General features: G+C 65.8%; 53 protein-coding genes, 1 tRNA gene and 1 pseudogene (1 of these 55 running past the window's edge). 32 read left to right on the top strand and 23 right to left on the bottom strand.

From position 1 onward, the window contains the following. From G9465_RS12940 to G9465_RS12920, 5 genes and pseudogenes are all read right to left on the bottom strand, one after another. On the bottom strand, nt 1-1,013 hold the 5' portion of the coding sequence (locus tag G9465_RS12940) for a PQQ-binding-like beta-propeller repeat protein (protein ID WP_166970628.1). Its footprint begins 253 nt before the window's first position; only the first 1,013 of its 1,266 coding nucleotides appear in the window; its start codon is at nt 1,011-1,013; its stop codon lies off the left edge, out of view. 86 nt (nt 1,014-1,099) lie between these two features. Further along, nucleotides 1,100-3,133, bottom strand: a complete 2,034-nt coding sequence (locus G9465_RS12935; RefSeq protein ID WP_166970626.1) for a SpoVR family protein — start codon at nt 3,131-3,133, stop codon at nt 1,100-1,102. Then, nucleotides 3,130-4,445 (bottom strand): annotated as a pseudogene (locus G9465_RS12930) (YeaH/YhbH family protein). The gene G9465_RS12935 and the pseudogene G9465_RS12930 overlap by 4 nt, the downstream one beginning before the upstream one ends. After that, entirely contained in the window at nt 4,436-6,718 is a 2,283-nt protein-coding gene (locus tag G9465_RS12925; RefSeq protein WP_166970624.1) for a PrkA family serine protein kinase, read from the bottom strand. The pseudogene G9465_RS12930 and the gene G9465_RS12925 overlap by 10 nt, the downstream one beginning before the upstream one ends. Then, the gene (locus G9465_RS12920; RefSeq protein WP_166970622.1) at nt 6,719-8,791 is read right to left on the bottom strand and encodes a PrkA family serine protein kinase; all 2,073 of its coding nucleotides are present in this window, start codon (nt 8,789-8,791) and stop codon (nt 6,719-6,721) included. It abuts the gene before it with no gap. Between the two features lie 452 nt (nt 8,792-9,243). Here G9465_RS12920 and G9465_RS12915 point away from each other — a divergent pair, with 452 nt between their 5' ends. From G9465_RS12915 to G9465_RS12905, 3 genes are read left to right on the top strand one after another with little or no spacing between them, the layout of a single operon-like run. After that, nucleotides 9,244-9,621 carry a DUF5820 family protein gene (locus G9465_RS12915; RefSeq protein ID WP_166970620.1) on the top strand — a complete coding sequence of 126 codons (378 nt, stop codon included), beginning with the start codon at nt 9,244-9,246 and terminating at the stop codon, nt 9,619-9,621. Nucleotides 9,622-9,653: 32 nt separating this feature from the next. Beyond that, nucleotides 9,654-10,106 carry a UPF0179 family protein gene (locus G9465_RS12910; protein WP_166970618.1) on the top strand — a complete coding sequence of 151 codons (453 nt, stop codon included), beginning with the start codon at nt 9,654-9,656 and terminating at the stop codon, nt 10,104-10,106. After that, complete coding sequence (locus tag G9465_RS12905) at nt 10,103-10,732, top strand: cupin domain-containing protein (RefSeq protein ID WP_166970615.1); 630 nt, start codon at nt 10,103-10,105, stop codon at nt 10,730-10,732. The genes G9465_RS12910 and G9465_RS12905 overlap by 4 nt, the downstream gene beginning before the upstream one ends. An 11-nt stretch (nt 10,733-10,743) precedes the next feature. Here the strand turns inward: G9465_RS12905 and G9465_RS12900 are convergent, their stop codons facing one another. From G9465_RS12900 to G9465_RS12890, 3 genes are read right to left on the bottom strand one after another with little or no spacing between them, the layout of a single operon-like run. After that, a complete protein-coding gene (locus tag G9465_RS12900; RefSeq protein ID WP_166970613.1) occupies nt 10,744-11,532 on the bottom strand; it encodes a succinylglutamate desuccinylase/aspartoacylase family protein in 789 nt (262 codons plus the stop codon). Nucleotides 11,533-11,592: 60 nt separating this feature from the next. Further along, entirely contained in the window at nt 11,593-12,072 is a 480-nt protein-coding gene (locus G9465_RS12895; protein ID WP_166970611.1) for a DUF309 domain-containing protein, read from the bottom strand. A 40-nt stretch (nt 12,073-12,112) separates the two neighbouring features. Continuing rightward, nucleotides 12,113-12,328 (bottom strand): hypothetical protein, encoded by a 216-nt coding sequence (locus G9465_RS12890; RefSeq protein ID WP_166970609.1) that lies wholly within the window; start codon nt 12,326-12,328, stop codon nt 12,113-12,115. Nucleotides 12,329-12,431: 103 nt separating this feature from the next. On the opposite strand from G9465_RS12890, the gene G9465_RS12885 reads away from it, so the two are divergent. The 4 genes from G9465_RS12885 (at nt 12,432) to G9465_RS12870 (ending at nt 15,139) form a co-directional block, all read left to right on the top strand. Further along, a tRNA-Leu gene (locus tag G9465_RS12885) sits at nt 12,432-12,515 on the top strand. Nucleotides 12,516-12,811: 296 nt separating this feature from the next. Next, entirely contained in the window at nt 12,812-13,009 is a 198-nt protein-coding gene (locus G9465_RS12880) for a hypothetical protein (RefSeq protein WP_166970607.1), read from the top strand. A gap of 56 nt (nt 13,010-13,065) precedes the next feature. Then, complete coding sequence (locus G9465_RS12875; protein ID WP_166970605.1) at nt 13,066-13,902, top strand: inositol monophosphatase; 837 nt, start codon at nt 13,066-13,068, stop codon at nt 13,900-13,902. Nucleotides 13,903-13,990: 88 nt separating this feature from the next. Then, nucleotides 13,991-15,139: a DUF63 family protein gene (locus G9465_RS12870; protein WP_166970603.1), complete on the top strand. Its 1,149-nt coding sequence runs from the start codon at nt 13,991-13,993 to the stop codon at nt 15,137-15,139. A 1-nt stretch (nt 15,140) separates the two neighbouring features. Here the strand turns inward: G9465_RS12870 and G9465_RS12865 are convergent, their stop codons facing one another. The 4 genes from G9465_RS12865 to G9465_RS12850 form a co-directional block, all read right to left on the bottom strand. Continuing rightward, entirely contained in the window at nt 15,141-15,293 is a 153-nt protein-coding gene (locus G9465_RS12865; protein ID WP_166970601.1) for a hypothetical protein, read from the bottom strand. An 81-nt stretch (nt 15,294-15,374) separates the two neighbouring features. After that, nucleotides 15,375-17,084, bottom strand: coding sequence for a YcaO-like family protein (locus tag G9465_RS12860; RefSeq protein ID WP_166970599.1), 1,710 nt, complete (start codon nt 17,082-17,084; stop codon nt 15,375-15,377). A gap of 31 nt (nt 17,085-17,115) precedes the next feature. Continuing rightward, nucleotides 17,116-17,934, bottom strand: a complete 819-nt coding sequence (gene tbsP / locus G9465_RS12855) for a transcriptional regulator TbsP (RefSeq protein ID WP_166970597.1) — start codon at nt 17,932-17,934, stop codon at nt 17,116-17,118. A 210-nt stretch (nt 17,935-18,144) separates the two neighbouring features. Beyond that, complete coding sequence (locus tag G9465_RS12850) at nt 18,145-20,217, bottom strand: hypothetical protein (protein WP_166970595.1); 2,073 nt, start codon at nt 20,215-20,217, stop codon at nt 18,145-18,147. Between the two features lie 176 nt (nt 20,218-20,393). Between G9465_RS12850 and glyA the strand changes: the two genes are divergently transcribed. Beyond that, nucleotides 20,394-21,641, top strand: a complete 1,248-nt coding sequence (glyA, locus tag G9465_RS12845) for a serine hydroxymethyltransferase (RefSeq protein WP_166970593.1) — start codon at nt 20,394-20,396, stop codon at nt 21,639-21,641. A gap of 75 nt (nt 21,642-21,716) precedes the next feature. Here the strand turns inward: glyA and G9465_RS12840 are convergent, their stop codons facing one another. Further along, nucleotides 21,717-22,406, bottom strand: coding sequence for a helix-turn-helix domain-containing protein (locus G9465_RS12840; RefSeq protein ID WP_166970591.1), 690 nt, complete (start codon nt 22,404-22,406; stop codon nt 21,717-21,719). An 81-nt stretch (nt 22,407-22,487) separates the two neighbouring features. Here G9465_RS12840 and G9465_RS12835 point away from each other — a divergent pair, with 81 nt between their 5' ends. From G9465_RS12835 to G9465_RS12820, 4 genes are all read left to right on the top strand, one after another. Further along, complete coding sequence (locus G9465_RS12835) at nt 22,488-23,123, top strand: isoprenylcysteine carboxylmethyltransferase family protein (RefSeq protein WP_166970589.1); 636 nt, start codon at nt 22,488-22,490, stop codon at nt 23,121-23,123. A 44-nt stretch (nt 23,124-23,167) separates the two neighbouring features. Then, complete coding sequence (locus G9465_RS12830; protein WP_166970587.1) at nt 23,168-23,761, top strand: hypothetical protein; 594 nt, start codon at nt 23,168-23,170, stop codon at nt 23,759-23,761. 70 nt (nt 23,762-23,831) lie between these two features. Continuing rightward, entirely contained in the window at nt 23,832-24,725 is an 894-nt protein-coding gene (locus G9465_RS12825; RefSeq protein ID WP_166970585.1) for a bifunctional methylenetetrahydrofolate dehydrogenase/methenyltetrahydrofolate cyclohydrolase, read from the top strand. Beyond that, nucleotides 24,726-25,208, top strand: coding sequence for an NUDIX hydrolase (locus G9465_RS12820; protein WP_166970583.1), 483 nt, complete (start codon nt 24,726-24,728; stop codon nt 25,206-25,208). A 15-nt stretch (nt 25,209-25,223) separates the two neighbouring features. On the opposite strand, the gene G9465_RS12815 is transcribed toward G9465_RS12820, so the two are convergent. Beyond that, nucleotides 25,224-25,946, bottom strand: coding sequence for a TFIIB-type zinc ribbon-containing protein (locus G9465_RS12815; RefSeq protein ID WP_166970581.1), 723 nt, complete (start codon nt 25,944-25,946; stop codon nt 25,224-25,226). A 59-nt stretch (nt 25,947-26,005) separates the two neighbouring features. Here G9465_RS12815 and G9465_RS12810 point away from each other — a divergent pair, with 59 nt between their 5' ends. After that, nucleotides 26,006-26,152, top strand: a complete 147-nt coding sequence (locus G9465_RS12810) for a hypothetical protein (protein WP_166970579.1) — start codon at nt 26,006-26,008, stop codon at nt 26,150-26,152. 222 nt (nt 26,153-26,374) lie between these two features. Here G9465_RS12810 and G9465_RS12805 read toward each other — a convergent pair whose 3' ends face one another. Further along, nucleotides 26,375-26,662, bottom strand: coding sequence for an amphi-Trp domain-containing protein (locus G9465_RS12805; RefSeq protein ID WP_166970577.1), 288 nt, complete (start codon nt 26,660-26,662; stop codon nt 26,375-26,377). 210 nt (nt 26,663-26,872) lie between these two features. Here G9465_RS12805 and G9465_RS12800 point away from each other — a divergent pair, with 210 nt between their 5' ends. Continuing rightward, nucleotides 26,873-27,148, top strand: a complete 276-nt coding sequence (locus tag G9465_RS12800; protein WP_166970575.1) for a PadR family transcriptional regulator — start codon at nt 26,873-26,875, stop codon at nt 27,146-27,148. A gap of 7 nt (nt 27,149-27,155) precedes the next feature. Here G9465_RS12800 and G9465_RS12795 read toward each other — a convergent pair whose 3' ends face one another. Continuing rightward, nucleotides 27,156-28,427 carry an AI-2E family transporter gene (locus G9465_RS12795; RefSeq protein ID WP_166970573.1) on the bottom strand — a complete coding sequence of 424 codons (1,272 nt, stop codon included), beginning with the start codon at nt 28,425-28,427 and terminating at the stop codon, nt 27,156-27,158. A gap of 82 nt (nt 28,428-28,509) precedes the next feature. Between G9465_RS12795 and G9465_RS12790 the strand changes: the two genes are divergently transcribed. Next, nucleotides 28,510-29,778 carry an MgtC/SapB family protein gene (locus G9465_RS12790; RefSeq protein ID WP_166970571.1) on the top strand — a complete coding sequence of 423 codons (1,269 nt, stop codon included), beginning with the start codon at nt 28,510-28,512 and terminating at the stop codon, nt 29,776-29,778. 5 nt (nt 29,779-29,783) lie between these two features. On the opposite strand, the gene G9465_RS12785 is transcribed toward G9465_RS12790, so the two are convergent. Beyond that, entirely contained in the window at nt 29,784-30,113 is a 330-nt protein-coding gene (locus tag G9465_RS12785; protein WP_166970569.1) for a hypothetical protein, read from the bottom strand. A gap of 162 nt (nt 30,114-30,275) precedes the next feature. Between G9465_RS12785 and G9465_RS12780 the strand changes: the two genes are divergently transcribed. After that, nucleotides 30,276-32,186 (top strand): sensor histidine kinase, encoded by a 1,911-nt coding sequence (locus G9465_RS12780; RefSeq protein WP_166970567.1) that lies wholly within the window; start codon nt 30,276-30,278, stop codon nt 32,184-32,186. Between the two features lie 45 nt (nt 32,187-32,231). Next, nucleotides 32,232-33,209, top strand: a complete 978-nt coding sequence (locus tag G9465_RS12775; RefSeq protein WP_166970565.1) for an A/G-specific adenine glycosylase — start codon at nt 32,232-32,234, stop codon at nt 33,207-33,209. Between the two features lie 16 nt (nt 33,210-33,225). On the opposite strand, the gene G9465_RS12770 is transcribed toward G9465_RS12775, so the two are convergent. After that, nucleotides 33,226-34,434: an ABC transporter substrate-binding protein gene (locus G9465_RS12770; RefSeq protein ID WP_166970563.1), complete on the bottom strand. Its 1,209-nt coding sequence runs from the start codon at nt 34,432-34,434 to the stop codon at nt 33,226-33,228. A 180-nt stretch (nt 34,435-34,614) separates the two neighbouring features. Here G9465_RS12770 and G9465_RS12765 point away from each other — a divergent pair, with 180 nt between their 5' ends. The 6 genes from G9465_RS12765 (at nt 34,615) to G9465_RS12740 (ending at nt 41,592) form a co-directional block, all read left to right on the top strand. Further along, complete coding sequence (locus G9465_RS12765; protein ID WP_227015550.1) at nt 34,615-36,366, top strand: alkaline phosphatase D family protein; 1,752 nt, start codon at nt 34,615-34,617, stop codon at nt 36,364-36,366. A gap of 45 nt (nt 36,367-36,411) precedes the next feature. Further along, the gene (locus G9465_RS12760; protein ID WP_166970561.1) at nt 36,412-36,990 is read left to right on the top strand and encodes an NADPH-dependent FMN reductase; all 579 of its coding nucleotides are present in this window, start codon (nt 36,412-36,414) and stop codon (nt 36,988-36,990) included. A gap of 862 nt (nt 36,991-37,852) precedes the next feature. Beyond that, nucleotides 37,853-38,485, top strand: a complete 633-nt coding sequence (locus tag G9465_RS12755) for a YIP1 family protein (protein ID WP_166970559.1) — start codon at nt 37,853-37,855, stop codon at nt 38,483-38,485. Between the two features lie 24 nt (nt 38,486-38,509). After that, nucleotides 38,510-38,773, top strand: coding sequence for a hypothetical protein (locus tag G9465_RS12750; protein WP_166970557.1), 264 nt, complete (start codon nt 38,510-38,512; stop codon nt 38,771-38,773). A gap of 65 nt (nt 38,774-38,838) precedes the next feature. Next, nucleotides 38,839-41,064, top strand: a complete 2,226-nt coding sequence (locus tag G9465_RS12745; protein WP_166970555.1) for a DHH family phosphoesterase — start codon at nt 38,839-38,841, stop codon at nt 41,062-41,064. A 39-nt stretch (nt 41,065-41,103) separates the two neighbouring features. Next, a complete protein-coding gene (locus G9465_RS12740) occupies nt 41,104-41,592 on the top strand; it encodes a cupin domain-containing protein (RefSeq protein ID WP_166970553.1) in 489 nt (162 codons plus the stop codon). Here G9465_RS12740 and G9465_RS12735 read toward each other — a convergent pair. Further along, nucleotides 41,577-41,714 carry a hypothetical protein gene (locus tag G9465_RS12735; protein ID WP_166970551.1) on the bottom strand — a complete coding sequence of 46 codons (138 nt, stop codon included), beginning with the start codon at nt 41,712-41,714 and terminating at the stop codon, nt 41,577-41,579. The genes G9465_RS12740 and G9465_RS12735 overlap by 16 nt on opposite strands. A 110-nt stretch (nt 41,715-41,824) precedes the next feature. Here G9465_RS12735 and G9465_RS12730 point away from each other — a divergent pair, with 110 nt between their 5' ends. Together G9465_RS12730 and G9465_RS12725 are read left to right on the top strand one after the other, a co-directional pair. Continuing rightward, entirely contained in the window at nt 41,825-43,483 is a 1,659-nt protein-coding gene (locus tag G9465_RS12730; protein WP_166970549.1) for a tRNA uridine(34) 5-carboxymethylaminomethyl modification radical SAM/GNAT enzyme Elp3, read from the top strand. 358 nt (nt 43,484-43,841) lie between these two features. Continuing rightward, complete coding sequence (locus tag G9465_RS12725; protein WP_166970547.1) at nt 43,842-44,303, top strand: SRPBCC family protein; 462 nt, start codon at nt 43,842-43,844, stop codon at nt 44,301-44,303. A 1-nt stretch (nt 44,304) separates the two neighbouring features. Here G9465_RS12725 and G9465_RS12720 read toward each other — a convergent pair whose 3' ends face one another. Continuing rightward, nucleotides 44,305-45,147, bottom strand: a complete 843-nt coding sequence (locus G9465_RS12720) for a hypothetical protein (protein ID WP_166970545.1) — start codon at nt 45,145-45,147, stop codon at nt 44,305-44,307. 202 nt (nt 45,148-45,349) lie between these two features. On the opposite strand from G9465_RS12720, the gene G9465_RS12715 reads away from it, so the two are divergent. Together G9465_RS12715 and G9465_RS12710 are read left to right on the top strand one after the other, a co-directional pair. Further along, nucleotides 45,350-46,060 (top strand): MBL fold metallo-hydrolase, encoded by a 711-nt coding sequence (locus tag G9465_RS12715; RefSeq protein WP_166970543.1) that lies wholly within the window; start codon nt 45,350-45,352, stop codon nt 46,058-46,060. Between the two features lie 68 nt (nt 46,061-46,128). After that, nucleotides 46,129-47,166: an NAD(P)/FAD-dependent oxidoreductase gene (locus G9465_RS12710; protein WP_166970541.1), complete on the top strand. Its 1,038-nt coding sequence runs from the start codon at nt 46,129-46,131 to the stop codon at nt 47,164-47,166. A 15-nt stretch (nt 47,167-47,181) separates the two neighbouring features. On the opposite strand, the gene G9465_RS12705 is transcribed toward G9465_RS12710, so the two are convergent. Next, complete coding sequence (locus tag G9465_RS12705; protein WP_166970539.1) at nt 47,182-48,213, bottom strand: hypothetical protein; 1,032 nt, start codon at nt 48,211-48,213, stop codon at nt 47,182-47,184. Between the two features lie 127 nt (nt 48,214-48,340). On the opposite strand from G9465_RS12705, the gene rqcH reads away from it, so the two are divergent. Then, a complete protein-coding gene (rqcH, locus tag G9465_RS12700) occupies nt 48,341-50,245 on the top strand; it encodes a ribosome rescue protein RqcH (protein WP_394353969.1) in 1,905 nt (634 codons plus the stop codon). A gap of 6 nt (nt 50,246-50,251) precedes the next feature. Here the strand turns inward: rqcH and G9465_RS26395 are convergent, their stop codons facing one another. Next, entirely contained in the window at nt 50,252-50,398 is a 147-nt protein-coding gene (locus G9465_RS26395; RefSeq protein WP_394353968.1) for a hypothetical protein, read from the bottom strand. A gap of 232 nt (nt 50,399-50,630) precedes the next feature. Here G9465_RS26395 and G9465_RS12695 point away from each other — a divergent pair, with 232 nt between their 5' ends. From G9465_RS12695 to G9465_RS12680, 4 genes are all read left to right on the top strand, one after another. Next, nucleotides 50,631-51,332, top strand: coding sequence for a DUF4013 domain-containing protein (locus tag G9465_RS12695; RefSeq protein WP_166970537.1), 702 nt, complete (start codon nt 50,631-50,633; stop codon nt 51,330-51,332). 219 nt (nt 51,333-51,551) lie between these two features. Further along, nucleotides 51,552-52,274 (top strand): DUF4013 domain-containing protein, encoded by a 723-nt coding sequence (locus G9465_RS12690; RefSeq protein ID WP_166970534.1) that lies wholly within the window; start codon nt 51,552-51,554, stop codon nt 52,272-52,274. Nucleotides 52,275-52,313: 39 nt separating this feature from the next. Further along, the gene (locus G9465_RS12685; RefSeq protein ID WP_166970532.1) at nt 52,314-53,381 is read left to right on the top strand and encodes an mRNA surveillance protein pelota; all 1,068 of its coding nucleotides are present in this window, start codon (nt 52,314-52,316) and stop codon (nt 53,379-53,381) included. 122 nt (nt 53,382-53,503) lie between these two features. Beyond that, complete coding sequence (locus tag G9465_RS12680; protein ID WP_166970530.1) at nt 53,504-54,661, top strand: ATP-binding protein; 1,158 nt, start codon at nt 53,504-53,506, stop codon at nt 54,659-54,661. Between the two features lies 1 nt (nt 54,662). Here G9465_RS12680 and G9465_RS12675 read toward each other — a convergent pair whose 3' ends face one another. After that, nucleotides 54,663-55,421, bottom strand: a complete 759-nt coding sequence (locus G9465_RS12675; protein WP_166970528.1) for an MBL fold metallo-hydrolase — start codon at nt 55,419-55,421, stop codon at nt 54,663-54,665. Nucleotides 55,422-55,551 lie beyond the last annotated feature (130 nt).

Here is a 55,551-nt window from a genome sequence, read left to right as displayed (position 1 = left end):
GAGAGGGAGACGGCCGCCGCCTCGTTCCCGACGACGTAGAGCGTGCCGTCCGCCACCGGCGCGTCGTAGACGGTCGCGCTCACGTCGACGCGCCACTCGACCTCGCCGGTCGCCGGGTCGAGACTCGCGACGGAGTCGCCGCCGACGAGCAACTGGTCGCCCACGGCCTGTGTCGTGTAGGCGTTCCACTCGTCGAAGGTCCACGCCTGCTCGCCCGTCGCGGCGTCGATACCGTGGACCGTCGGTTCGCGCGGGTCCGCGGCGCTTACGAGGGCGACGGTGTCGCCCACCACGGAGAGCGTCCGGTACTGATATTCCGGGACGGAGTACGCCCACGCCCGAGTCCCGTCGGTGCCGAACACGTCGAGGACGCCGTAGGCCGGGACGTACACTCGCTCGTCGGTGACGAGGCCGCCGCTCGGGTCGCCGATTTCGACAGCCCACTTTCGGGAGCCATCGGACAAGCCGAGGGCGTACAGCGTCTCGCCCGAGGACTGGACGTGGTCGTCGGTGGTCGCCACGTACGCGGTGTCGTCTGTGACGGCGAGGACGTCGAGCCACCAGTCGGTCGGCGAGAAGTCCCATCGTTTCTTTCCTGTCCCGGCGTCGACGGCGTGGAGCCGCTGTGCCGAGTTGAGGCCGTCGCCACCCGCGACGGCCAGCACCGTTCCGCCGCCGACCGCCGAGTCCTGAACCTCCCGTCCGGCGTCGTAGGTCCACTGTCGGTGCCCGTCCGAGGGGGACAGCGCGGAAAGCGTCCCGGCGTCGGTCCCGACGTACAGGCTGTCGCCGGTCGGCGTCGGTGGGTTCACCACCGTGCCGGGGAGCGACCGGGTCCACGCGACGTGGTCGGCGTCCGCGTACGCCTCTGCCCCGTCGGTTGACGCCCCCGAGTCGTCGGTGGCGTTCGGCGACCCGGTTCCGTCACCCTCCGGATTTCGGTCGCCGTCGGTCAGGCATCCGGCTACGCCGGTGGCCGCCGTGAGTGCGAGAAACGCGCGTCGAGAGGGCATATACCTCGACCCTGCCGAGACGGGCACATATCTTCTGGACGGTTCGACGGCGGTTTGAGCGACCGGTGAGAGCGGGCAAAGAGCGCTCAGGCAAGCCACTCGTCGGGCTTGGTGTTGTAGTCGATGTCCGTCGCCGCGAGGTGTTCGACGTCGCTCCACGGGACGTCCTCGATGGTGACTTCGTCGCCGTCGTAGCGTAGTCGCTTGCCGACCTCCTCCGGTTCGGGTTCGCGGTCACGGCGCTTCGCGACCTCGATGTCGTGGTCGTCGAACTCCTTGGTGATGGTCAGCAGGTTCACCGGCCGCCCCCAGAGTTCGAAGACGCGCTTTAGGACCGCCGTCGCTTGACTCCGGTCGAGCATCACGCCGTTGTACTGGTGGGTCAAGAGCAGTTCGTTGCGGTTCTGGTAGTTGCCGTCCTCGACGACGACGGTTGGTTTGCCGAAGTTCGTGAAGTTCAGCATCAATTTCTTTTTGACGTCGGCGTGGTCCGTCGAGGTGACCCGGTAGTCGCCGGAGGCGTGGGTGTACTCGTAGGTGAAGTAGTCGTTGTCGTCGACGAACTCCTGCGTGAGGAACTCGTCTAAGAACGTCACGTCGTTGTGGCTCTCGCGAATCTCGCGCATCCGCTCCCAGCCGCGGGTGTACTCGACGTCGGCCAGCGCTTCCTCGATGCTGTCGTACCGGGCGTCGTCGAACATGTATCGGGAGACGCGCTCCAGTTCCTCCTGTCCGACCCGCGAGACGAACCCGCGATACTGGGGCTTTACCAGCGAGTAGTGCCGCTGGGCCAGCCCCTCGTAGGTCAGGGCCTTCCACGGATAACGTTCGACGTCGAACTCTCCGTCGCGGGCCGCTTCGAGGCCCTCGGCGTCCACGCGCGGGTCCTCGGGGTCGAGTTCGTCGAGGTGGCCGGCCACGTCGCGGAGCCACGCGGGCGGTTCGAGGTGCTCTTGCACCTCTGTGAAGTCCACGACATCGCCGAACGTCCGCCACGTGACGCCGTCGACGCGGAGCAACCGCTCGACGACTTCCCGACGGTTCTCGGTGTTCTCGACGTACTCCCATATCTCCATGCCGAGTTTGTACGGGTTCAGCCCCGGCGAGCCAAGCACCTGTGCCATGTGGTCGGCGTAGAGGACGAACTCGTCGTCGCCGGCGAAGCGCTCGCCGGTCATCATCAGCGACTCCCAGTAGGCGGCCCAGCCCTCGTTCATGACCTTCGTCATCTTCTGGGGGGCGAAGTAGTACGCCTCGCGGCGGAGCATCTCCAGTACGTCTTTCTGCCAGTCGGCCATCTCGACGGCCTTCTCGGCGTCCTCGTCGTAGGCCATGCCGTGTTTTCGGAGGAAGCCGAGGACGTCTTTCTCCGGTTGGGCCGGGAACGAGACGCCCTCTCCCTCCTCGACCTGTGCGTCTAGCCACTCGTCGTCGAACACCTGTCGCTTGACCTCATCGGAGAGGTCCAGTTCGTCCAGTTGCTCGGTCACGTCGACGCCTTCGATGTCCTCGAAGTGCTCCTCGGCCGTCTCGACGGGGCTGTACGGTTGGTGCTGGTCGATGTTGTCCTCGAGACAGAGGACGTGGTCGATGAACCGTTCGACGGCGCCGCGCTCTATCTCGGGGTCCTGCATGTACTCCCGGATGGCGTCGGCGTGGCGAGCGAGCATCCCGGCGGCGTCGGGGCCTCTGTCGCGTCCCTCCTCGCTCGCCGACCGGGGCGCGCCGTCGCTGAACATCTTGAACCACTTGTTGTTCGCGAAGAAATCGGCGTGGGCCTCGACGTGCGTGATGACCGCCTTCTGGTCGGCCAGCGTGTTCGACTCCTGTAAGAAGGCGTGTGACGGGTCGTCGTTGTTGACGATTTCGAAGGCCTTCCCGCCGAGGAACTGGCCCTGCTTCTGCTGGCGGTCGTACTGCATCCCCCAGCGCCAGTGCGGGTACCGCTGCTGGAACCCGCCGTAGGCGATGAGTTCGTTCATCTCGTCGTAGTCGACGACCCAGTAGTTCACCGGGTACGGTGTGAGGCCCAGCCGACGAGCGAGTTTGCCCGCCTCCTGAACCGGTTCTTCGAGGTCGTCGGCGATGCGTTGTTTGGCGAATCTGTCGTCGGTACTCATCCGTTGTCCTCCGTACTCAGTATCTCGTAGATGGCCTCGACCACGTCCCCCGGCGAGGAGACGTAGGCGACGGCGACGTTGTCGCTGTCGCGGAACGTCCGTTCGACTTCCTCGGCGTGGGTGGCGTTGATCGCGTTCCCGCTCGGTTGGGTCTCCACGTAGGCGTGGAGGTTCGCGGGAATCTGCTCCATCAGCGGGATGACCTTCTCCTCGGTGTCGTTCGAGGAGTTCTCGCTGTCGCCCGCCGCGAACACGTAGCGGTTCCACTCGCTCCACGGGTACTCCTCTTCGAGTCGCTGTGCGGCGAGTTCGTACGCACTGGAGATGCGCGTCCCGCCGCCCGAGCGGATGCCGAAGAACTCCTCGCGTTCGACCTCCCACGCGTCGGCGTCGTGGGCGATGTAGACGAACTCGGCGTTGTCGTACTTCCCTTGGAGGTACCAGTCCAGCGGCGTGAACGTCCGCTCGACGAGTTCGCGCTTCTTCTGGCGCATCGACCCGGAGACGTCGCGGATGTTGACCACGACGACGTTCTTCTCGCGCTCCTCGACGATTTCGGGGTAGCGGTAGCGCTCGTCCTCCCGGCGGAACGGAATCTCGTCGACGCCCTCGCGTCGGATGCGCGTGGGGGCGTCCTCTTCCTCGACGTTGGCCTCCATCTCCTCGATGGTGTCCCACGCCCCCGTTCGCTCGACGGGACGTCCTCGTAGGCGTCCTCTATCCACGCCTTCGAGACGGGGATGTTCTTTCCGCGGGCCCACTCGAACACCGTCGCCGGCCCCCAGCCGTCGACTTTCAGCGCCTCGCGGACGTAGTCCTCGTCGAAGTCCATCGCGAGCTTTCGCTTCAGCCCCTTCTTGAACAGGCGCTCGAAGTCCAGCGTCGAGGAGGGGCCGGTTCGTGTGATGTCGGTGAAGTCGCCTTCCTTCTCCTCGATGACCTTCTTGCCCTTCGGTTCGAGGTCCAGTCCGAGTTGCTCGTCGAGTTCCTTCGCGAACTCCTCGGGGTCCATCTCGTAGTACTCGTGTTCGCCGCCCTCCTCGCCGGGTTCGCCGTCCTCGTCGCCGTCGTCGCCCGGCTGGGGCTGTGGCTGGCCGACCGGGTCGCCCGGTTCGGCGCCGTCACCCTGCCCGACGCCGCCCTTGTCGCGCTGGTCGTAGGCGAACTCCGGGAGGTCGACTATCTTGATGGGGATGCGCACTTCGTCGCCGCGGGACTGCCCCAAATCGCCGTACTGGATGAACTCGGCGAGGTCCTGCCGGCGGTCCTCTCCCACCTCACGGTACCGTTCGAGGTCGTCTTTCAGTCCCATCGGTAACTCACCTGATTCATGACGTGCCGGCTGGTCAGTTCGGCGGCGGCCTCGCTGTAGCCGTGCATATCGACCATGTTCTCGATAGTCATCTCCTTGAGTCGGGCCGTCTCGGTCCCCGACGGTGGCTCGTCCCACTGCCGCGGGTCGAAGTCCTCGTAGGTCCGCTTGACGTCGTCCCAGTCGTGGCTCCCGAGAACGGTCTTGATGACCGGAATCTCCTTCGGCGAGACGTCGCCGACGCGGAACTCCTCGTCCCGGCGTTGCCACGCGTGGCGGTTCAGCGCCGTGATTATCTTGTCCGTCCGGAACGCCTCGACGGCCTCGTCCGGGTCGTTGTCGTCGTAGTTCTCCTCGTCGAACCGACCGAGGTGCTCTATCTCGAACACCTTCATCTTCAGCGGGTCCGGGTCGACGTACTCGCCGCGTTCGTTCTCTATCTGGTCGTCGGAGGCCCACGCGTAGACGTGTTCGATGTACTCCTCGACGGTGGCCTCGTCGACGCGCTTGTCCCGCATCATCGCGTCTAACACGTCTCGCTCCTGTTCGCCGAAGACGTGGTTCTTGACGGGGACGACGCGCTCCTCGTACTCGGTGGCTTCCGCCGCCGAGAACACTGGGGCGTCGCCCATCCCTTCGGCCACCGCGTTCAGCACGTCTCGGGGCATGATGACGTGTTCGACGGGCAGGTCCGGGTGGTGGCGGTCCTGGGTCTCGTGGAGGAGGTCCGCGACCACGTCACGGACGTAGGTCACGGGGATGCCGTGGTCCCCGTCGTGGTCCGTCGTCTCCAGGTCGTAGTCGTCGATGTCGATTCGCTCGTCGCCCTCCATCAGGTAGCCCCGGTCGAACAGGAGCGCTTTGTCGACGAGGTCCAGTCCGTTCGGGACGTTCGAGGCGTCGAGTCGCGAGGCGACGGCGTACAGCGCGGCGGCCTCGATGGTGTGTGGCGCAAGTTCCTTGTCCGTCGCCGACGCCACGTCGTCACGGACCGAGACGGTCACTGGCTCCTGAATCCACGTCTCCAGTTCCTCCCACGAATCGGGGTCCCAGACAGTCGTCTCGTTGGTCAGTTCCCGCCGGAGCAGTTGGGCCTCCAGCGAGAGGTTCGTCAGGTACGTGAACTCGTGTTTGTCCAGCCGACGTTTCAGCGCCTTCAGCGGGTCCTGTCCCTCTCGGTCGGCGTGCTGGTTCAACTGTGCCTCCAAATCGGGGTTCGAGATGATGACCAGTTGCGTATCGACGTCCATCCCGATGCCCTTGTCCAGTTTGACGCGACTCTCGTCGGGGACGTTCAGCAGTTTCTGGAGCAGGTCGGCGTGCTGTGCGGCGTCTTCGACCACCGTCAGCAGGCCGTTGCCCTGCGAGAGGACGCCGTCGTAGGAGAACGCCTGCGGGTTCTTCCGACCCCGCGAATCTAGTTCGCGGAGCATCCCGTGCATCCACGACCCGACCAGTCGCTCCTTGGGCGTCCCCTCGTCCTCGGAGTGGAGGACGCCGATGCCGTGGCCCACGTCGACGACGAAGTTTTTCACCCGCAAGTGCGAGGGATCCGTGACCGCCGAGAACAGGTCCTCGGTGCCCTGCCGTCGGTACTGCTCTTCGAGGTAGTCGTAGGCCTCTCTGGAGAACGGGTCCAGTTCGCCGTCGACGTGAATATCGATGTGATCGTCCAGTCGCTCGTTGATTTCGGCCAGCAGGTCGGTGCGGACGTCCGGCGGGAACACCGTCAGCGGGTGTACCTGCACCGGACTCTCGTACCAGTCGTCCTCGTCTTCGACCGGTGCGTCGCCGTAGGTCAGGGCGCTGTCGCTCCCGCCCGCGCCGGCGACGTTCCACTCGACGGTGTATCGCCGGCCTTCGGGCGTCTTCGAGTACTCCCGAAGGCCGTTGATCAGACACCGCTTCAGTTCGGACTTCCCGGTCGCCGTGGGGCCTTCCAGCCACACTATCTTCTCGTCTTTCCCGCGCCCCGCGGCGATAGAGCGCAGGTCGTCGACGAAGGCGTTCAGCACCTCCGTATTTCCGAGGATGGCGTGTTCCCCGTCGTTGTACGGGTCGTCGAAAAAGCGGTAGCGCTCTTTCTCCTCGCCTTCCTCGATGACGGTGCGCGTGCCCGCCGCCTCGATGGCTGCGAGCATGTACTTCGAGGCGTGTGCGGCTATTTCGGGCGTCTCGAGGACGGTGTCGACGTACTCGGCGAGGCTCATCGGCGCCTCGTAGGTGGCGTCCAGCGAGTCGTCCGCCCGGCCGATGTACTCCTCGCCGCTCATCTAGTCCTCCATCTCGCTTTTAGCGACCTCCGCGCCGGCGAACTCGAGCACTTCACGGGCACCTTCTTCGGAGTAGTCCTGCTCGATCAGGGCGTCTATCCACTGATTGCGTTCGTCGTCGTCCATCTCGCCGGAGGACACCAGCGCCGAGAAGTTGATGTTGTGTTTCTTGTCTTCCCAGAGTTTGCGCTCTAAGGCGCGGCGCAGGCGGTCGTTGTCCTGCGGGTTGAACGTATCGCCCTCGCGTGCTCTCCGTGAGACCCAGTTCGACACCTCCTGCCGGAAGTCGTCCTTTCGGTCCTCCGGCAGGTTCAGTTTCTCCTCGACGGAGCGCAGGAACTGCTCGTCCGGTTCCTGCTCGCGGCCCGTCAGTTCGTCCTCGACGGTGTCGTCGTCGATGTAGGCCATGACGTGGTCCATGTACTTCTCTCCCTGTCGCCGAATCTCGTCCATGTCGTAGGCCAGCGCGTGGCGCACGTCCTCGATGGCCCGTTCCTTGTACTCTTCGCGGACGAGTTCGAGGAAGCGGTAGTACTGGTCGAAGGACTCCTCGTCGATGGAGCCGTGGTTCTCTAAGTTGCCTTCGAGGTGGTTGAACGTCGTCAGCGGCGAGAGGAACTGCCTGTCGCGGTGCATCGAGTCCATGATGGCCTCGGCTATCTCGTCGCCGATGAACCGGGGCGAGACGCCGTCCATCCCCTCGCCGATGTCGGCGGTGGTGGCGGCCTCGTCGCGGAGTTTCTTCACGTCGATGTCGTCGGCCTCGTCTATCTCGCCGTTGTAGGCTTTGGCCTTCTGGACGAGGTCGACGGACTCCGTATCTGGTTCCTCGATGCGGGTGAGGACGCCGAACAGGCCGGCCATCTCCAGCGTGTGGGGTTCGACGTGGATGTCCGGTAAGTCCGCGTTCCGGAGCATCTTGTTGTATATCTTCGCCTCCTCCTCGTACTGGAGGACGTACGGGAAGTCGATGCGTTTCGTCCGGTCGTTGAACGCCTCCATCTTCTCGTCGCCCTTCTTGTCCCGGTACTCGGGCATGTTCGTCCGGCCGACGATGACCTGATCGATGTCGATACGCGGGTTGTTCTTCGGCTTGATAGTCTGTTCCTGACTGGCGTGCAGGAAGTCATAGAGGAACTCTCGCTGGAGTTTCAGCAGTTCCTCACCGGAGAAGATACCGCGGTTGGCGTTACAGAACGCCCCGGAGTAGTCGAACGCCCGCGGGTCGCTCTCGCCGTAGATAGCTATCTTCGAGTAATTGACGTCACCCGTCAGTTCCGTCTCGTCTTGGTTCTTCTTGTCTTTGGGTTCGAACGTCTCGATACCCTGTCGCTGGTTCTCGTCGGCGACGAACCGGACGATTTCGACGTGGTTCTCTAAGACGGCCTGCAGGTCGTCGTCGTAGTTGGCCAGCAGGCGGTCCATGTAGAACTCCGAGGCGGGGTCGAGCGCCTGTTCGTTCCGGATGGTGTAGGGGGCGTCGAGTTCCTCGTTGATGTCCTCGATGACCCTGTCTCGCTGGTCCTGTGGGAGCAACACCATCGGGTCCTGATTCATCGGCGACCGGACCACGTCGTCGGCCGGGTCCTGGTCGCCGATGACGTCACAGAGGTTCGTCCAGCGGAACGTGTACATCCGCCCCTCGTCGCGGCGGGTGTAGTCCTCGAAGTACCGACGGACCTGTCGGTCGAAATCGGACTTCCCGGACCCGACGGGACCGAGCAGTAACTTGATTCGTTTCTCTGGACCGAGACCCCGCGCTCCGGACTTGACCTTGTTCACGAACTCGTGTATCGCCTCGTGGACCTCGCGGCCGTAGAAGGTGTTCTCGCCGTCGTGAAGCGGGTCTTCGCTGGCTATCTCGTACTCTACGACGCCGGCGTCCTCGTCGTAGGACGTCCCGTAGTAGTCGAACATGTCCGCGACGCGCTGGTGAGCGTTGCGGGCGATTCGCGGTTCGTCGTACAGTTGGTCGAGATACCAGTCGAAACTCCGCGTCGTCCGGAGATCGGCCGGTATCGTGTCTTGGTACTCCTTGCTCAGCGCTTCCAGTGTCTCTTTGTTCTTGCTCATGCTATCTCGGTGAGTTCGGCACGCGATGGCACGCGGGCACGCAGGGCCAGCGTGTCGGACTCAGTACACCGATGCCACCAACTGCCGCTCCGTGCGTGCAGGCGGGCGGCCGCGGTAGGGCCCGTTATTGCGGGCCGGTAGTCGTACCATGCCATGTGTGCTGGCTGGGTGGTCGCGGGGACGGACCCACCCCAGTGGTAACGGGTGACAGTGGGTTACTGTTTCCGATACTATTTAACACATGAGTGCTTCAACATCAAGAACCTTTTCCCGTTACCCATATAACGCCGGGTTTTCGACGCCTCGAATCAGGGCCTAATACGGAGACGGCATCGCTGAGGTACGGATTCACACGAGGGTGAGCGCCGAGACGCTTTATAAGTAACCCTCCCGAAAGCGGGCGACGAGTCAGTAGTCGATAGAGTATTGCCTGCCGAGACGAAGCCGTCGGTATGGACCTCGACGGACTGGCCGACGACTGGACGGTCTGGAACGAGACCGAGGCGAAACTCATCCTCGCGTACCGTCCGGACGTCTTCGACAGCCAGAACTTCCCTGCGCCCTGTCTCCCGACGATATACCTCACACGGGGGAAACGAACCCGCCGACCCGGCCTCGACCGGTCAGGCGATGACTGGTACGTCACCCTGTATCTGGAACCCGAAGTGGACCGCGACGCCGAGTCCTTCGAGGACCGGGCGTCCGCGGTCGACGCCGCCGTCGACCTCGCGAACCGCTTTGCCTCGGGCGAGGTCGACTACCGCTCGCTGTATCAGGTACCGCGCGATGACTACCTCGACGAACTCGACGACCTGACCGGCCGGTCCTGACCCTTAAATTCCGCCCGGATCTATCTCTCACTATGACTACTGTAACGCTCGTCGGGACGCGCCTCGCGGAGGTGGGCGAGGAGTTCGTCTACCACGGCGAGGCCGACGGTTGTGCCGGGTGTCCGTACCGGACCCAGTGTCTCAATCTCACGCCCGGCCGCCGCTATCGCATCACCGAGGTCCGCGAGAGCGGCCAGACGCTCGACTGCGCGGTCCACGACACCGGCGTCCGCGCCGTCGAGGTCGAACCTGCCCCCATCCGTGCCAACGTCCCGACCAAAGGTGCCTACGCCGGCAGCAACGCGTCGCTGGCAGGCCCCTGTCCCCACACCGAATGTCCGAGCCACCAGTACTGTGAGCCGATGGGCGCCGAGTTCGACGAGGAGTACCGCATCGAGGAGGTCGTCGGCGACCCGCCACACGACTACTGCATGCTCGACCGGGACCTCACGCTGGTCGAGTTGGACGCCCCCGACGACGCGTGAGCGACGCGGCCGGGACCGAGACTGACGCCGACGACTCGCCGTTCGGCCACACGCACTTCGTCGACGACGACTGTCTGGCGAGTCCGCCGGCCGGGAAAGTCGTCCGATTCCGCGAACGACCCGACGACCCCGAAACCGACCCGCTCCGGTTCGATATGTGGCTGGCCGCCGAGGGGTCACACGGTCCGATGCGTCACGTCCACCCCGAGCAAGTGGAACGGCTGTCCGTGCAGTCCGGGACGATGGGTATCGCCCACGAGGGCGACCGACGGCAGTTGACCGCCGGTGCGACGGCCGTCGTCCCTGCCGGCGACGTCCATCGGTTCTGGAACGCCGGGGACGATGTGCTTCACATCAGGGGGTCGGTGGCGCCCGGCCTCCGCACCGAACAGTTCATGCGGGTGACCTACGGCCTCGCCCGCGACGGTGCCCCGGTCACGTCGTCGGGGATGCCGCTGAACGTCCTCAGGTTGGCGGTGGTGCTCGACGAGTTCGACGACATGCTGTTGCTCGCGCACCTCCCCCTGTGGCTCCAGTTGCTCGGGATTCGCACGACCGCAGTCCTCGGTCGCGCCGTCGGCTACGACAACCGCTACCCCGAGTATCTGCCGGTGAGACGTGAGTGACGGCGTCGACCTCAGTCGAGGACGCCGACGTGATCAGCCGTGTAGCCGAAGACGTCCTCGTACCCTTCCGCAGAGAGGAGGATGGGGTGGAACGGTTCGTCGGCGAGGACCTGATTGCCGTCGGCGGCGGCGATGGGTTCACCGGCCGCCAGTTCCTCGAAGTTCCGGGCGTACACTTCGTACTCGTCGGCGGCGGCCTTCGGAATCGGGTCGCCGAGCTGGAACACCGGGAGCGACTCGGCCCGGGTCGGCGCCGGGTCGTCGGTGACGCCCGTCGCGGCGAGGAACTCGCGGATGACCTGTTCGGCGTTGGCGGCCGCCTCCGGCGACCCCTGATACCCACACTCCACCTCGATGGCGGCGGGGACGACCGAGAAGAGTCGACCCTCGTTGGCTCCCTTCGTCATGACCACCGCGTCGACTGAGAGTTTCGGACAGATGTCCCGGGCGAGCGGCGTCAGGTCGTCGACGAGCGCGAACATGCCGTCGTAGGACTGGGTGGAGTGCAGCGACAGCACGGTACAGCCACGCAGTTCGGCGGCGAGTTCGGCGGCCAGTCGGTCTTCGCGGGCCTCGCTTTCGGGGTCGCCGGGGAACGCTCGATTGAGGTCGGTATCGAGGTATCGCTCGCCGGCGGCCAGCGCCGCCTCGTTGCCGACGACGAACTTCACCGGCCGAGAGACGGTCGGCGGGTCCGCGAGGACCGCCTCGATACCGTCCCGACCGCACGGCTCGTCGCCGTGGATGCTCCCAACGACGGCGACGTCCGGTTCTCCCTCACCCAGTTGTTCCACTCGCATTCGGTCGTAGTTGTGCTCCCGGCCATTAGAGTCGTGTGGATTCCGTGCGGCGACCGAGTGTCAGTCGAGGTCCTCGGCGAACGCGAAGTCGGTCTCGTCGGCGACCGGGTAGCCGCCGTCGAGTCGTATCTGCCAGCCGTCGAGCACGCTCGGGTCCTGCAGCGCGTTCGTCACTGTCGTCCGAACGTCCAGTAAGTCGACGCCGTAGTAGTCGTTGGGAACCCCGCGAAAGTACTGCAGCGAGGTGCGAAACAGCGAGCGCATCCCGTCGTCGTCCTCGAAGTCGAAGTGCTTGTAGGCGCCAGCGGCCACCTGTACCATCCCGTGGAGGAACTTGCTCTCGGTGGACCCCCGGCCGTAGTTGTACCACTCGTCTTCGAAGCAGTCGTGTGAGTCGTGAAACTCCCCGGCGTTGTACAGACGGACGCCGTGAACGACGGCCCGCCGGAGCGTCGCGTGCTCCCACTGCCCGTCCGCCCGCCATCCGGCCGGGTCGCCGTCCGGCGGGGCGACAGTCGGGTCTCGCGTGTGTTCGTCCATACTCCTCGTTCGTGACCTGCATGGGTCAATCCACCGGTCCTCAGAGGTCCTTCCCGCACTCGGGACAGACGCTATCCGAGGCCGCCGTCGAGTGGTGACAGCGGGGGCAGACGATGGTGTCTCCCGCCCCCGGGTCGTGATACTCGCCGGTGTTCCGGAGCGCGTAGACGACGATGGCGGCGAGGAGCAACGCTAGAAGGACACCGACGACCGGTAGCGCCCCACCCATCTGAATCGGGGTCGCGAGGGACGGCATACGTCGCCACTCGCGTTCCACGCTGTTAGTCGTTTGCCCGCCGCCACAGTTCCGTACGACATTTATACCACACCGCCGTCAGAACGTGATGCGAGCAACGCGTGCGAGGGTAGCCAAGCCAGGAAACGGCGGCGGACTCAAGATCCGCTCCCGTAGGGGTCCAAGGGTTCAAATCCCTTCCCTCGCACTGTTGGACCGATACGGTCCCTCGCACACAGTGCCGGAAGACTCGCACGGAGCGGTCTTCCCTCGCAAACTCTCTGAACCACACCCACCAGCGACGGCGCTGGACACCGGCCGCGCCGCGACGGCTCCACCGGCTTGGTCCCGATGCATAGATTGCTCCGTGGGCGGAGCCGACGACGTGGCATTAGGCCGTCTCTACGGAAGATAATCCGTGTATCGTCTCTCACTAATATGGGAGTGTCAGCCGATCTCTCACATATGAGTAGTTTTATACGGGGACGTGAGTTAATAACTCGCATGGCAACCGACCAGTCCGACGGTTCGGGTATCCGAGTGCCACCGCTGGAGAACACGGCGTTTTTCTCCATCGAAGCGGACGACGACTACGTCCGCATCGAGCAATCGCTCGGGAATCAGGTACTGTACACGCCCGAGGAGGCCCGGGACATCGCACAGTCCATCTTGGACGCCGTCGACGAGGCCAGCCACGAGTAGTCCCTCCCTTTTCCTGAAACCGAGGTGGTAAGTCCCCAGCCCTGCCAGCCCCGGGCATGCCAGATGCACATCACCGAGCGGCGCTCGCCGAACGTGCTGCCCGGGCCGGGGGCGTCGTCGCGCGGCAGGCGTTCCGTGGCGACCTCGCCGTCGAGACGAAGGCCAACAAGAACGACCTCGTGACGGAGGCCGACCGGGACGCGCAGGGACAGGTGGTCGCGACGGTCCGTGAGGAGTTCCCCAACGACGCGTTCGTTCTGGAAGAGGACGTGGTCACGTTGAGCGGGCCCGAGACCGGCGAGACGGACCCGTCCGTCCTCGACGAGGTCCCGGCGACCGGACCGGTGTGGGTCGTCGACCCGATAGACGGGACCGCGAACTTCGTCCGCGGGAACCGGACGTGGGCGACGAGCGTCACCGCAGTCGAGGACGGCGAACCGGTCGGGTCGGCCACCTACCTCCCGTCCGAGGGCGACCTCTTTGCCGCCGGACCGGAGAGCGCGACGCGGGACGGCGCGACCCTCTCCGTGAGCGAGCGCAGCGACCCCGAGACGTTCGCCGTCGCGCCGGTCGGCTGGTGGGACCGTGACGACCGAACCGAGTTCGCCGACCTGTGTGGCGCCGTCGTCGGCCGGTTCGGCGACATGCGGCGCATCGGGAGCTTTCAGGCCACACTCGCGTACGTCGCCGACGGGGCGCTGGACGGGGCCGTCTGTACGAACCCGAACCACCCGTGGGACACGCTGGCCGGTGTCCACATGGTCCGACAGGCCGGCGGGACGGTGACCGACGCCGACGGCGAGCGCTGGCGCCACGACAGCGACAGCCTCGTCGCCTCGAACGGCGAAGCACACGCGGAACTGGTCGCGGCGGCGACGGACGCGCTGGACTGAGTCGCTCCCGTCGGTCCGCCGTGTCGGTGTCGCAGCACCCACGCACGCGACCGGAAACCTGAAACCGACGCACGCCGGTGACTCGGCCATGAACACGTTCGAGCAGGTCGTCGACGAGTACGGGGCCGGGCGCCTCTGGGTCGCCTCGTTCGTCGCCATCCTCGTAGCCGGTTTGGGTGCGGTCCTCGCGTTCCCGCGTGCCGTCTGGGACCGGTTCCTCTGGCACTACTTCTGGGGACCGGTGTACGCCGACGCCGAAGCCGCGAGCTGTGCCGTGATGACCGACAGCGGCCCGGAGCCGCTGTACGAGGGCTGTACCGCCGCGGTCCAGCAGGGCCGTATCGTGGCCGAACCCGGCTACACCGTCGTCTCCGAAATCGGCTACATGCTGATTCTGGTGTACATGCTCGTCGGCGTCTATCTCCTGTTGGACCGACTGGAGATCGCCGAGGACCCGAAACTGTACTTCGCGTTCGTGCCGTTCATGCTGCTGGGCGGGGCGCTCCGAACGGTCGAAGACGCGACCGACCGAGCGATCGAAGCCGGGTTCGCACCCATCGTCGACTATCCGCTCAGTTCGCTCATCATCAGCCCGGTCATCTACGGCACGTTGTTCGTCATGACGCTGGCGACGCTGATTCTCTGTCTCAAACTGGACCGGGAGGGGTACGTCGATAGCTACTACCGGTCGACTGCGGCGGTCGGCGGCGTCCTCGTCGCCGTGACTATCCTCTATCTGACTGGCGTGGCGATGACCACGGAGTACTCGACGCTGTACCCGTCGGTCCTGCTCACGACCGTCGGGCTGGCGACGGTGCTGTCCTACGGCCTGTATCGCGCCTTCGAGTCGTTCGCCCCCGAGGTCAACGACGGCACCGGCTACATCGGGTTGGTCGTCATCTGGGGCCACGCCATCGACGGCGTCGCGAACGTCGTGTTGGCCGACTGGCTGGACGTGCTGAACGTCCCGCTGACCTACTACCCGAAACACCCCGCCAACGCGTTCATCATCGCGACGACCGAGGCGCTCCAGCCCGCCGGCCTGACCGCCGCCATCGGTACCTCGTGGCCGTTCCTCGTCGTGAAACTCGTGGTCGCGTCGCTCGTCGTCTGGCTGTTCAACGAGGAGTTCTTAGACGAGAGCCCGCGCTACGCGTTGCTGTTGCTCGTCGCCGTCACCGCGGTCGGTCTCGGACCGGGGACGCGGGACATGCTGCGGGCCACGTTCGCCATCTGACTCAGAACTCTCGCAGCGCCGACTCGGGGTAGTGTCGCACCCCGCAGTTCGGACATTCCGCGACCGCCACCGGCGACCCGTCGGCCGCCGTGGTCTCTACGCGCACGAGGTCGTGTCCGCAATCGCTACACGGGAGGTCGAACTCTGTCACCATGTGTGTCTATGCGCTGTGGTACCGTCTATCACACGACGGTAACTAACGGCGCGGCTCGTATTAAACCATCCGGTAGTCGAGTCAGGGGAACGGATGGTGGTCTCGGCCCAGTCGTGGCTCGAAGCCGAGGGCCGTCGACACCGTCTCCGCGCGGCCGCCGAAGTAGCTCTCGTCGAAGAACAGCGGTTGCGCGGTCGGACAGAACGCCCGGACCGCCTCGAACCCCATCAGTTCGAGGTCCGGCGTCGTGAGTCGGCTTGCGAACGGGGACAGACCAGCATCCACCACCCGGTCGACGAGTTCGTCGAGTTCGGCCTCGCCGGTCGGCACGGAGTCGGGGCCGACGCTCGATATGGGCACGGCCGTCCCCGTCTCAGTCAGCGACGCGGCCGCTTCCGGCCGGTCCGCGTACCATCCGATTGCCCCGTCGGCGTCCTCGGCGTCCTCCGGCCCCATCCCGCGGAGTTCCATCCAGTTCTGGAGCGCTTCTTCGAGCGCCCCGACGGCCGCCTCGGCCGGGTCGAGGCGGGCCGACGACCCCAGCGCGAACTTCGGCCACGTCTCACGTTCGAGGGCGACGGCGACGACGGGCACGTCGACGTCCTGCGTGAGCAACAGCGCCGTCACGTCGAGGTCCTCCGAGCGGGCACGTCGCCGGAGCGCGTCGAACGTCTCGTTGCCCTCGACGACGACTTCGAGCGGGTCGTAGGTGGCGTACCACGAGAGCATCGCCGCGTCGCGTTCGACCACCTCGTAGAGGCCCGAGAGGAGTGCGTCGGTCTCCGAACTTCCCAGTCCGAGTCCCGTCGTCGTCGCCGGTCGAACGGCGCGGGACGGGGGCGGGTAGACGACTACTTCTGCCGGAGCGAGGCGCTGTGTACCCGTGTCGAGGTTCTCTGCAGGGACCCACGGTATCTCGTCACCGCCGCCCCACCCACCGTCTGGAGCGACGAACGCCGCCGGGTCGAGGCGCTCTGCCACCGCCTCGCTGGTCCCCGAAACCATCTCTGCCGCTCGGTAGACGCCGGCGGCGTACCGCTCGTAGCTCTCGCCGAGCGCCTTCATGAACGCCGAATCCCAGTCCGCCGCGACGCCGGCGGCCTGCTGTGGGGCCGTCACGTCGCTGAACCGAGCGGTCTCCGTGAGTTCCGCGAGGTAGTACGGCGCCGGGAACGATTCGGCCTCGCCCACGTTCCGGACGATACCGACTCGCTCGTCGAGGCCGGCCTCCGCGCGGGACAACGCCTCTCGGTCGTGGTCACGGTCCCCAGCGTGAGTGAGCGTCCATCGTTCCGCGTCTCGACACGCACACCCCGGGACTGGGAGGAACTGTCGCTCGGTGTGGGGCAGTTCGAGCACCGTTCCGACGACGACGCCCTCCCCGGCGAGCGCCTGTTCGATTCGCCGTCCCGCGACGGCGCCGACGAACCGCTGCGTGCTTGCGGCGGGGGCCTCGGCGGGGTCCGCCTGCTGGTCGGCGTTCGAGCGCACGCGTTCGGTCAGACAGTCGTAGCAACCGCTTTGCGGGCCGAACCCGGCGATTGCGGCGTCGGTGACGGGAACGCCACCGATGCCGCCGAGTTCGACGGCTACCCACGGCGTCCCGGTCGCTCTCGCACGCTCGTTCGCAGTGCCGAACAGGTCGGCCGTGACCTGCCCGACGACGACACTCAGGTCGGCGTCGCCTGTGAGCGGGTCCTCCCGCCGAACCACCTCAGACGGCGTCTCCGCCAGCGCCGCGACCAACGATTCGACGGCGGGACCGCTCCCGACGACTTCGACAGTACTCATGCCCGGGAAAACACAGAGGGGGCGGAAAAACCTATGCGGCCAGCAGGCTCTGTGCGACCGTCGCCAGTTCGTCGGCGTCGGCGTTTTCGAGGCGTTCGTCCCCGAGCATCAGGCGGAGGCGCGGACGCCCGACGTCGATGGGGACTTTCTCGGTGTCGATGAGCCCCATGTCTTCGAGTTTGGTCTTCGTCCGGGAGAACGTCGCTTTGCTCGCCAGCCCGACGTCCTCGCCCCACTTGCTGATGTCGTACAGCAGCTCGCCGTTCCGGGCGGCCACCAGCAGACTGATGGTCACTTCGTCGAGGCCGTCGCCGTCGCCGCGCGCGGTCGTGAGCGACTCGAGGACGCTGTCGAAGTCCGCCGCGGTCGCTTCGCCGATTTCGCTCTCTAGCGTGCTACGGACCGTGGTGATTGGTGGTGTTCGGAGGGAGTACGCTTCAGCCCCCTCCCACGTGGTCTCGTAGTACTCGTATGCCCCGTCTACGAACTCGCTGTCGTCGGTCCCCAGACCGCCGACAGCGTCGCCGATGGTCACGAGCGCGAACACGCTGTCTGCCGTGACTGCGACCGAGTGGGTCGGCACGTGCGCCAACAGTCGCATCGTCAGGTCGCCGTTCTCGACGAGGTCGGCGGCCGTACTCGCCACCAGAAAGTCGTCCATGACGTCTTTCAGGGCTCGTTCGTCCGCAAGCAGCCGCACTTCCGGAGGCTCTGTCTGTTCGTCTAACGTCGTCACGAGTGCCGAGATGGTGTCTCGGTCCGGGTTCACGACGTATATCGGGCCGTCGGCGTCGTCGAACACCGACGACAGCATCGCACCGACGTCGTCGTTCAATAGGGTTGCACTCATTGTCCCAATGTATGTATTGTGGCTTGTGACATTTAATTTCATCGGCCGATTCGAGTTGAATTCTTGAACACACCAGTCACAGGCACCTTTGCGACGAATTAAATATATGTTCCGGCCCAGCTATCACAAACGAAACTCGATGTCGCTACTAGGTGTGTTCTGTGGGCGCTATTGGCAGCCTAGTGACCCTCCGTGATAATCGCTGGGATATTATGCCGACGCGCGCAGCCGAGTCGCGAGGGTACGGGACCAGTGGAACCCCCCGTCGAAGATGACGGGAACCGAGACCGATTCGAGCGTGTCGACGAGCGTCTCCTCGGTGACCGTCTTCTCGGTCCGTCGTCCGTTCAGCGCGACTTCGCCGTCGAACGGGAGCGTGTACCCGTCGCCGGCGCGCGGGGTCACCACCTCACAGACGAGGTCGTACCCGTCTGCCGTTTCCTGCACCCAGACGACGACCGGGTCGGTCGGGCTTGGCAAGAGTGCGTACGTGCCGTCGCCGACGACGGCGTAGTCGTGCCCCATCATGATACGACGCCGAGCCAACTGGAGGGCCCGCTGTATGCTGAACCCGTTGCTCAACAGGCGAGCGAACGCGGTGCCGACCATCGCCGCGTGTCGGTCGAGGACGTCGTTGAACGTCACCGCACCGGCTACCGCCCCGCGCTCGACGAGGTTCAGCCCCTCCTCGTAGGAGCCACAGGCGTTGAGGAAGAACGTCGGAGTCCGTGCGTGCGATAGCTCGGCTGCCGAGAGGTTGCCGTCGGGACACCGCAGTCCGTCGTCGTCGCAGTGACCGATGAAGTGAACGAAGTCGTTCTCCGCCTCGAAGACGTCGGCGAGTTCGACCGTCGTCAACGACTCACTGACCGTGACGTCCATCGGGAGGTCCGCTGCGCGATAGATCTCGGTGATCGTCCCCCGCTCGTCGCTCATCTGGGTGTCGTTCAGTACGACCGAGACCTGCATGCGGTCGTTGTCGCGGTCCCGGAACCGATACCGGTTCTCGTAGGCCGTCGTCGTCGTCTTGAACGCGTCGATGGGCGTTCCCGGCGCGAGCCACGCCTGCACCCGACTGTTTCCCCTGCGCGGGTCGAGGACAGACGACTGTCGAGCGCTCCCGCGGGTCGGATACGCGTCCGAGAGCGTTCGGTCGAGGAGCTCGTTCCGGTCCAGTTCCGACCCCTCTGAGAGGTAGACGAGGCTCAGTTTGTCGAGCAGGAAGGGCAGACAGCGCGCCCTGTCGTGCGAGGGCCGTGCGTGCGTCGAGAGGTGCCACTCGGGGGCGGCAGCTCGGACCGTCTCCGTCGGGGTCGAGAGATACCGCTCCAGTCTGCCCGCGGGCGACAGTGTCCGCACCGACTGCCGGTCGAGCGAACACGCCTCGAGGAGTTCCGGGGCCGATTCGGGACTCATCCGACGGACGAGACAGTCGAGGTAGAACACCTGTTGTAGCAACGAAGCGACTTCTTTCTGGAACGTCGGAAGCGGACTGAACTCGTGTCTGACGTCGGTTCCTGCGGCGGTCAGTATGGGCCGTTCACGGTCGTCGACGCACACCTCCGCACCGAGGTAGTACGCGAGTGGCGCCGCGACGAACAGTGACTCGACGGTCGACGGCAGACGCAGTTCGATACCCGTCGTCGGCCGTTGTTCCGCGATACTGTCGGGAATCGACACTGTTTCGCCGGTCGTCAGGAGTGGCGGATGGTCCCGCTGGTTCGGATGCGAACGCGAGGGGCTGGTGGTGTGGTGGGCCGCGCTCAGACAGGAGATGCCCGTCGCGAGGCCAGCGGCCGTTTCGGGAACCCGAACGCGGGGGAGGCCGATGGTCGTCTCTCTGGACCCGACGGCGACGGATTTCGACTCCCACAGCGAGAGGACGGTCCCGTCACAGGTCGGGCGAAGCGATGCAGGGCCGTCGAACCGCACGTACAGGCGGAGGGCGTTGCTGGCCAGTGGGTCGCCCGAAGCAGCGTCCGGGGTCGTCTCGGTCGTCCCGCTCAGAAGGAACGACCCGGCCGGCAGTTCGGAGGCCGTCGCGAGCGTGTACTGTGCGTTACAGTCCAGCGCCGTCACGGTGACGTCGTCACACGGAACGAGGAGTTGCGCCGCCTCGCCGCTGTAACACTCGTCCGTCGGCCGCGGTATCGCCTCTTCGCTTTTCTGCCGTCGGTTCGTTAACTGTTCTAGCAGGGCTGTCGAGCACACTGGCTCCTCGTCGCTGACAGATGCGAGGTCAGTCCCACCAGTACTCGCATCTGTCACCCCCCAGGTGACCATGTGATACCCACTGCGTCCTTCTGGATTATATACATACTGGTAACCGAATTTTCACGTCCGGGTGCATGGTTCGGCACCGTCTCGGAGGGGGGTCTTTTCCTCCCCTGTCCTGTCAGTTGGTGGCATACTCTCGGACAAAGGGTAGATTATTGACGGGCGGGTCCGGAGGATGGCACATGACCTACGACACCGTCCGCGAGACGGACCCGGCCGTCGCAGACGCCCTCGAAGGTGAGCGTGCCCGGCAGAACGACACGCTGGCGATGATAGCGAGCGAGAACCACGTCTCCGAAGCCGTCATGGAGGCCCAGAGCTCCGAACTCACGAACAAGTACGCCGAGGGCTACCCCGGCGAGCGCTACTACGGCGGCTGTGAGTACGCCGACGACGTAGAGGAACTGGCCATCGAACGGGCCGAAGAGCTATGGGGCGCAGAACACGTCAACGTCCAGCCCCACTCCGGCTCACAGGCGAACATGGGCGTCTATCTCGGCGTCCTCGAACCGGGCGACAAGATTCTCTCGCTGGACCTCACTCACGGCGGCCACCTCTCGCACGGCCACCCGGCGAACTTCGCCGGACAGGTCTACGAAGTCGAGCAGTACGAGGTCGACGAGGAGAGCGGCTACATCGACTACGAGGGCCTCCACGAACACGCCGAGGAGTACGACCCGGACATCATCGTCTCGGGCTACTCCGCGTACCCGCGCGAGGTCGACTTCGAGCGGATTCAGGAGACCGCCGACGCCGTCGACGCCTACCACCTCGCCGACATCGCGCACATCACTGGGCTGGTAGCCACGGGCGTCCACGAGTCACCGGTCGGCGTCGCCGACTTCGTCACCGGTAGCACGCACAAGACCATCCGCGCCGGTCGCGGCGGCATCATCATGTGCGACGAGGAGTACGCAGACGACATCGACGCCGCCGTCTTCCCGGGTTCGCAGGGCGGTCCCCTGATGCACAACGTCGCCGGCAAGGCCGTCGGCTTCGGTGAAGCGCTCGAACCCGAGTTCGAGACCTACGCCGAACAGACCGTCGACAACGCGAAGGCGCTGGGCGAACGGCTGAAAGAGCACGGCCTCGAACTCGTCTCGGGCGGCACGGACAACCACCTCGTGCTGGTCGACCTCCGTCCGTCCCACCCGGACACCACGGGCAAGGAAGTCGAGGAGAGCCTCGAAGAAGCTGGCATCGTCCTCAACGCCAACACCGTCCCCGGCGAGACGCGCTCCGCGTTCAACCCGTCGGGCATCCGCGCAGGCACCCCCGGCCTCACGACTCGCGGGTTCGACGAGGACGCGTGTCGCGAAGTCGCGGACCTCATCTACGCCGTCGTCGACGCCCCCCACGACGAGGACGTCGTCGCCGAGGTCAGCCAGCGAGTCGACGAACTCACCGACGAGTACACGCTGTACGAGTAACGCGGGGCCCGACGAGAGGTCACACCGCGTCTCGCGGTCACAGTCCCACGCTATCGCTTTTCCGGCCCCGGCGACTCACTCGCCCGTGGCTTTTCCCCGGCCGTGACGTCGGACCAACCGCTCCATGACGCTCGACTCGGCGCGCTGGAGCAACGCCGTCGCCGTCGACTCCGCACAGCCGAGTTCGGCGGCGACGTCCGCCACCGCCGCCGTCCGCGGGACCTCGTAGAATCCCAGTTCGACGGCGGCTTCGACGGCCGCTAGCTGGCGGTCGGTCACCGCGCCGGCGATCGGCGCGTGACGGCGGTCGTACTCGCCGATGGCGTCGACCGTGACGTCGATGTCCGCCGGGAGTCCGTCGAGCATCGCCTGGAGGTCCTCGCTCGCGCCGACGACGGTCATGTCGAAGTCGGCGTGGCTGTCGTAGACGATGGGCGGGACGACCAGGAGGTTCAGTTCGGTGAACGCGCTGCGCCACTGGCGGTCGGCCTCGCGGGTCCGCTGACAGATGTAGACGTAGAACGACCCGTCGTCGATCGGCGTCAGGTCGTACCAGCGGACGGAGTCGACCGACCTGATCGCCGCCTCGTACCGCTCCCGGTCAGCCTCGACGTAGAACAGTTCGTACTCGGTGTCGGGGTCGCCCGCGACGATGCTCCAGGCGCGCAGTTCCTCGTACTGGACGGCGTCGGTCTCCCGGATGAACCGCTGCATGGGGTGGAGCATCCAGTCGGGTTGGCTGAATCGGGCGTCGAGGTATCGCACGGGCGAACGTCGCCACCAAGTTATAAATAACCTAGCTGGCTCGTGACAACTGGCTCGAAGCGTCGCGCGCTACCGACGGGTATGACGACACGACTCGAACTGGCGGTGTTCGCCGTCGGCCTCCTCGCCGGCGTGCTCCTCCTGGCCGGCGTGTGGGCCAGTGTCCTCGGCGTCGCCGACTACTACCCGCCGGGCGAGCGCGACTGGCGGTTTTACGCGCTGTGGGGGCTGTCCCACCTGCTCAGCGTGACGCTGGTCGTCCTCGGATACCTCCAGTGGGGGAGCCTGGGCCTCCCGCGGGTGCCGGCGCTGGTCGCCGGCGGCGCGCTGTTCGTCGGCGGGTACGCGGTCGCCATCGCCGCGGGGTTGGACCTCGGCGTCGAGGAGACGAAGTGCCTCGAAGGCGAACTCCACACGGGCGGGTGGTACCGCTACTCCCGGAACCCCCAGTACGTCGGGTACATCCTGGCGACGGTCGGGTTCGCACTGGCGGCGAACGCGACGCTCGTCGCGCCGCTGTGTGCGATCTATCTCGTCTGGTGGGTCACCCTCCCGCTCGCGGAGGAACCGTGGCTCCGAGAGCAGTACGGCGAAGCCTACGAACGGTACGCCGCTGACCACCCGCGGTTCCTCGGCCGACAGACGCTCCGGGCGCTGCGTGCCCGGTTCGGGCGTCGGCCGGACGGTCACGTCGACCGGGGACCCGCAGACGACTGACGGGTCCGCGACGAGCTTTTGTCGGCTCGCTGTGACGTGCCTGTATGGTTCGGGTCACGCGACGCTCGGTTCTCGGCATCGCGCTCGGCCTCTCCGGCTCACTCGCCGGCTGTCTGGGCGTGCCGGGCGCGGGGGACGGAACAGAGACGGACGGCGCGCGACCGGACGAGCGGGGGACGGACACTGACGACCCGGCCGAACGGACGGCGGAGTCGACGACCGCGCGGCCGACCGTCGACACCGACACGGAGTCCCGGACGGCGGACCTCGACCTGCGAGAAGCGAACGTCACCGCCGTAGAACTCGCCGACGAGAGCGATGGCCGGTACCGCTTCGACGTGACCCTCTATCACGACGACGACGGCGAGGACGGCTACGCGAACTGGTGGCAGGTCGAGACGCTCGACGGCGAGCAGTTGGGTCGCCGTGACCTCCTGCACGCCCACTCGACGGCGCCGTTTACGCGCTCCGAGACGGTCACAGTCCCCGAAGACGTGGGCTGTGTCGCCGTTCGGGGTCACGATGAGACCCACGGCTACGGCGGGCAGGCGATGCTCGTGCGCGTCCCGGGGGGCGAGACGACGCCCGTTCGACAGGGACGCGAGCGTCGACAGTTCGACACCGAAGCGTGTCCCTAACGGCGTACAGGCGTCTGTATCCAGTGTGGCATAGTGACGTTTTTGCCCTCCGAGTGTCCCTCTCCACGTGATGACAGACATAATCGACGGTGACGCGGTCGCCCAGTCGGTACGTGAGGACCTCTCGACGGCTATCGACCAACTCGCCGACGCGGGCGTCCAGCCCTCGCTTGCGACGGTCCTGATGAGCGACGACCCGGCCAGCGAGACGTACGTCTCGATGAAGCAGGACGACTGCGCCGAAGTCGGTATCGAGGCCATCGACATCGACATCGACCCCGGCGCCGACGCGAGCGAACTGTACGACACCATCGACGACCTGAACGGAGACGAGAACGTCAACGGCATCCTCGTCCAGATGCCGGTCCCGGACCACGTCTCAGACCGCGAGGTCCTGCGGGCCATCGACCCACGGAAGGACGTCGACGGCTTCCACCCGGAGAACGTCGGCCGCCTCGTCGCCGGCGACGCTCGATACAAGCCCTGTACGCCCCACGGCATCCAGAAGCTCATCGAGTCCGCAGGCGTAGATACCGAGGGCAAGGACGCCGTCGTGGTCGGTCGCTCCGACATCGTCGGGAAGCCGATGGCGAACCTCCTCATCCAGAAGGCACCGGGCGGCAACGCGACGACGACGGTCTGTCACTCCCGGACCCAGAACCTCGCCGAGAAAACCCGGAACGCCGACATCCTCGTCGCCGCCGCCGGCGTCCCCGAGATGATAGACGGCGACATGGTTGGCGAGGGCGCCACGGTCATCGACGTGGGTATCAACCGCGTCGAGGCCGACACGGAGAAGGGGTACGAACTGGTCGGCGACGTCGACTACGAGAGCGCAAAGGAGGTTGCGGGTGCCATCACGCCCGTTCCCGGCGGCGTCGGCCCGATGACTCGCGCGATGCTCCTCTACAACACGGTGAAAGCCGCGGGTCTGCAGCACGATATCGACGTCGACCTCCCCTGAATGCCCTCGCTCGCCGCCTTCGAGGACGACGGCGTCTACACCCGGCGGGTCACCCGCACAGTCGAGGCACCCGCGTTCGCGGCGTTCCAGAACCGCGTCGAGGACGGCCTCCGGTGGGGCGTCGGTGCGCTCGTCGAAGACGCCGAGGACCGACTCCTCCTCGTCTACGAGGACGAGACGTGGAAACTCCCCGGTGGCGGCGTCGAACCCGACGAGAGCCGGCAGACGGCACTGGTCCGCGAAGTACGCGAGGAGACCGGCGTCACGGTGACGCCGGACGAACTGCTTGCGGTGACCGAAGTGACACTGACCGACGGAGTACGAGAGACCGGCTTTCACTTCGGCACCTACCGAGCGACGCCGGCAGAGACGACGCTCACGACGGACCCCGGTCTCCCTGGCGAGGCCATCGAACGGGTGGACTGGCGGCAGTCGGTGCCGGAGAACTGTCTCGATTGTGAGTTGCTCCAGCGCTTTCGCTGACTCGGCCGACCGGGCTCACAGCGTCGACTCGTCCAGGCCGGTGAGCCAGTTGTCGGCGGTGACGTAGGCGCTCTCGTCGCCGTCGCCCACGAACCGGCCGAGGTCACGGACGGCGTGGAGCAGGCGGTTGGCGTCAGTGGGGTCGACGTCGCCGTCGAGCGCCTCGATTCGCTTTCGGTGGTCGCGGATACGTCCCGATAGCTGTCGTCCCTGCTCGTTGGGATGGTCGTCGAGATACTGACGGACATCGGACTGATAGCGCTCTACAGCAGTGGCCATCGCGAGCCCGAAGGCCGACTGAAGTTCGGTCGGCACTTCGCCGGTGTCCGGACGTTCTCCGTCGTCGGCCCCGCCCAACAGGTCATAGAAGTACAGTTCGGCGTCGTCGCTCGGGCGCATCTCTCTGCCGATAGCGCTCGCGACGTACTGGAGTTCGACGGCGGCGACGTACGTCTCGTCTAGCGGTTTGAGCGTGCCGGTGTCGATGAACCCGCGCTTGCGAGTGTACTCGCGGCAGGTCTCGGCGGCGCTGCTCGCGACGTCGTCGAGTGACGCCTCGTCGATACGGCTCCGTATCGGTGTCAGGTCGAGCGAGACCGGCGCGTCGGTGTGTTCGGTGCGCTCGTCGACACCGACGCTATGGACGCTCCCACACTCGGGGCAGGCGATGCTCCCGGTGTCGTAGTACGACCAGCGGGCCCCACAGGACCGACACTCGCGGTCACCGCGAATCTTCATACTCGTCTCTCCGCTCGCCGTCCTCAAGTTTGTTCCGCGAGCGGTCCGTAGGCGAGGCCATGCGTTCGGAATCCGAAGTACGCGAGCAGTACGAGTTCCTCGCAGAACAGTTAGAAAGCGAAGAGATGCGTCACGAACGGGTCCGAATGATGTTCACGCATTACAAGCGAGCGCTGGGGTGGGTACTGGAAGAAGAGCACATCTGAGTGGGATTATTCCGATGGGATAAGGTTCGGTAACTAACACCACTGGGCGGGTGCCGGTACTTTTAAGTTCATCACTCCCATTCTGTCAAATGACGCTTCGCTTGGAGGGCCGAAGCGTCAGCGGGGACCAATTCAGGGCGGCAAGCGGTCGCGTTTTTCGCGACCGCTTTCCACTTACTTCGCTGGACGACGCCAGAGAGTCACTTCTGTAGCCGGGTCCGTTTACTCGATGCGTAACTCGCCAGTGGTCGCGTCGTCGCCAGAAGCGTCCTCGGGCCACTCCAGTTCGACTTCGATACTCAGTTCACCGGGTCCGTCGACGGGGCCCTCACGCTCTGCTTTGACTTCGAACTCCACCTCGGTGGGCGGGTCGAGCGACACCGACTGATCACCGGAACTGAGCGTCACGTCGCCGCCGGCAGCGACGGAGTCGGCGAGCGAACGCAGGTAGTCAGCGACGGCCTCGCGCCGCATTCGCTGCTCGGTTTCGAACAGAATCTCCTCAGGCATACACTCCCTTGGGTCCGACAATAAATAATACCGCTGGCATCACCTTTGACGGTATGATGTAATCCTGACTCGAAATTGGAAAACAGATATTCTGTCTACAAGACGCCATATGCGGCTGATAACTCGATCTAAGATAGAGATGGGGAACAAAAACCTCCGATTCGACACATTTAAGCGATTCAGACAATAATGTACAACTAGACCGTATCGATGCACGACTTGACAGGCTTTCAGCGTGACCTCCTCTACGTGATCTCGGGCCGAGAAGAGCCACACGGACTCGCGATAAAGGAGGACCTCGAAGAGTACTACGAGAAAGAGATTCACCACGGCCGGCTGTATCCGAACCTCGATACGCTGGTCGATAAAGGGCTCGTCGAGAAGGGACAGCGTGACCGTCGGACGAATTTCTACACGCTGACGCGGCGCGGCCGACGCGAAATCGATGCCCGGCGGGACTGGGAAGACCAGTACGTCGACCTCTGAAGACGGCTTAGCCGACCTCTGGATCGTCGGACCCGGGGGGTGACGGTGACTCGCTGGTCGGCTCCGACGCCGTGGTCTCGTTCTCGCTATCGATCTGTGCATCCATCTCTGGGTCGCCCACTTCCTCACCGATGAGATTCGTCGGGTCGACCGCTCTGGGACGAACCGGTTCGCCCTCGATGAGTTCCGGGAGGACGAACCGGGCGAACTGCACGACGAAGACCAGTAGCATCGGTGCGAGGAAGATGCCGTACCACCCAAAGAGGAAGGGTCCGAGGATGTACGCGAACATTAGCGTCCCCGTGTGGAGGCCCGCGGTGACCGTTTCCTCGGTGTCGCGCGCGCCGAACCGGCCGATAGAGAACGACTTGCCGCTGGAGACGTAGGGGCGGACGAGGAGGTCGGGAATCGTGTCGACGACGACGAACGCGACGCCCGTAAAGAGGGCGACGAACCACCACTCGCCGCCACCGAGCGCCGCCTGTATCCCGAGATATGCGGCCATCGGCACGTAGACGATTTTCATCCCGATGATGGGGATGAGGCTCGCGGCCCCGGCGAGCAACCCGATCAACGCGGGATACGGCACCGACGCCCCGGCCGGCGCGACCACGTCGACGAGGCTGAACGAAATCGCACCGATAGCGCCGGTGACGATGGCGTTGAGGATGTTCCCGTAGAATACCTTGTGGAAACTCCGGTCGACCTCGTGGAAGTACCGGTCTAAGACGCCGCGGTGGTCTAGGAAGTTCTTCGCCCACTCGGCCAGTCGCGGGCCGTCACGGAGGAGGTAGAACGCGACGGCGAACATGACGAAGCCGTGGACCAACCCGGTCCCGACGAACCCGAGGTAGTTGACGAACTGGCCGAGCGTATCGACGATCGCACCGGGACCGGCGGCGTCAGAGAGCAACGCCTGTGGGTTCTGAACGTGGTCTGAGACGTCGAGGTACGGTTCCACGAAGGAGGCGTACGGACCGATGTCAGCGGTGTCCGCGAACCGGTCGAACTCCTGCAACGCGATGGCGATAGTGTAGTACAGCAGGATGATGACGGGAAAGGCAAGTAGGAACAGCGAGAGTATCGCCGCGATCGTTCGCTGGCGCACCCGACGGTAGACGCGCCGGTAGAGCGGGCGCGTCGCGTAGTAGAGGAAGATACCGAACACGAACGTTCCGATGAAGGTGTAGAGGACGAACAGGAGCGTGGCTGCGAGAATCACGCCGAACCCGATCCAGAACGCACGTGGCCAGTCTACGTCCACGTCGTACTGTGCCATTACTCCCGGTTTCATCCCGCCCGGCAAAAAGGTGTGCTGTCGTTGACCCGAATACTTTACCCTCCGGCCGAGTAGCGGTTGTGTGAGCGTTCCGATACAGTTGTCGTCGTTTCCGGTCGATACGGCCGTTCTTCGCATCCTCTTAGCGGGCGCGCTGGGTATGTTTCTTGGGCTGGAGCGGGAGTGGTCACAGAAGACGGCGGGCATCCGCACGTTCGCGCTCATCAGTCTCCTCGCGGCGGTGTTCACCATCGTCGGCAGCGAGGTTCTCCTCGTCGTCGGCGGTGTCCTCGTCATCGTTCAGGGCGTGTTACTGGCCGTACAGGGACTCTTGCAGGAGGACGACCGACTCTCGCTGACGACGTCGGTGTCGATGCTGGTCGCCTACGGCGTGGGCGCGCTCATCGCGAGCGGCTACACGCTCGAAGGCGTCACCGTCGCCGTGCTCTCGTCGCTGTTGCTCGTCCTCAAACGCGAACTGCACAGTTTCGCGTGGGGGCTCTCTCGACAGGAGTTGCGGGCCGCGACGGAGTTCGCCATCATCGCGTTCGTCGTCTATCCGCTGCTCCCCGCGAACCCGGTCCCGGTGCCCGGCGGGTTGCTCGACATCACCGTCGAACTCCGAGTTATCTGGTTGATGGTCGTGTTCGTCGCGGGCATCGGCATCGTCAACTACGCCGTCGTCCAGAGCTACGGCGGCCGCGGTATCGCCATCACCGGCTTCTTCGGTGGCCTCGCCTCCTCGACGGCCGTCGTCGGGACGATGCTCGATCACGTCCGACAGCGGCCAGAGGCGACGTCGTACGCCGTCGCGGCAATCCTGCTCGCCGACGCCGCGATGGCGCTTCGGAACCTCCTCATCGCCGTCGTGTTCTCGTTCGAACACGGCCTGTTGCTGGCTGCCGTCGTCCCGCTCTCGGCGGTCATCGTCGGGAGTGTCGTGGTCGCCGCCCACACGGCGGACTGGAGCGAGACGGTCGACATGGAACTCGACAGTCCGTTCTCCCTGCAGAATGCGCTCGCCTTTGGCGGCGTGTTCCTGCTGGTCGTCGTCGTCGGGGGCGTCGCCAGCGCGCGGTTCGGCACGGCCGGACTCTACGTCACCTCGGCGCTGAGCGGCCTCGTCTCCAGTGCAGGCGCGACCACCTCTGCGGTCCTCCTGTACCGCGGCGGGGCTATCGGTGAACAGACGGCGATGGTAGCGATTCTCGTGGCCACGGCGGCCAGTATCGTCGTCAAGGCGGCGCTGACGGCACCCGGGCCTAACCGGAAGTTCGCCTCCCGCGTCGCGCTCTGGAGTTCAGTCGTCCTCGGTGGCGCGAGTCTGACGGTCGTCGCGATGCTGGCCTAGGCCGTTCAGAACTGGTAGCGCCGGTCGTCGTTGTCCTCTGCTTGCGGGAACTGGTTCCCGCCGGTCATCTCGTCGAAGGTCATCCCCGAGAGGTACTCGTCGTACGTGGCGTCGTAGCTAGAGCGGAGGTGAAAGTCCAACTGCCCGCGATCGACCATCGACTGGAACAGCATGTGAACCGCCCGATGGACGAGTTCGTCGGTGTCCTCGGGGTCGAGTGCGACCGACAGCATCGCGAGTTCGTTGCGCGTCTCGCCGTCGAGCGAGACGGAGAGTTCCTCGCCGAACTCGGCGTATCGCTCCTCGACGTCGTCCTGAAGGTCTTCGAGAGTCATGTCCGGTCGAAGGCGAACCGCGCGGAAACGCTTTGCGACTCGACGGGGCGGGAGCCACCGAGCCACTGTTAGTATCGTCCCTAGAAAACCAAATCTTATACGTGATTGGGAGTGTGAAACCACGTAACGCTCGGGTCGGGGGCCCGGTGTGTGCGAGTTCACATGACAGGACGTGACGACGTCGGTCGCCGGATAGGCGGCCTGAACGGGGATTCGGGGGACGTAGACGGCCGGGCGAGCAACAGCGCTGACGCCCTTCTCGGAGACGGCTGCAGTCTTGCGATTATCAGCCGTCGATACGGCGGCACCGTCGCCGTCGCGTTCGGTGTCGTGGTCCTCCTCGTCGCCGCGACCGGCGTCGCAAGCTACGGGATCGCCCACCAGACCACGGGGTCCGAGGGGATCGGCGACTTGCGGACGACGGCGACGGTTCAGGCTGAAGCGGTCGGCGGGTGGCACGACGCGCTCCGCGTGCGGACCCGAACGCTCTCGAACGCGACGGCGCTCCAGTCGGGCAACGAGACACGAATACGTCGGTTTCTCCGCAACGGTCCCACGACGGATAGCGACAGCGTGACAGCAGTCCACTACGTCGAGACGGCAGGCGTGCGGGGCACCGTCGCCGTCAGTACGAACGAGTCCGTAGAGGGTGGGTTGCTCGTCAGAACCCGGCCGGCGTGGCGGCCGGTCGTGGCAGCGGCGAACGGCGACGACGGCGTCGACGGCGTCGTCCACTCGGAACGGGCCTACGACAGTTCGGATGGTCCGGCGCTCGCGTTCGCGAGTCCCGTTCCCGGCCGCGATGCCGTCCTCGTCGTGGTCGGGACGGTGGACGAGCGACGGTTGAGCGGCGGGTCGACGCCGCTGACCGTCTTCGGCGAGACGGGCGAGGCGGTGTTCGCGAGCGACTCGGATATCGTTCCCGAGACGGCCCCGGAATCGAGGATGGACGCGGTCACCAACGGGACAGCGGTGACCGCGACGCGCGGTGACGCCGTGGTGGCGTACGCTCCGGTGGACGGCACACAGTGGGTCGTCGCCACGGCCGCCGAGCGAGGCGCCTTCGCCCGGCCGACGCGATTCGTGGGGCTGACCGCGGCGGCGATACTCGCGGTGACGGTCCTGTCGCTCGGTGCCGTCGGTCTGTTCCTCACTCGGTGGACGGTCGGGCCGCTCACGAAGTTGACCCGGCGAGTCAGAGCGATGGAGCAGGGTGACCTCGACGCCGACCTCTCGACGGCCCGGCGAGACGAGGTGGGCAGGCTCTACGCCGCCGTCGAGGGGATGCGTGACAGGACACGCGAGCAGCTGCGCCAAGCCCACGAGGCGCGGGAGGCCACAGAGCAGTCGAGACGCGAACTCCAACGTCAGAACGACCGCCTCGACCAGTTCGCCTCGACGCTGTCACACGACCTGCGGAACCCGCTGACGGTCGCTCGTGGCCACGCCGATCTGCTCTCGGCGCAGTTCGACGCGCTGGCCGCGGAGGGAGTCGAGACGGACGCCCTCCGGCGTCACGTGCACAAACTGGAGGGGGCACACGACCGCATCGAGTCCATCATCGAGGACGTCCTCACGCTCACCCGCGAGGGCGCGAGCGTCGAGGAGACAGAGCGCGTCCACCTCGGCGACATCGCCCGCGACGCGTGGGCGAACGTCGACAGCAAGGACGCCGGCATCGTGGTGACGGAGAGTCGCCCCATCGAGGCCGACCGGTCCCGCCTCCTGCGGGCCTTCGAGAACCTGTTCCGAAACGCCATCGACCACGTCGGGGAGGGAGCGACCGTCGAACTGGGGACGCTGAGCGACGGTTTCTACGTCGCCGACGATGGGCCCGGCATCCCGGAGGACGCGGTCGACGACATCTTCGAGTACGGCCACACCGACAGCGAGGGCGGCACCGGTCTGGGCCTGTCCATCGTCAAGACAATCGCCGAGGCACACGGGTGGCGGCTCTACGTCGACACCACCTACGAGGACGGCGCGATGTTCGTCTTCGCGGACGTGTTCGACCGCGACGACCACGGGTGGGAGGCGTCGGCCTTCGAGTGGGCGACGACCGACGACGACTGACCGTAACCACCACACACAAACCGGGACGGGACGAACGAGTGGGCAATGAGCGAGCAGTCGGCGACGGACGTGCCGGGTGAGGTGCCCGCGGACCTCGAAGCGATCCAACGGGCGCTCGTCGAGTGGTACGAGACCGACCACCGCGAGTACCCGTGGCGACAGACCGAGGACCCCTACGAGATTCTCGTCTCCGAGGTGATGAGCCAGCAGACCCAACTCGACCGCGTCGTCGACGCGTGGCGGGACTTTCTGGACCGCTGGCCGACCGCAGAGGCTCTCGCGGCGGCCGACCGGGGTGACGTGGTCGGCTTCTGGACCAGTCACTCGCTGGGGTACAACAACCGAGCGAAGTACCTCCACGAGGCCGCTCGACAGGTCGTGGAGGGCGAAGTCGGTCCGTCGGACCGACCTCGAAACGGCGGTGAAACCACCGCTGACGGCGAGTGGCCACGGGACCCGGACGGCCTCTCGGAGTTGATGGGCGTCGGTCCCTACACCGCCAACGCAGTCGCCTCCTTCGCGTTCAACAACGGGGACGCAGTCGTCGACACGAACGTCAAGCGCGTGCTATACCGCGCCTTCGGCGTACCGGACGACGACGATGCCTTCGAGACGGTCGCCCAACGACTCATGCCCGAGGGCGAGTCTCGCGTCTGGAACAACGCCGTCATGGAACTGGGCGGGGTCGCCTGCGAGAAGACGCCCGACTGCGACGGCGCGCAGTGTCCGTGGCGCGAGTGGTGTCTCGCCTACCAGACCGGCGACTTCACCGCACCCGACGTCCCTACACAGCCGAGCTTCGAGGGAAGCCGTCGGCAGTTCCGCGGGCGCGTAGTCAACGTCCTCAACGAGTACGACGAACTGGCCCTCGACGACCTCGGCCCGCGCGTCCGCGTCGACTACGCACCCGACGGCGAGTACGGGCGCGAGTGGCTTCGCGGACTGCTGGAGGACCTCTCCAGCGACGAACTGGTTCGAGTCGAAGAACGGGACGAGACGGTCGTCGCGCGACTCCGTCGGTGACTGGCCGCCGCGCGAGTCAGACAGAGCCCGCGATTACGTCGGCGACCCGGTCGTGGTCGAACAGTCGCTCGGACGCCGAGAGGGCCGGGTACGGACCGCTCTCGTAGTCGGGCCACGCCCCGAACTGCTCGGGGTACAACTGCTTCGCGCTCATCTCGAGTTGGAACAGGTTCACGATGGGGCCCTGATGGCGCGTCCCCTGCGCGTAGACGCGGCCGGCGTCGACGGCCGTGACCTCGCTCGCGACCGGATCGTCTTCGAGGGTCGCTCTGATGGCCCGCATGTCGTGGGTCTCGACCAGTCCGCCGAGCGCGAGGATGACGTCCGGGTCGGCGGCCAACAGCGCTTCGTAGTCTATTTTGTCGCCGTGGCCGACGTCGTCGCCGAAGGCGTCTCTCGCACCGAGCGGTCGGACGTGCGCGGAGTGATAGCCCGGCGCGTTCACGTCGTAGACCCACATCCCGTCGCCGCTGGTCGAGTTGAGCATCATCGCCACCGTCGGACGCTCGCTCTCCGGCGGCAGTCCGTCTTCGATGGTCGAGCGCATCGCGTCCCGTTCGGCTAGCAGGGCGTCGTAGCGCTTCCGCTCGCGGAACACGGCCGCGACGCGCTCGAACGTCTCCCAGAGCGTGTAGTACTCGTAGCTGTCGGCGTACGCGGGTGGCGGCGACCCGTGTTGTGCGCTGAACGTGTTCCCGAACCACGGTGCGACGTTCTCTCGGACCTCTGCCACGTCGGGTTCGTCCCAGTCACCCATCGTGAGGACGTTGGCGGGGTCGGCGAGATGGACGTCGCTGTCCAGCGCGTAGAGCTTCTCTTTACTCGGGTTCCACGAGGAGTAGAGGTCGGTCCAGTCGACGGTGACGCCGTCGAGACGGGGCGTGAACGCGTTCATCAGCGAGTCGCTGTACTCGGTGGCGTAGACGGCCGTGAGGTCGTCGCCGCGCCCGAGGGCGAACGCCATGCCGGCGTGACTCGTCAGCACCGTGAACACGCGCTGTGGGACGCTATCGAACGTCACTTCGCCCATCGGGGCCATGGACACCGAGTAGCGCTCGCCCGTCGTCTCGGTCGTCTCCCGTTCGGTTCCGTCCGACGCGGGCGTCGACTCCGTCCCACTCCCTTCCGAACACCCGGCCAGTAGTCCACTCCCGAGGACGGTGCCGCCGTACTGGATGTACTCTCGTCGACTCAGCGTCCGCTCAGTCTCTGTCTGGTCGGCCATGGTTTTCGGCTCGCCTAAAAAATACAAGTGCGTTTCGGTTTTTTGGCTGGCCTAAACCCCTGTCGCGGGAGTTCGCGAACGACCCTCCCGCCGTGTGCCCGGGTCGTGCCTCGCGCGATGGAACCGCTGCGAGGCCCGCTGGCCGAAACCAGCATACTGGCCCACGGCATACGACACCTCATGTCGGGCGAGAGGGGACTGGACGGACGAGACGAACCGTCGCGTAGTACCGACGACCACGCGGAACTGCTGTCGGAACTGGACTCGCACGACCTCGCGCTGGCGATGGACCTCGTCGAGGCGGGCGACGCCGACGCCCTCGACGTGGCGGGCGGCGACCCGGAGGCGGTGTTCCCCCAATCGGTCGCCAGCGGCGGACCGACCGAGACGGGCGTCATCCTCTGGACGCGCGTCTCGCCCGACCGGTTCGATACCGAGGCGCCCCTCGGCGTCGAAGTGGCGACGGACCCCGACTTCGAGGACGTGGTGTACGACGGCGTCGTCACGGACACCGACCGCATCCGCGCACACGACTACACGGTCAAAGTCGACTTGGACGGGCGTCTCGACCCGGACAGCGAGTACCACTACCGGTTCGTCTACGGCGGCGTCGCCTCGCGGACGGGCCGCTGTCGGACGCTCCCGCGCGCCGACGACTCGCCGGAGTCGCTCCGACTGGCCGTACTGGCCTGTCAGAACTACCTCAACGGCTACTTCCCGGCGCTGGGCCACGTCGCGGAGGACGACGTCGATTTCGTCGTCCATCTGGGCGACTTCATCTACGAGTCCGACGACGGCCACTTCAAGGGACTGGGCTCCTACGAGTACGAGGGTCGGGACCTGTCGCTCCCGAGCGGCTACGACCGCGTCCGCACGCTCGAAGACTACCGCTACCTCCACCGCACCTACCGCTCGGACCGGTTCCTCCAGCGGGCACTGGAGTCCCACACGCTCGTCGCCGGATGGGACGACCACGAGATGGTCAACGACGTGTACTGGGATTCGCGGACGAACGCGCCTGCGGGCGACCACCCGCGCGGCGACGACCCGCAGTTCATGACGGAACTCGTCGCCGACGCCATGCACGCGTGGTGGGAGTACATGCCCGCCCGCGTCGAGTACGACCCCAACGGCGAGTCACTGCAAGACCGGTTCGTCCTCTGGCGCTCTATCGAGTTCGGTGACCTCGTGACGCTGGCCCTGACCGACGAGCGTCTGTTCAGGGACCCGCCGCGGGAGGCCATTCCGACGCCGGACAACGTCGGTCCCCACCGGGAACCACCGGGTCGGACGATGCTCGGCGACGAACAGCGAGAGTGGCTCATCGAGACGATAACCGAGTCCGAGACGACGTGGTCGGTGTGGGCCGACGAGGTGCTCACCATCCCGTTCCGTCTCGGGTCCGGCCCGCTGTCCGTCTACCCCGTGCAAGGCGGGTGGGACGGCTACACCCGCGAACGCCAACGCATCTCGGAGGCCGTCGGTGCCGCCGACGTGGACAACTACGTCACGCTGACGGGCGACATGCACTGTTACGTCGCCGGCTACCAGCAGACCTCCTACCCCGGTCGCGTCACCGGCGGCGAGGGCGTCGCACAGGGCGACCGTATCGGTGTCGAGTTCATGACGCCGGCCCTCACGTCGCTCAACGCCGCCGAAGCGTTACACCTGACGCGTGGCCTGCGCGGGAGACTCACCGAACCGCTGCTCACCAGACTGGTGACGGCCATGAATCCCACATCGAGTTCTTCGACAGCCACAACTGGGGTACTCCGTCGTCGAGTTCACGCGCGACGATTGCACCTACGTCGGCTACGGCGTCGACAAGACGGTCGACTCGATGGACGCCGAGAAGTCCGTCGTCGCCGCCTACCGCGTCCCCGAGGGCGTCGTGAACCTGCAGGACGTCACCGAGCAGTATCGGACCGATAGCTGAGTTCCGCTACCCCTTTACTGGACGCAGCGCTGTCTCTACGTATGTCAAGACCCCACGTCGTCGGTATCGCCGGTAGCCTCAGAGACGCCAGCTACACGCGCGTCGGCGTCGAACGTGCACTCGACGCGGCGCGAGAGGCGGGCGCGACGACCGAACTGCTCGACCTCCGCGAGTTCGACCTCCCCGTCTTCGACGCAGACGACGGAAAAGCGGGTGACGCTCCCGAACTCACCGGCGCAGTACACGAAGCCGACGCTATCCTCCTCGGGACGCCAGTCTACCACGGCTCGTACTCCGCACCACTGAAGAACGCGCTCGACTACTGCGGATTCGACGAGTTCGAGAACAAGACGGTGGGCCTGCTCGCCGTCGCCGGCGGGAGTTTTCCCATCACCGCGCTCGAACACCTCCGGTCGGTGTGTCGGGCGCTGAACTGCTGGGTCATCCCGCATCAGGCCGCCATCCCACAGGCCAGAAACAGCGTCGAGAACGGCGAAATCGTCGACGCCGACGTCGAGGACCGCGTCGCGACGCTCGGCGAGGAAGCGGTCCAGTACGCCAACATCGAACCCGACCCGCCGTGCCTCGAGAGCACGGAGAACGTCGGGGCAGACGATTAACTGACCGGAGGAGGGTGTCATAGAACAGTTGGCACACCCTATCAATCGTCACAGAGTGAACGGTCAATACAGGAAGTCTATATTTCACCAACTGTGGATGGAACTTGCTCAACAGTCGTCCTGCACGTTGAGCAACTGACTTTTTCAGTAGCAATATACACAGTATCGCAACTTGAACAATGATACAACGACGATTCCGATACCCCGGACATTTCTGTCGTCCTGGTACGCGACCGCTTCTCTTCAGTGGTCAAGGCAGTCCGTAGCAATGTCAGTAACGTACTCACAAGTGCTCCACCTCCAGTTGGAGCCTGTCTTGATGAGACTCAAATAAATCAAGTAGTGGTTCGATCTCTCCGAATGCTGGCCCTCTCTGTACGGTATTACCCTCTCGATCCCAGCTTATGATGTCATAGTCATCTAATTTTGGCAGATGGATATGATACATCTTCACCCGATATTCAGGATTATCACGTACACGGGTTCTCTCGTCCAGGTCGCTGAGTCTATTCTCTTGTGAATCCATATCCCAGAGTGTAAATAAGAGAGTTCGTCGATCAGAGTCTGATAGTGCGTCCAAGTGAGTGGCGAATTTCGACGATGTTTGAGAATTCGGCATAAAAGTGATATTAAACCACACTCATATCAATCAGGCTGTTTTTTCACTTTTCTACCTTTTTGATTAAGTGAGTTACAACAACCGTTTCGTTCAATATGCACAGTCTATTTAACAGCTGATTCACCGAATTGCGGGCTGAAACAACACCCTGTGAATAGTTCTATGACACGCTCGACCGGAGTGCAACCGCGCCGACGACCCTGACTCGCAACCGTCTTACTCGCTCAGTCGCTACGTTGGCTCGTGACACAGTGGGTCGAGAACCCGACGGGCGGGCGCGACAGGGGGCCGAGCGCGCTGCTGCGCGCGTGGGCCGAGATTCTGATCCGGCCGCGGCGGTTCTTCCGGACCGGCGTCGCGCCCGGTGATCAGGCTCCGGGGCTGGTGTTCGCGGCGATGGTCGTCCTCGTCGAGGAGGCGAGTCGGTTCCTCGTCGTCGACCTCGCGCGGCGCGGCCTCGTCTCCACGGGGCCGTTCCTCTACCCCGCCATCGGCGATTTCACGCCCGGCATCGCGGTACTGGCACTGCTCGCCGTCATCGTCTTCGTCACGCCAGCGACGGTCCACCTGACGGCGGCACTCCAGACGCTCCTGTTGCTGCCCATCGCGCCGGACCGCGGCGGCGTCAGCGAGACGGTACAGGTCATGTGCTACGCGATGGCGCCGTGCCTGCTGGCCGGCCTTCCGTCGCCGGAACTCCGGGTGCTCGTGACGGCGTGGGGCGCGGCCCTCTACGTCGTCGGGACCTCGGTCATCCACGACCTGCGGATCGGCATCGCCGCCGCGGTCGCGGCCCTGCCCGCTGCCATCGTCTTTGGCTACGGGTTTCGCGGGTTCGACGCGGCGCTTTGGCTCCTCGGTAGTGCGGGGTTTTAGGCGTCTGCACCGTGCAGTGTCGGTATGCTCAGTCTCGACATCGAGCAGTTCATGCTCGAACTGAAAGACGGCGCGTTCAAGAACGTCGGCCCGTCGAACAAGCAGGCGACGATCAAGATGTACGACATTGAGGGCGTCGACGTTCGCGAGTACGGTGACAAGCGCGTGAAACTCGCCTTCGAGGACGAACAGGGCAGCGAGATAGAGATCGCGCTGTTCCCCGAACAGGCCAGAGCGGTCGCTGAAGGGCTCGAACTGCTCGAATCCGAGAGTGAGCTGTTCGACTGAGAGTCGGCCTCACCCTCGCGCGTAATTCGACAACAGTTTTAGGCCCGAAGCGCTTCGTCCGGGCAATGGGTTCGTGTATCATTTGCGGCACGTCCGTCGACGGACGCATCTGTGACCTCCACGAGGAGGATGCCGTATTCGAGTTCAGAGGCACCAGTCCCGACCAGCTATCGGTCGGTCGATACTACCGCGGCAGCGTCGACGGCTTCGCCGAGTTCGGCGTCTTCGTCGACATCGGTGACAGCGTCACCGGCCTCCTCCACCGGAGCGAACTGGACCGCCGCCTCGACTCCCTCGACTGGGATTCGGGCGACGAAGTGTTCGTGCAGGTCAAGAACGTCCGTGACAACGGCAACGTGGACCTCGGCTGGTCCATCCGCCAGTCCGAGCGCGAGTTCCGCGGCGTCCTCGTCGACGACCCCGACGTGGGGCACTCGACGCTCCTCGAAGACGAAGACGAGGAGACGACCGAAGCCGCAGAGCAGTCGGGAAACGCTGACGGGGACGAGGAGTCGCCTCAGTCCCCCGAAGCGACCTCCGAAGACGTCGACGAGCCCGCCGATGATTCGGCTGAAGCGGCTGTCGATGCTGACGAGACGTCTGCCGGTGCTGTCAGTCAGACCGGCGACGCCGACCGCGTGAACGGTGCGGGCGGCACGGTCGGACAGGGGAGCGACGACGCAACGAGCGACGGGACGAGCGCCGCGTCGACCGGCGGGGCCACCGCCGTCGTCGAGGCCGACGAACAGGACGCCACAGCGGCCGCCGAGGAAGCAGCAACCGAGGAACTGTCGGTCGTCGCCGTCGGCACCCTCGACGACCACGTCGGTGACGACGTCCGACTGGAGGGCGAAGTCGTCGGCATCCGCCAGACGTCCGGACCGACCGTCTTCGAACTGCAGGACGAGACCGGAACGGTCGACTGTGCGGCCTTCGTCGAGGCGGGCGTCCGCGCCTACCCCGACGTCGAGGAGGGCGATGTGGCCCGATTCGAGGGTGAGGTTCGCCGCCGACGCGGGGAGATTCAGGTCGAGACGGCAGCCCTCACCGTCCTCGAAGCGGACGAGCGCGACGCCGTCGAGCAGCGACTCGCAGACGCTCTGGACGACGAGGCTCGACCCGAGGCTGTCGACCCCCTGACGGACGACTCGACGGTCGATGCCCTCTCCGAGGACCTCGTCGAGGTGGCGACCCACGTCCGGAAGGCCGTCCTCACCGACCGCCCGGTCATCGTCCGCCACGCGAACACGGCCGACGGCTATCTCGCCGGGAGCGCGCTCGAACGCGCGGCCCTCCCGCTGGTCACCGACCAGCACCGACGGTCCGACGCCCAGTACCACTACTTCGACCGCCGGCCGCTCGAAGGCGGCGTCTACGACATGGACGACGCGACGAAAGACACCACGACGATGCTCGACAACCGGGCTCGTCACGACGAGACGCTGCCGCTGTTCGTCTTCGTCGCCGCCGGCGGCACCCGCGAGAGCCTCGACGGCTTCGAACTGCTGAACGTCTACGGTGCGCCAACCGTCGTCATCGACGACATCGACGTCGACGGCGCCGTGACCGACGCCGTGGACGCCGTCGTCTCACCGAGTCTTGCCGACGCGCCCGATACGACTGCGACGGCGCTGGCCGCGAACGTCGCCGCACACGTCAACGACGACGTGCGCGACGACCTGCGCCACCTACCCGCCGTGAGCGTCTGGGAGGACACGCCTCAGTCCTACCTCGACGCCGCCAGTGAGGCCGGCTACGACGAGACGGCGGTCACGCAACTGCGTGAGGCCGTCGCGCTGGAGGCCTATTACCAGTCCTACGAGGACAAACGCGAACTCATCACGGACCTCGTGTTCGGTGACGACGAAGACGACGTGGGCGGCCTCGCCGGCCACGTCGCCGAGCAGTTCCGCGAGAAGGTCGACGAGGAAGTGTCCACCGCGCGGGCCAACCTCGACGTCCAGACCGTCGGCGACAGCGACATCGCCGTCCTCGACACCGACGCCTTCTCGCATCAGTACGAGTTCCCGCCGGAGACGCTCCTGCTTGACGAGCTCCACCGCGAGATTCGTGCCGAGGTCGACGCCGTCGTCGGCGTCGCGACTGACACGCTCTACGTCCGTACCGATGCCGACGTGGACCTCCACGAACTGGCCGACGCCGTCGCGGAGGCGGTGCCGGAAGGCGGCGTCGCGACTCGGAGTGTCCGCGAGGGCTCCATCCGATATCTGGCCGGCGAGCAGTCTGCCGTCCTCGACGCGACGCTGTCGACGCTCAGCGACGACCTGTAACGACGCCAACTTTTTATCGGGGCGATACGAGGTGACGATATGTCTCTTGGCCCCGTCAACGTCGACGACATCGACTGGACCGACTACGACCACGGGAAGCGGGCGTTCAGACGCAAGCAACTCGCGCCCCCGGCCGGGGGCGAGGACATCGGCGCGAGTCTGTACGACGTCGCTCCCGGCAAACGGCTGTGGCTTCGTCACTATCACGAGGGCAACGAGGAGGCGATGTTCGTACGGGAGGGGTCGGGAACGTTGTGGCTCGGTCCCGACGCGGAGGCACACGCCCTCGAACCCGGCGATTACGTCGCGCTCCCGGCCGGCGAAGAGTCAGCGCACGAAATCGAGGCTGGCGACGAAGGACTCCGTCTGTTGATGGTCTCGACGATGGCGGAACCGGACATCACCGTCTATCCCGACAAGGACATGGTGGGGCTGTACGCCGGCGCGGCCCCCGGCGGCGACAGCGACGAACGGAGCATCTCGACGTATCTGGACCTGCACGCCGAGATGGCCTACTGGGAGGAGTGACCGGAAACCGCTCCGACGGCTTTCTTCGCTCCGTAGTAGGCCCACTCGGCGGAGTAACAGAACACACAGCCGCGGAACGTCGGTCGCTCGGCGCTCTCGGACTCTGTGGCCTCCGTGGTCATACCACCAGTGTACGGTTTCGGGCTGCTTCAAACCCACGTGGACGTGCGCGGACCGCCCACGCCCGAGCGACACGCTTATTCGCGCGAGACGACGAAAACGGACAACAGCGATGAGCACCGAGACGCCGGACCCCGAGGAGACAGAGGCCTTCCAGCAGGTGTGTGCGGAGCTGGTCGACCGCATCCTCGCCGGCGAGGTCGAACGCGACGAGGTCGAGTCGGCGAAGATAGACGTCTGCCGGGAGTTCTCGGCCCCGAAAGTACCGCAGAACTCCGAACTGCTGGACTACGCACCACAGGAACACCGCGAGGTTCTAGAGGAGGTGCTCCAGCGCAAACCGGTCCGCACCGCATCGGGCGTCTCGCCAATCGCCATCATGACCTCGCCCGAGCGGTGTCCCCACGGGAAGTGTCTCTACTGTCCCGGCGGCCCGGACTCGGAGTTCTCATCGGCCCAGTCCTACACCGGCCACGAACCGGCCGCCGCTCGCGGCGAGCAGAACGACTACGACCCGTACGGACAGGTCACCCTGCGCCTGAACCAACTGCGCGAAATCGGCCACCCGGTCGATAAGGCCGAACTCATCATCATGGGCGGGACGATGACCGCCCGGAGCCACGACTATCAGGAGTGGTTCGTCAAGCGGGCCTTAGAGGCGATGAACGACTTCGACGTCGACGCCGACCCCCAGCCAGCCGAGGACGTGAGCTTCGCCGAGGACGACTACGAGTTCAGCTATCTGGAGGACGTCATCGCCGAGAACGAGACGGCCGACGTGCGCAACGTCGCCACCACCTTCGAGACCAAGCCCGACTGGTGTGACCCCGAGCAGATAGACCGGATGCTCCGTCTGGGCGGGACGAAAGTCGAGGTGGGCGTCCAGACCACGTTCGAGCGCATCAACCGCGAGATGCACCGCGGCCACGGCGTGCAGGCGAGCATCGACGCGAACCGCCGCCTCCGGGACTCGGCGTTCAAGGTCGGCTTCCACATGATGCCCGGCCAGCCCGGAATGAGCAAGGAGATGTGTCTGGAGGATTTCCGGCGTATCTTCTCGGAGTCGCGCTGGAAGCCCGACTACCTCAAGATCTACCCGACGCTGGTCGTCCCCGGGACGGTCACCTACGACTGGTGGCAGAAGAACGACTTCGACCCGCTGGACAACGAGGAGGCCGCCGAACTCGTCGCCGAAATCAAGGACATGATTCCGCGCTACACCCGCCTCCAACGGGTCCAGCGCGACATCCCGGCGGACTTCATCGAAGGCGGCGTCTGGAAGTCGAACCTCCGCCAGTTGGCCTGGAAAGAGATGGAAACGCACGACTGGACCTGCGAGTGCATCCGCTGTCGGGAGGCCGGTCACAGCGACGAGGTGGCCGAAAACGTGGAACTCGACGTGATGACCTACGAGGCCTGTGGCGGCACGGAACACTTCATCTCCTTCGAGGACTTCGAGAACGACGTCCTCGTGGGCTTCTGTCGCCTGCGGTTCCCGAACGACCCAGTGCGCCGCGAGCTAGAGGACGCCGCGCTCGTCCGCGAACTCCACGTCTACGGAAACGCCGTCGGCCTCGGGCAGTCGGCGGGCGACGACGACCACCAGCACAAAGGGTACGGCAAGCGACTCCTCCGGAAAGCCGAGGAACTGGCCCGCGACGCCGGCTTCTCGAAGATAGCCGTCATCTCGGGTATCGGCGTCCGGGAGTACTACCGGGACAAACTCGACTACGTGCAAGACGGCCCCTACGTCTCGAAGCTGTTGGAGTGAGGACGGGCCGAGCGGCGCGCGGTCGCTCGCGACCGCGGCAGACGAACGGCGTGAAGCGCCGTGAGTCAGCGAGTGACGGTTTTTGCGCCGAGTGGTGGCCTTCGGCCACCCGAGGCGGAAAAAGGTGGTGTACAGACGGCCCCTTCGACGCCGGACGACCCCTCGGCGAGTGCGAGAAAGGCCGCGAACGTCGTGGAACCGACGCCGCTGGTCAGTGCGGGCGAACCGAACAGCGCCGCGAGGAGAGCTACGCCGGCGAGACAGAGTACTCCGGCGAGCAGGTTCAGGCGGTTCACCACGCTCACGTTCGGCCGCGAGGCGGAAATCCGATGGGGCTCCGGTTCGGAGCATCCGGAGAATGCCGCGTATCCACCGCGAGACCCACATTGACGCGCCGCGCGAGCGTGTGTTCGACCTTGCGCGACACGTCGAGGCCCACGTGGCGACGATGCCCGACGAGCGGGCCGAGGGCGCTACCGGCCTGCTGGAGCGGGGCGACCGCGTCACTTTCCACCAGCGGCAGTTCGGCGTCCCGTTCTCGTTGACCGCCGAGGTGACCGAACTGGACCGCCCGCGGCGGTTCCGGGACGTACAGGTCTCGGGCGTCTTCGGCTCGCTGACCCACACGCACACCTTCGAGGCCGTCGACGGCGGGACCGTGATGACCGACGACGTGACGTTTACGATGCCACTTGTCCCTTTCGGCTGTCTCGGGGCGCCGGTCGCTCGCTGGCGACTCGAACGGCTCGTCGACTACCACGCCGAGGCGCTGAAAGAACTGGCCGAGGGCGGGGACTGGCGGCAGTTCCTCGACGGCTGAGTCACGAGTCCCGTCGTCGGGACCGCTCTGCGACGGTGCTGTTCAGCAGTTCCTCGGCCAGCACGTCGACGCCGAGTTCGTCCTCGCCGGGAGTGGCCGACGTCTCGAACCCCGCCGGTTCCGCGGGCGGACCGCCGCGACTCCCCTGCGGCGGCGGACCGTGGGCGTAGACGCCGTTCGGGTTCGGGAGCGTCCAGACGTGCATCATGCACGGCGTCCGGCAGGGCAGTCGGAGGCCCGTCTCGGCCCCGTCGCCCCACACCTGCTGGTACTTCCACCACGCGTATCGCCCCGGGAGGCCGACGTGGTGGTGCCACGGCGAACAGCGCGCGTCGTCGTCCTCGTCGGCCCCGCCGTAGACAGACGGCGGGTCGTCGAGTTGCTCACCGTCTCGCGTCGCCACGAACATCACCCCGAGGGGGCGCCACCACTTGTTGTCGACCATGACAGCGGCCGGCCGACCGGCGTCGAGTATCGACTCGTCACCGATGTAGCGTGGGTTCAGCCAGTGTGACCAGCCACCGGAATCGCCGTCGGTCAGCAGGTCGAAGTACGGGACGAAGCCGTCATCGAGCAGCGCGCCGACTGTCGAGAAGTCGCGCTCTAGCGCCCTCGTGGCCTCGTCTCGAAGTTCCTTCGTCCGCGGGTGATCGTCCGCACACCCGGCCGTGGTCGCGTCCTCGCAGTCACGCATCGCTGGCCGCGTCGTGGCGTCGGGACAGTCGGGCCTAAACGAGATGGCTGGACCGGCGCTCGTACCGCCCCCCGAGAGACCGAACACACCTCCAGAGGCCCGCAGGACGTCGCGCCGGGAGAGCGACCCGGCCGTGAGTTCGTCGGGCATATGGTGTGCGGTCACAAACCACGATCCAATAAACAATCAGCGGCTATCGCTGGCACGCTGTCGATAAGGCGGCCTTATCGGACGCCACTGGCCCGGTCGACGCCGAGTACGGGGGGCTGGGTGGCTCTGCTACCGACCCTCTCGGTAGGCAGACACTCACACGATTCCGCACCGTTTTGCCGGTTCGGACCCTGTCTACCCCATGGTTCGTCGTCTCAGTGAGGGCGTGTGGCTGCTGGAACTCGGGCTGTTTCCGCCGCTCGCTTCGAACGCCTATCTCGTCGACGAGAGTGCCTTCGACGGCGAGAACGACGCCCTCACGCTGGTCGATACGGGTCTGTGGTGGAACGAACCCACCATCGTGGACGAACTGGCGGCAGTCGGCTACGGCCCTGCGGACCTCGACCGGGTCCTGTTGACCCACTACGACCTCGACCACGTCGGCGGTCTGAACCGACTCGTCCCCGAGTTCGACGGGCCGGTGTCGGTCGGAACTGACGACCTCGCACTGCTCGAAGGCCACGTCGACCCCGAACTGCTCCACCACAAGGGGCTGTTCCACCGGGCCAGCAGACGACTCTTTCCCCTGCCGGACCTCGCGCTGGAACCGGTAGCCGACGGTGACACCATCGGCGGGTTCACCGCGTACCACACGCCGGGTCACAACCCGGGCCACGTCGTCTATCACCACGCGGACGCCTCGGCGGCGTTCCTCGGCGATCTCGTCTGGGAGGACGACGGCGACCTGACGACCCCGTTCTGGGGCGACTCCTACGACATGGATCGTCTCCGGCGGAGCATCGCCGACCTCTCGGCGCGAATCCCCCCGTTCGAAATCGCGGCGATGGGTCACGGCGACCCGCTGACAGTCGGTGGCGACGACGCGCTCCGGACGCTCGCCAGTCGGGTCTAACCCCGCGACGACGAACACCTGACCTGTGTGGGGATGGTTATTTACTCGCGTCGGCCCTCCGTCCGAGTATGATAGCGCGGTTGGCTGTCGTCGGTGCCGGAGCGGCCGGGGCCGCGGCGACCTACGCACTCCGGGACGCGCCGGTGGACGTGACCGTCTTCGAGAAGAGTCGCGGCGTCTGTGGTCGGGCGGCCACCCGGCGCAAGGACGACTGCACCTACGAGTACGGGGCGAACTATCTCAAGGACGCCGACGACCGCGTCACCGAACTGGTGACCGAGACGCTCCCGTCCGACGGTCTCGTCGACGTCGAGGCGCCGATTTACACTTTCGAGCGAACCGGCGGCATCGACGAGGGTCGGGAGGCAGACGAACACAAGTGGACCTACGAGGCCGGCATCACGCAACTCGCGAAGCGCCTGTTCGCCGAGACGGACGCGACCGTCCACAACGGCGTCCGCGTCGAGACGCTCGACCGAGCGGACGACGGGTGGCGAATCGTCGACGACGAGGAGACCGATCGGGGGCGCTACGACGCCGTCATCCTCACCCCACCGGCCCCGCAGACGGCAGACCTACTCGGACAGGCACGGTGGGACCACGACGACTGCCGGGACTTCCGACAGGCCATCGCCTCGGTGCCGTACCGCACCGTCGTCACGGGGGTCTTCCACTACCCGTTCGAACTCGACGTCCCGTGGTACGGCGCGGTCAACACCGACAAGGACCACGACGTCGGGTGGGTCGCCCGCGAGGAGTGCAAGGACGGTCACGTCCCCGACGGCGAGTCGCTGCTGGTGGTCCAGATGAACGAGCCGTGGTCGGTCGCCAACTACGACGAGCGTCCCGACCAGATGCTCTCGGCCATCGCCGACCGTACCGCGCACCTGCTGGACGACGACCGACTCACCGACCCCGACTGGACGGACTATCAGCACTGGCGGTACGCCCAACCGGAGGCCACCGTCGACCACGAGGCACTGCGGGGAGCCACCGACCACGACCTCTACTTCGCCGGCGACTGGGTAGCCGACGAACCGCGCCTCCACGCGGCAGTACGGAACGGACTGGAAACTGGCGAGGCAATCGCCGAGGACACCGCGTAGTGACGCGTGTCGTTTTCACTCGCCGGCGGTCGTCTCGCTCCGGGTACGTATCTCGAACCCGGTGTCACGCATCGTGACCGGGCCGAGAACGGGGTTCGGATACGCCGGGTGTCGGCGGGTGTGGAGGACGACTTCTTCGACGGCCGGGTCGTACGCGGCGAGGAGGTTGCGAACCGGGGGGTTCGTGACCGCCTCCTCGGGGAGCATCTGCCGGGCATCAGCCGCTCGTCGTGTGCGCGAGAGGACGTAGGTCACCGGGTCGCCGAGACCGGGGTCGGCGTCGACCGTGGCGGTATCCCCGCTACGGTCCACTCGTTCGACGGCCTCGGTGTGTGAGAACGCGAGCGGCGGGCCGCGGAGGCGGAACCGTGCCCCGACGGCTATCGGTCGGCGCGCCTCTTCCTCGTCTGCCCACCCGGCGACGACGAAGGCGTAGACGCCGCCGCCGAGACCGGCGACGGGAACACGAGTGACCGAGCCGTCGAGCCGGACGCCGCCGGTATCGGCTCTGGGGTCCAGCCGCGCCGTGGCGTCGTTGTCCACGGTGAGTCGCCACGTGCGCTGGCTACGGCCGCCGGTCGCGAGGAACCCGTCTTCCGTGCGGATGGTCGCCGGTCTGACCGTGTGCCACCGTCCGTCGACGTACTTTTGGAGTGACCACGGTGGCTTCAGGCCCGAGAGCGTCGTCTGCTGGTCCCTGAAGAACCGAAACGTGAGCGAGGCACGCGGCAGACTGGGGATTCCGGGGTCGTCTTCGGTCGGATTCGTGACGATACCGAACCCGGAGTCCGTCCCGCTGGGCGGCCCACAGACACGGCTCACGTCCCCCTGCAACTTCGGGACCCCCGGACAGCCCACGCCGTCGAGTGACGGCACCGGGTGTGCCGACCGGTCGGGGGTCGGCACCGGCGCGGGCGTGGTCACCGGCATATCGTCCGCAGACCCGCCACGCTGTCCCGGACAGCCAGCGACGACACCGCCGACCGCTGTGCCCAGCGACGCGAGAAACCGCCGGCGAGTGAGAGATTCCGACCGCGACTCGTCCATATCCGGCCATCGACTGGGTGGCTGTAATCGGTTTCGGACGCTCGCCGTCTGTCGGCCTGATTGTCACAGGTTCCCCGTCGTCCGCCGGTCCCGACAGGCCTTTGCGTCGCCGCCGACAGCCACCGACATGGACACGAAGCGGGAACTGACGAGCGTCGACCTCGCGGCCCTCGAGGGCGAACTCGCCGACTACGAGGGCGCGAAACTCGACAAGGCGTATCTCTACGCCGAGGACGACCTTGTCAGACTGAAGATGCGGGACTTCGACCGCGGGCGGGTGGAGTTCATCATCGAAGTCGGTGACGTCAAACGCGCCCACGTCGCGGCGGCCGAACACGTTCCGGATGCGCCGGGTCGTCCGCCGGACTTCGCGATGATGCTCCGGAACCGCCTCTCCGGGGCGGACCTCGTCCGCGTCGAGCAGTTCGAGTTCGACCGCATCGTCGAACTGGAGTTCGACCGCGAGGACGGGTCGACGACCATCGTCGCGGAACTGTTCGGCGACGGCAACGTCGCGGTGTTAGACGAGTACGGCGAGGTCATCGACTGTCTGGAGACGGTACGCCTGAAGTCACGCACCGTCGCGCCCGGGACGCCCTACGAGTTCCCGTCGGCGCGGTTCAACCCCCTGACCGTCGACTACGAGGGGTTCGTCGCCCGGATTCGGGAGTCCGACTCGGACATCGTCCGGACGCTGGCGACGCAACTCAACTTCGGCGGCCTCTACGGCGAGGAACTGTGTACGCGGGCGGACATCGACTACAACGTCCCCGTCGAGGAGGTGACCGACGAGCAACTCGAACGCCTCTACGAAATCGTCTCGGACCTCGGCGAGCGACTGCGGACCGGTGACCTCGATCCTCGGGTGTACTACGACACGCCCGACGGCGTCGAGGACACAGAGGAGAGCGTTGCTCCAGCGGAGCAACGAAACGGCGGCGGTGAAACCGCCAACGAGAACCGACAGCGCGTCGACGTCACGCCCATCCCGCTCGAAGAGTACGACCACCGGTACAGCGAGCCATTCGACTCGTTCAACGACGCGCTGGACGACTACTTCTTCAACTTCCAGCGGGAGCAAGAGGTCGAGGGCGGCGAGACCCAGCGCCCCGATTTCGAGGCGGAGATTTCGAAGTACGAGCACATCATCCAGCAACAGCAGGGCGCTATCGAGGACTTCGAGGCCGACGCCGAGGCCGAACGCGAGAAGGCCGAACTGCTGTACGCCCGCTACGACCTCGTCGACGAGGTCATCTCGACGGTCCAGCAGGCCCGCGGGGACGACGTGCCGTGGGACGAAATCGAGGCCACGTTCGAGGAGGGCGCAGAGCGAGGTATCGCGGCGGCGGAAGCCGTCGTCGGCGTCGACGGGAGCGAGGGGACCGTCACGCTCGACGTCGACGGTACCCGCGTCACCGTCGACGCCAGTCAGGGCGTCGAGAAGAACGCGGACGAACTGTATCAGGAGGCCAAGCGCATCGAGGGCAAGAAGGAGGGCGCCATGGCGGCCATCGAGGACACGCGCGAGGACCTCGAAGCCGTGAAACAGCGCCGCGAGGAGTGGGAGGCCGACGACACCGACGCCGCCCCGGAACCGGACGAGGCGGACGACGACGAACCCACCGACTGGCTCTCGGAACCCTCTATCCCCATCCGCAACAACGAACAGTGGTACGAGCAGTTCCGCTGGTTCCACACCTCCGACGGCTACCTCGTCATCGGCGGCCGGGACGCCGACGACAACGAGGAACTCGTCCAGAAGTACTGCGAGCGGGGTGACAAGTTCTTCCACGCACAGGCCCACGGTGGCCCGGTCACGGTGCTGAAGGCGACGGGGCCGAGCGAACCCGCTCAAGAGGTCGACTTCCCCGAATCCTCGCTGGAGGAAGCGGCGCAGTTCGCCGTCTCGTACTCCTCGGTCTGGAAGGACGGGAAGTTCGCGGGCGACGTGTACATGGTCGACCCGGAGCAGGTGTCGAAGACCCCGAGAGCGGCGAGTATCTGGAGAAGGCGGGTTCGCCGTCCGCGGTGACCGGACCTACTTCGAGGACACGCCGGTCGGCGTCGCCGTCGGCATCACCTGCGAGGACCGGACGCAGGTCATCGGCGGCCCGCCCGCCGCAATCCGCCCGAACGCGGCGACGAGCATCACCGTCGAACCGGGCCAGTACGCCCAGAACGACATCGCCAAGCGCCTCTACCGGGAGTTCAAGGACCGCTTCACCGACGAGACGTTCGTCCGGAAAGTCGCCAGCCCCGACAAGATTCAGGAGTTCCTCCCGCCGGGCGGGAGTCGGATGGTCGACGAGTAGCACGGCTCACGCACGTTGATATACTTGCTGGTCGTAGTATAGGTGTAGAGACGCGGGGCGGCGTACAGACAGGACGACACCCCGACGACGTCTCGGGAGCCAACAATGTTTCAAGAAGCCCTAAACTACCCACGGAACAGCGACAGCGCGGTCAAGAACGTCGTCGTCGGCGGCCTACTACTGCTCTTTAGCTTTCTGCTCGTCCCGACCTTCCTCGTCTTCGGGTACCTCGCCCGGACGCTCCGGCACGTACTCGACGGCGTCGAGGAACCCCCGGCGTTCGACGACTGGGGTGCGATGCTCGTCGACGGCCTGAAGCTGTTCGCCATCGGGTTCGTCTACGCGTTGCTGCCCACGGCCATCGCAATCGCGGCGCTGTTCGCCACCGGCGTCACCGCCGGCATCGGCGGGAGCAACGGCGGGACGGGGCTGGCAATCGGCCTCATCGCCGTCGTGACGGCGCTCCTCGTGGCCGTCGTCTCGTTGCTCGTCGCATACGTGATTCCGGCGGCCGTCGTCGCGTGGGTCCGCACCGACCGTCTCGGCGCGGCGTTCTCGCCCGCCGAACTCCGCCCGATGGCCTTCAGCCGAACCTACGCCACCGGGTGGCTCGTCGCCGTCGGTATCAGCCTGCTGGGCGGCATCGTCGTCGGCCTGTTGAACGTCGTGGTCGTCGGTGCCATCCTCGCCCCCTTCATCACGTTCTACGCGAACGTCGCGGGGGCCCACGCAATCGGCTCGGCGGTCCGGGAGATGCCCGCCGTCGAGGAGGGGCCCGACGCCCCGGCCAGCCAACCCGCAGCCTGAGCGGTCGAGTGCGTGGTGGACCGGATTTTCTGTGACAATCAGCGTCCAAGTGACGACCAGCAGCTATCGAGCGTGCCCGAATCTGGCATGCTACTCGTAGTGTCTTTTCAGCCCGTCTTTATCCCCTCGGCAGGCGTACTTCCGTTCGTTACTGCCACGCCGGGCCGACGCCGAGCGTTCTCGTTCGCGCCGCTGACGGAGGCGGTGACGGTGATTGCCATGTTCGAAGACGCACTCAGATTTCCGTGGAACGGCGACAAGAAAGTCGAGACGCTACTCGTCGGGGGCGTGTTGAGTCTGCTGGGGTTCCTGTTCGTCCCGCTCCTGTTCGTGTACGGCTACCTCGTCCGCGTCGTCCGACAGGTGGCGGCGGGCAACACCGAGGCACCACCCGTGTTCGACGAGTGGGGTGACCTCCTCGTAGACGGTGTCGTCGCTTTCGTCATCTCGCTCGTGTACCTGCTGGTCCCCGTGATTGCCATCGCCGTCGCGGCGTTCCTGTTCCTCGTTCCCGCCACCATCGTCGAGGGCGGGACCGGGCCACGGACCGGACTGCTCGCCGCCGGGGGCGTTCTGGTCGCGTTGCTGGTGCTGTCCGTGACGCTGGTGCTGTTGCTCGTCGCACTGTACCTCTTTCCGGCGGGCGTCGCCGCCTACGCCCGGACGGGTCGGTTCGGCGCGGCGTTCTCGCTCGGTGACCTCCGGTCCGTCGCGGGCGACCGGCGCTACGCGATGGGATGGCTCGTCTTCGTCGCCATCGGCGTCCTCGCACAGATACTCGCTGGCGCCGTCGCGGCCACCGGCGTCGGCGCACTACTGGTGCCGTTCGTCGTGTTCTACGGCAACGTCGCCGGCGCTTACGCCATCGGGGCCGGCGTCGCCGACGTCGACATAGCGAGCGAGACGGACGAGGACGCGACTACCGGCCAGCCCGCAGTGTGAATAGCAGGGCACTTGTGGACGGGCGGCCCACCACTCGGTATGCAGATTAAAAGCCGGCAGGCCACCGGCGAGGGTCGCGAACGCGTCGAGGTGGTCCCCGAGACGCTCGACGACCTCTGGCACCTCTCGCACATCGTCGAACCCGGAGACCACGTCTCCGGTGACACCACGCGGCGCATCCAGCGCAACGACGACACCCTCCGTGACAAGGGCGGGGAGCGCGAACCGATGTGGTTGAAGATCGAGGTCACCGACGTCGAGTTCGCGAAGTTCGCGAACCGCCTCCGAATCGGTGGCGAAATCGTCGACTGTTCCCGGGAGGACCAACTGGGCTTTCACCACACGCTGAACGTCGAGGAACACACCGAACTGACCGTCGAGAAGCGTTGGAAACCGGACCAGAACGACCGACTGGAGGAAGCCGTCGAAGCCACCGAGAACCCCGACGTGGCTATCGCCACCGTCGAGGAGGGCGAGGCCCACGTCCATACCGTCGCACAGTACGGCACCGAAGAGCGAGCGTCCATCACGTCGACGACGGGGAAAGGCGACTACGCCCGGCCCCGCGACGAACTGTTCGCCGAACTCGCTGCCGTCCTCAAACGGCAGGACGTGGACGCCTACATCCTCGCCGGCCCCGGGTTCACGAAACAGGACGCGCTGGACTACTTCGAGGAGGAGATTCCGGACATCGCAGCGCAGATTACCGTCGTCGACACCGCCGCTGTCGGTGACCGTGGCGTCCACGAGGTACTGAAACGTGGCGCCGTCGAGGACGTCCAGCAACAGACCCGAATCGCCGAGGAGGCCGACCTCATCGACGAACTCATGGCCCGCATCGGCGAGGGGAGCGAGGTGGCCTACGGCCCCGATGAGGTGGCCAAAGCCGCCGACTTCGGCGCCATCGAGACGCTGTTGGTACTCGACGACCGACTGCGCGAAGAACGGTCGGGCGAGGGCGACTGGGACGTCGACGTCGACCACATCATCGAGACCACCGAGCAGAAAGGCGGGTCGGTGACCGTCTTCTCCGCGGAGTTCGCACCCGGACAGCAACTGTCGAACCTCGGCGGTATCGCCGCACTCCTTCGCTACCGTCTCGACTGACACTGCGTCGTGAATGCGGGTCGGTCCGACACCGACCCGGAGTATCGTATCTTGTAATCGCCCGAAACGGTTTTTCCTTGTCTTACCCTGTAGTGGGTATACACTCCGCGGGAGTGGCTTGGATGGTATTCGAAGAACAACCGGACTTCGCGCGGCAGGTGGCCGACTTGAACAAGTACGGTCAGGCGCTCAATCGGTGTGAGACCGTCGAAGAGGTGGTCTCGCTGACACTGGAAGCGATGTCGCTGCTCTTTCAGTTCTCTTACTCGACCTTCATCGAGGTTCGTGATGGTGACCCGCGTGTGGTCCACAGTACCAACCCCCGGTTGGCCAAGGGTGACCAACCGAGCGCCGTCGCGGTCCGAGCGCTGGAGGCCGGCGAGACTGTCATCGCGACCGGCGACGAGGCGGGCATGACCACCGACTCCGACGTGACCGCCACGCTCGCCGTCCCGACGCAGGTCGGCGGGGAAGTGACGGCGATACTGGTGACTCGCTCTACGTCCGTCGAGTCCTTCGGCGAAGAACAGAGTCGCCCGCTGGAGATTCTGGCCTCCCACGCCGGGACGGCCATCAGCAACATTCGCTCCCGAGAACATCTCGAACGCGCACGGCAGGACTTAGAGACGCGAAAGGAGATGATAGAGATGTACGACCGCCTCCTGCGCCACGACCTCGGTAACGACTTGCAGGTCATCGCGGGGTTCGCAGACGCCGTCGCGGCGGACGTCGACGGGCAGACCGAGGAGTACGTCGAGAAGATACAGCGGGCGGCCCGGAGTTCCGCGGACCTCATCGAACGCGTCGGGAGCCTCGTCTCGACGCTCGAAGCACAGGACGAACCGGAACCGCGTGACATCGGGGCGTTACTCGGGACGACGGTCAGCGAAGTTGCGGGGAACTACGAGAATCTGTCGGTCGACTTCGACTCGGAAGCGTTCGACTACCGAGTGTACGGCGGTGAACTGCTCGACTCGGTGTTTGCGAATCTCGTCTCGAATGCTGCCGTCCACAACGATGGCGACGTGCGGATGCGCGTCTACGAAGAAGAACTCGGGACCGGGCAAGTCGTCGTCGGGTTCGCAGACGACGGCAGCGGCGTCCAGGAGGACGTCCGTGAGCGCATCTTCGAGATGGGGGCGAAGGGACCGGACAGTTCCGGGAGCGGGTTCGGTCTCGGCTTCGTCCGCGCGCTGACCGAGTCCTACGGGGGAAGCGTAAGCGTCGGCGAGAGCGAGATGGGCGGGGCGGACTTCCGGGTCACGCTCCAGCGCGTCTGAGTCACCGCTCGTCGACCGTTATCGAGAGGCCGTCCTCTGCGAACCGCACGTCGCCGTCGTACGCCTCGCCGAGCGACGACAGCATCTCCTCGTGTCGTCCCTCCGTATGCGGATAGAGGTGCGTGAGATAGACGCGGCCGATATCGGCGTCTGCTCCAGCGAGTGCATCGCCGAGTGCCGCCGGAGTCGGATGGTTCGAGACGTCGACGTCGTCGGGAAACGAGCAGTCGTGGACGAACACGGCCACGCCGTCGGCGAACTCGACGAGGTCGGTGAACGCCTCCGAGTCGCCGCTGAACGCTATCGTCGGCCCGCCGGCCGCGGGCGTCACCCGGTAGGCGAAACACTGCATCGAGTGTCGCGTCTCGCGGTGCTCGACGTCGAACCCGGCGAGCGAGACGGGGCCGTCGACGTCCCGGAGCGTCAAATCGAGGCGGTCCTGCATGTACTCGTGGACCGAGAGCAGGTCATCGACGAGCGACCGGGTCCCGGGCGGGCCGGCTATCGTCAGGTCGGTCTCGCCGGCCAGCCACCGGGCTTTCAGCAGGACGTCGAGGTCCGAGACGTGGTCTAGGTGGTGGTGAGTGAGCAGGACGGTGTCGACGCCCTCGTACCCACGGTCCGTGCGGGCGAGCGCATTGAGGACGCCGCTACCGCAGTCGATCAACAGAGCGTCACCGTCGCTCTCGACCAGATAGCCGGACTGTGCGCGGTGACCGGTCGGCATAGCGCTGCCGGTGCCGAGAAACGTCAGTCGCATACGCGGGACCACCGCTCGGAGAAGCAAAGGTATTGGTGTCGTCAGCGGGTGGGGGACTGCGATTGAGTGGGGAGGGGAACGGGGGACCGCTCAGGGCCGCGTCAGCGGAGGGGTGGGCAGCGGATGGCCG

The organism is Haloarcula sp. JP-L23 (assembly GCF_011602445.1).
Taxonomy (GTDB): domain Archaea; phylum Halobacteriota; class Halobacteria; order Halobacteriales; family Haloarculaceae; genus Haloarcula; species Haloarcula pellucida.
The sequence above is the reverse complement of the archived record's forward strand: the minus strand, read 5'-3'. Positions and strand labels throughout refer to the sequence as shown.

Bases quoted from the DNA above. Each gene is read 5' to 3' on its own strand.
- G9465_RS12935 (WP_166970626.1), bottom strand. From the start codon at position 3,133: ATGAGTACCGACGACAGATTCGCCAAACAACGCATCGCCGACGACCTC.
- G9465_RS12925 (WP_166970624.1), bottom strand. From the start codon at position 6,718: ATGAGCGGCGAGGAGTACATCGGCCGGGCGGACGACTCGCTGGACGCC.
- G9465_RS12920 (WP_166970622.1), bottom strand. From the start codon at position 8,791: ATGAGCAAGAACAAAGAGACACTGGAAGCGCTGAGCAAGGAGTACCAA.
- G9465_RS12915 (WP_166970620.1), top strand. From the start codon at position 9,244: ATGGACCTCGACGGACTGGCCGACGACTGGACGGTCTGGAACGAGACC.
- G9465_RS12910 (WP_166970618.1), top strand. From the start codon at position 9,654: ATGACTACTGTAACGCTCGTCGGGACGCGCCTCGCGGAGGTGGGCGAG.
- G9465_RS12900 (WP_166970613.1), bottom strand. From the start codon at position 11,532: ATGCGAGTGGAACAACTGGGTGAGGGAGAACCGGACGTCGCCGTCGTT.
- G9465_RS12895 (WP_166970611.1), bottom strand. From the start codon at position 12,072: ATGGACGAACACACGCGAGACCCGACTGTCGCCCCGCCGGACGGCGAC.
- G9465_RS12890 (WP_166970609.1), bottom strand. From the start codon at position 12,328: ATGCCGTCCCTCGCGACCCCGATTCAGATGGGTGGGGCGCTACCGGTC.
- G9465_RS12880 (WP_166970607.1), top strand. From the start codon at position 12,812: ATGGCAACCGACCAGTCCGACGGTTCGGGTATCCGAGTGCCACCGCTG.
- G9465_RS12875 (WP_166970605.1), top strand. From the start codon at position 13,066: ATGCCAGATGCACATCACCGAGCGGCGCTCGCCGAACGTGCTGCCCGG.
- G9465_RS12870 (WP_166970603.1), top strand. From the start codon at position 13,991: ATGAACACGTTCGAGCAGGTCGTCGACGAGTACGGGGCCGGGCGCCTC.
- G9465_RS12865 (WP_166970601.1), bottom strand. From the start codon at position 15,293: ATGGTGACAGAGTTCGACCTCCCGTGTAGCGATTGCGGACACGACCTC.
- G9465_RS12860 (WP_166970599.1), bottom strand. From the start codon at position 17,084: ATGAGTACTGTCGAAGTCGTCGGGAGCGGTCCCGCCGTCGAATCGTTG.
- tbsP (WP_166970597.1), bottom strand. From the start codon at position 17,934: ATGAGTGCAACCCTATTGAACGACGACGTCGGTGCGATGCTGTCGTCG.
- G9465_RS12850 (WP_166970595.1), bottom strand. From the start codon at position 20,217: ATGGTCACCTGGGGGGTGACAGATGCGAGTACTGGTGGGACTGACCTC.
- glyA (WP_166970593.1), top strand. From the start codon at position 20,394: ATGACCTACGACACCGTCCGCGAGACGGACCCGGCCGTCGCAGACGCC.
- G9465_RS12835 (WP_166970589.1), top strand. From the start codon at position 22,488: ATGACGACACGACTCGAACTGGCGGTGTTCGCCGTCGGCCTCCTCGCC.
- G9465_RS12830 (WP_166970587.1), top strand. From the start codon at position 23,168: ATGGTTCGGGTCACGCGACGCTCGGTTCTCGGCATCGCGCTCGGCCTC.
- G9465_RS12825 (WP_166970585.1), top strand. From the start codon at position 23,832: ATGACAGACATAATCGACGGTGACGCGGTCGCCCAGTCGGTACGTGAG.
- G9465_RS12820 (WP_166970583.1), top strand. From the start codon at position 24,726: ATGCCCTCGCTCGCCGCCTTCGAGGACGACGGCGTCTACACCCGGCGG.
- G9465_RS12815 (WP_166970581.1), bottom strand. From the start codon at position 25,946: ATGAAGATTCGCGGTGACCGCGAGTGTCGGTCCTGTGGGGCCCGCTGG.
- G9465_RS12810 (WP_166970579.1), top strand. From the start codon at position 26,006: ATGCGTTCGGAATCCGAAGTACGCGAGCAGTACGAGTTCCTCGCAGAA.
- G9465_RS12805 (WP_166970577.1), bottom strand. From the start codon at position 26,662: ATGCCTGAGGAGATTCTGTTCGAAACCGAGCAGCGAATGCGGCGCGAG.
- G9465_RS12800 (WP_166970575.1), top strand. From the start codon at position 26,873: ATGCACGACTTGACAGGCTTTCAGCGTGACCTCCTCTACGTGATCTCG.
- G9465_RS12795 (WP_166970573.1), bottom strand. From the start codon at position 28,427: ATGGCACAGTACGACGTGGACGTAGACTGGCCACGTGCGTTCTGGATC.
- G9465_RS12785 (WP_166970569.1), bottom strand. From the start codon at position 30,113: ATGACTCTCGAAGACCTTCAGGACGACGTCGAGGAGCGATACGCCGAG.
- G9465_RS12780 (WP_166970567.1), top strand. From the start codon at position 30,276: ATGACAGGACGTGACGACGTCGGTCGCCGGATAGGCGGCCTGAACGGG.
- G9465_RS12775 (WP_166970565.1), top strand. From the start codon at position 32,232: ATGAGCGAGCAGTCGGCGACGGACGTGCCGGGTGAGGTGCCCGCGGAC.
- G9465_RS12770 (WP_166970563.1), bottom strand. From the start codon at position 34,434: ATGGCCGACCAGACAGAGACTGAGCGGACGCTGAGTCGACGAGAGTAC.
- G9465_RS12765 (WP_227015550.1), top strand. From the start codon at position 34,615: ATGTCGGGCGAGAGGGGACTGGACGGACGAGACGAACCGTCGCGTAGT.
- G9465_RS12760 (WP_166970561.1), top strand. From the start codon at position 36,412: ATGTCAAGACCCCACGTCGTCGGTATCGCCGGTAGCCTCAGAGACGCC.
- G9465_RS12750 (WP_166970557.1), top strand. From the start codon at position 38,510: ATGCTCAGTCTCGACATCGAGCAGTTCATGCTCGAACTGAAAGACGGC.
- G9465_RS12745 (WP_166970555.1), top strand. From the start codon at position 38,839: ATGGGTTCGTGTATCATTTGCGGCACGTCCGTCGACGGACGCATCTGT.
- G9465_RS12740 (WP_166970553.1), top strand. From the start codon at position 41,104: ATGTCTCTTGGCCCCGTCAACGTCGACGACATCGACTGGACCGACTAC.
- G9465_RS12735 (WP_166970551.1), bottom strand. From the start codon at position 41,714: ATGACCACGGAGGCCACAGAGTCCGAGAGCGCCGAGCGACCGACGTTC.
- G9465_RS12730 (WP_166970549.1), top strand. From the start codon at position 41,825: ATGAGCACCGAGACGCCGGACCCCGAGGAGACAGAGGCCTTCCAGCAG.
- G9465_RS12725 (WP_166970547.1), top strand. From the start codon at position 43,842: ATGCCGCGTATCCACCGCGAGACCCACATTGACGCGCCGCGCGAGCGT.
- G9465_RS12720 (WP_166970545.1), bottom strand. From the start codon at position 45,147: ATGCCCGACGAACTCACGGCCGGGTCGCTCTCCCGGCGCGACGTCCTG.
- G9465_RS12715 (WP_166970543.1), top strand. From the start codon at position 45,350: ATGGTTCGTCGTCTCAGTGAGGGCGTGTGGCTGCTGGAACTCGGGCTG.
- G9465_RS12710 (WP_166970541.1), top strand. From the start codon at position 46,129: ATGATAGCGCGGTTGGCTGTCGTCGGTGCCGGAGCGGCCGGGGCCGCG.
- G9465_RS12705 (WP_166970539.1), bottom strand. From the start codon at position 48,213: ATGGACGAGTCGCGGTCGGAATCTCTCACTCGCCGGCGGTTTCTCGCG.
- rqcH (WP_394353969.1), top strand. From the start codon at position 48,341: ATGGACACGAAGCGGGAACTGACGAGCGTCGACCTCGCGGCCCTCGAG.
- G9465_RS26395 (WP_394353968.1), bottom strand. From the start codon at position 50,398: ATGTCGTTCTGGGCGTACTGGCCCGGTTCGACGGTGATGCTCGTCGCC.
- G9465_RS12695 (WP_166970537.1), top strand. From the start codon at position 50,631: ATGTTTCAAGAAGCCCTAAACTACCCACGGAACAGCGACAGCGCGGTC.
- G9465_RS12690 (WP_166970534.1), top strand. From the start codon at position 51,552: ATGTTCGAAGACGCACTCAGATTTCCGTGGAACGGCGACAAGAAAGTC.
- G9465_RS12685 (WP_166970532.1), top strand. From the start codon at position 52,314: ATGCAGATTAAAAGCCGGCAGGCCACCGGCGAGGGTCGCGAACGCGTC.
- G9465_RS12680 (WP_166970530.1), top strand. From the start codon at position 53,504: ATGGTATTCGAAGAACAACCGGACTTCGCGCGGCAGGTGGCCGACTTG.
- G9465_RS12675 (WP_166970528.1), bottom strand. From the start codon at position 55,421: ATGCGACTGACGTTTCTCGGCACCGGCAGCGCTATGCCGACCGGTCAC.